The organism is Kluyvera genomosp. 1 (genome assembly GCF_001266615.1).
GTDB lineage: Bacteria > Pseudomonadota > Gammaproteobacteria > Enterobacterales > Enterobacteriaceae > Kluyvera > Kluyvera cryocrescens_A.
In genome coordinates this window covers 57,672-115,342 of the sequence record NZ_LGHZ01000032.1, presented here as the reverse complement: position 1 = coordinate 115,342, position 57,671 = coordinate 57,672, and the positions used below count along the sequence as shown (strand labels likewise).

At 53.7% G+C, this 57,671-nt stretch carries 55 protein-coding genes and 3 tRNA genes (2 of these 58 cut by a window edge); 33 read left to right on the top strand and 25 right to left on the bottom strand.

Annotation, left to right across the window (positions count from 1 at the left end; genetic code table 11):
• The 3 genes in view from sdhA to sdhC are tightly spaced (each overlapping or abutting the next) and all read right to left on the bottom strand, a layout consistent with a single transcriptional unit that may run on beyond the window.
• Positions 1–1,003 carry the 5' portion of a succinate dehydrogenase flavoprotein subunit gene (gene sdhA, locus KP80_RS17195; RefSeq protein WP_052284858.1) on the bottom strand. The gene continues 764 nt to the left of window position 1, outside the view, so only the first 1,003 of its 1,767 coding nucleotides appear in the window; its start codon is at positions 1,001–1,003; its stop codon lies beyond the left edge, outside the window.
• Positions 1,003–1,350: a succinate dehydrogenase membrane anchor subunit gene (gene sdhD, locus KP80_RS17190; RefSeq protein ID WP_052284857.1), complete on the bottom strand. Its 348-nt coding sequence runs from the start codon at positions 1,348–1,350 to the stop codon at positions 1,003–1,005. The genes sdhA and sdhD overlap by 1 nt, the downstream gene beginning before the upstream one ends.
• Positions 1,344–1,748, bottom strand: a complete 405-nt coding sequence (gene sdhC, locus KP80_RS17185) for a succinate dehydrogenase cytochrome b556 subunit (protein WP_052284856.1) — start codon at positions 1,746–1,748, stop codon at positions 1,344–1,346. Before sdhC ends, sdhD begins: the two co-directional genes overlap by 7 nt.
• 324 nt (positions 1,749–2,072) lie before the next feature.
• Between sdhC and KP80_RS23455 the strand changes: the two genes are divergently transcribed.
• Positions 2,073–2,180 carry a hypothetical protein gene (locus KP80_RS23455; RefSeq protein WP_419772961.1) on the top strand — a complete coding sequence of 36 codons (108 nt, stop codon included), beginning with the start codon at positions 2,073–2,075 and terminating at the stop codon, positions 2,178–2,180.
• A 205-nt stretch (positions 2,181–2,385) separates the two neighbouring features.
• Positions 2,386–3,669 carry a citrate synthase gene (locus KP80_RS17180; RefSeq protein WP_052284855.1) on the top strand — a complete coding sequence of 428 codons (1,284 nt, stop codon included), beginning with the start codon at positions 2,386–2,388 and terminating at the stop codon, positions 3,667–3,669.
• A gap of 78 nt (positions 3,670–3,747) precedes the next feature.
• Here KP80_RS17180 and nei read toward each other — a convergent pair whose 3' ends face one another.
• The 7 genes from nei to KP80_RS17145 all read right to left on the bottom strand — a co-directional run bounded on the left by nei (position 3,748) and on the right by KP80_RS17145 (position 8,766).
• Positions 3,748–4,539, bottom strand: a complete 792-nt coding sequence (gene nei / locus KP80_RS17175) for an endonuclease VIII (RefSeq protein ID WP_052284854.1) — start codon at positions 4,537–4,539, stop codon at positions 3,748–3,750.
• A gap of 78 nt (positions 4,540–4,617) precedes the next feature.
• Entirely contained in the window at positions 4,618–5,109 is a 492-nt protein-coding gene (locus KP80_RS17170) for a DUF1266 domain-containing protein (protein ID WP_052284853.1), read from the bottom strand.
• 45 nt (positions 5,110–5,154) lie between these two features.
• The gene (locus tag KP80_RS17165) at positions 5,155–5,487 is read right to left on the bottom strand and encodes a hypothetical protein (protein ID WP_156315685.1); all 333 of its coding nucleotides are present in this window, start codon (positions 5,485–5,487) and stop codon (positions 5,155–5,157) included.
• A gap of 213 nt (positions 5,488–5,700) precedes the next feature.
• On the bottom strand, positions 5,701–6,435 hold the full coding sequence (gene pxpA, locus KP80_RS17160) for a 5-oxoprolinase subunit PxpA (RefSeq protein ID WP_052284851.1): 735 nt from the start codon (positions 6,433–6,435) through the stop codon (positions 5,701–5,703).
• On the bottom strand, positions 6,425–7,357 hold the full coding sequence (gene pxpC / locus KP80_RS17155; protein ID WP_052284850.1) for a 5-oxoprolinase subunit PxpC: 933 nt from the start codon (positions 7,355–7,357) through the stop codon (positions 6,425–6,427). The genes pxpA and pxpC overlap by 11 nt, the downstream gene beginning before the upstream one ends.
• Positions 7,351–8,007, bottom strand: coding sequence for a 5-oxoprolinase subunit PxpB (gene pxpB, locus KP80_RS17150; RefSeq protein WP_052284849.1), 657 nt, complete (start codon positions 8,005–8,007; stop codon positions 7,351–7,353). Before pxpB ends, pxpC begins: the two co-directional genes overlap by 7 nt.
• A gap of 15 nt (positions 8,008–8,022) precedes the next feature.
• Complete coding sequence (locus tag KP80_RS17145) at positions 8,023–8,766, bottom strand: type 2 GTP cyclohydrolase I (protein ID WP_052284848.1); 744 nt, start codon at positions 8,764–8,766, stop codon at positions 8,023–8,025.
• A gap of 281 nt (positions 8,767–9,047) precedes the next feature.
• Between KP80_RS17145 and dtpD the strand changes: the two genes are divergently transcribed.
• Entirely contained in the window at positions 9,048–10,529 is a 1,482-nt protein-coding gene (gene dtpD, locus KP80_RS17140; RefSeq protein ID WP_052284847.1) for a dipeptide permease DtpD, read from the top strand.
• A gap of 71 nt (positions 10,530–10,600) precedes the next feature.
• On the opposite strand, the gene phrB is transcribed toward dtpD, so the two are convergent.
• A complete protein-coding gene (phrB, locus tag KP80_RS17135) occupies positions 10,601–12,022 on the bottom strand; it encodes a deoxyribodipyrimidine photo-lyase (RefSeq protein WP_052284846.1) in 1,422 nt (473 codons plus the stop codon).
• 153 nt (positions 12,023–12,175) lie between these two features.
• Complete coding sequence (locus KP80_RS17130; RefSeq protein ID WP_052284845.1) at positions 12,176–12,382, bottom strand: YbfA family protein; 207 nt, start codon at positions 12,380–12,382, stop codon at positions 12,176–12,178.
• Positions 12,383–12,688: 306 nt separating this feature from the next.
• On the opposite strand from KP80_RS17130, the gene kdpF reads away from it, so the two are divergent.
• The 10 genes from kdpF (at position 12,689) to KP80_RS17085 (ending at position 25,279) form a co-directional block, all read left to right on the top strand.
• Positions 12,689–12,778, top strand: coding sequence for a K(+)-transporting ATPase subunit F (gene kdpF / locus KP80_RS23450; protein WP_082221757.1), 90 nt, complete (start codon positions 12,689–12,691; stop codon positions 12,776–12,778).
• Complete coding sequence (kdpA, locus tag KP80_RS17120; protein WP_052284844.1) at positions 12,778–14,457, top strand: potassium-transporting ATPase subunit KdpA; 1,680 nt, start codon at positions 12,778–12,780, stop codon at positions 14,455–14,457. Before kdpF ends, kdpA begins: the two co-directional genes overlap by 1 nt.
• Positions 14,458–14,477: 20 nt before the next feature.
• Complete coding sequence (kdpB, locus tag KP80_RS17115; RefSeq protein WP_052284843.1) at positions 14,478–16,526, top strand: potassium-transporting ATPase subunit KdpB; 2,049 nt, start codon at positions 14,478–14,480, stop codon at positions 16,524–16,526.
• Positions 16,527–16,536: 10 nt separating this feature from the next.
• On the top strand, positions 16,537–17,112 hold the full coding sequence (kdpC, locus tag KP80_RS17110) for a potassium-transporting ATPase subunit KdpC (RefSeq protein WP_052284842.1): 576 nt from the start codon (positions 16,537–16,539) through the stop codon (positions 17,110–17,112).
• A gap of 2 nt (positions 17,113–17,114) precedes the next feature.
• A complete protein-coding gene (gene kdpD, locus KP80_RS17105; protein ID WP_052284841.1) occupies positions 17,115–19,802 on the top strand; it encodes a two-component system sensor histidine kinase KdpD in 2,688 nt (895 codons plus the stop codon).
• A complete protein-coding gene (gene kdpE, locus KP80_RS17100; RefSeq protein WP_052284840.1) occupies positions 19,799–20,476 on the top strand; it encodes a two-component system response regulator KdpE in 678 nt (225 codons plus the stop codon). The genes kdpD and kdpE overlap by 4 nt, the downstream gene beginning before the upstream one ends.
• A gap of 279 nt (positions 20,477–20,755) precedes the next feature.
• Positions 20,756–20,860 carry a leader peptide SpeFL gene (speFL, locus tag KP80_RS23135; RefSeq protein ID WP_006819052.1) on the top strand — a complete coding sequence of 35 codons (105 nt, stop codon included), beginning with the start codon at positions 20,756–20,758 and terminating at the stop codon, positions 20,858–20,860.
• 368 nt (positions 20,861–21,228) lie between these two features.
• The gene (gene speF, locus KP80_RS17095; RefSeq protein ID WP_052284839.1) at positions 21,229–23,424 is read left to right on the top strand and encodes an ornithine decarboxylase SpeF; all 2,196 of its coding nucleotides are present in this window, start codon (positions 21,229–21,231) and stop codon (positions 23,422–23,424) included.
• Positions 23,421–24,737, top strand: a complete 1,317-nt coding sequence (gene potE, locus KP80_RS17090; RefSeq protein ID WP_052284838.1) for a putrescine-ornithine antiporter — start codon at positions 23,421–23,423, stop codon at positions 24,735–24,737. The genes speF and potE overlap by 4 nt, the downstream gene beginning before the upstream one ends.
• A gap of 65 nt (positions 24,738–24,802) precedes the next feature.
• Positions 24,803–25,279: a pyridoxamine 5'-phosphate oxidase family protein gene (locus KP80_RS17085; protein ID WP_052284837.1), complete on the top strand. Its 477-nt coding sequence runs from the start codon at positions 24,803–24,805 to the stop codon at positions 25,277–25,279.
• Positions 25,280–25,311: 32 nt separating this feature from the next.
• Here KP80_RS17085 and KP80_RS17080 read toward each other — a convergent pair whose 3' ends face one another.
• The 3 genes from KP80_RS17080 to seqA form a co-directional block, all read right to left on the bottom strand.
• Positions 25,312–25,644, bottom strand: a complete 333-nt coding sequence (locus tag KP80_RS17080; protein WP_052284836.1) for a DUF1294 domain-containing protein — start codon at positions 25,642–25,644, stop codon at positions 25,312–25,314.
• A 175-nt stretch (positions 25,645–25,819) separates the two neighbouring features.
• Positions 25,820–27,460 (bottom strand): phosphoglucomutase (alpha-D-glucose-1,6-bisphosphate-dependent), encoded by a 1,641-nt coding sequence (gene pgm, locus KP80_RS17075; RefSeq protein WP_052284835.1) that lies wholly within the window; start codon positions 27,458–27,460, stop codon positions 25,820–25,822.
• A gap of 32 nt (positions 27,461–27,492) precedes the next feature.
• Positions 27,493–28,062 (bottom strand): replication initiation negative regulator SeqA, encoded by a 570-nt coding sequence (seqA, locus tag KP80_RS17070; RefSeq protein WP_052284834.1) that lies wholly within the window; start codon positions 28,060–28,062, stop codon positions 27,493–27,495.
• A gap of 182 nt (positions 28,063–28,244) precedes the next feature.
• Between seqA and ybfF the strand changes: the two genes are divergently transcribed.
• The 4 genes from ybfF (at position 28,245) to fur (ending at position 30,864) form a co-directional block, all read left to right on the top strand.
• On the top strand, positions 28,245–29,009 hold the full coding sequence (gene ybfF, locus KP80_RS17065; protein WP_052284833.1) for an esterase: 765 nt from the start codon (positions 28,245–28,247) through the stop codon (positions 29,007–29,009).
• 130 nt (positions 29,010–29,139) lie between these two features.
• Positions 29,140–29,433: a LexA regulated protein gene (gene ybfE / locus KP80_RS17060; protein ID WP_052284878.1), complete on the top strand. Its 294-nt coding sequence runs from the start codon at positions 29,140–29,142 to the stop codon at positions 29,431–29,433.
• A 151-nt stretch (positions 29,434–29,584) separates the two neighbouring features.
• Entirely contained in the window at positions 29,585–30,115 is a 531-nt protein-coding gene (gene fldA, locus KP80_RS17055; RefSeq protein WP_035892693.1) for a flavodoxin FldA, read from the top strand.
• A gap of 296 nt (positions 30,116–30,411) precedes the next feature.
• On the top strand, positions 30,412–30,864 hold the full coding sequence (gene fur, locus KP80_RS17050; RefSeq protein ID WP_052284832.1) for a ferric iron uptake transcriptional regulator: 453 nt from the start codon (positions 30,412–30,414) through the stop codon (positions 30,862–30,864).
• Between the two features lie 117 nt (positions 30,865–30,981).
• On the opposite strand, the gene chiQ is transcribed toward fur, so the two are convergent.
• The 4 genes from chiQ to nagE all read right to left on the bottom strand — a co-directional run bounded on the left by chiQ (position 30,982) and on the right by nagE (position 36,992).
• Complete coding sequence (chiQ, locus tag KP80_RS17045) at positions 30,982–31,317, bottom strand: ChiQ/YbfN family lipoprotein (RefSeq protein WP_052284831.1); 336 nt, start codon at positions 31,315–31,317, stop codon at positions 30,982–30,984.
• A gap of 50 nt (positions 31,318–31,367) precedes the next feature.
• Positions 31,368–32,774, bottom strand: a complete 1,407-nt coding sequence (chiP, locus tag KP80_RS17040) for a chitoporin ChiP (RefSeq protein WP_052284830.1) — start codon at positions 32,772–32,774, stop codon at positions 31,368–31,370.
• A 424-nt stretch (positions 32,775–33,198) separates the two neighbouring features.
• On the bottom strand, positions 33,199–34,857 hold the full coding sequence (gene glnS, locus KP80_RS17035; protein WP_052284829.1) for a glutamine--tRNA ligase: 1,659 nt from the start codon (positions 34,855–34,857) through the stop codon (positions 33,199–33,201).
• Between the two features lie 185 nt (positions 34,858–35,042).
• The gene (nagE, locus tag KP80_RS17030) at positions 35,043–36,992 is read right to left on the bottom strand and encodes a PTS N-acetyl glucosamine transporter subunit IIABC (protein WP_052284828.1); all 1,950 of its coding nucleotides are present in this window, start codon (positions 36,990–36,992) and stop codon (positions 35,043–35,045) included.
• A gap of 341 nt (positions 36,993–37,333) precedes the next feature.
• Here nagE and nagB point away from each other — a divergent pair, with 341 nt between their 5' ends.
• From nagB to asnB, 5 genes are all read left to right on the top strand, one after another.
• A complete protein-coding gene (gene nagB / locus KP80_RS17025; protein ID WP_052284827.1) occupies positions 37,334–38,134 on the top strand; it encodes a glucosamine-6-phosphate deaminase in 801 nt (266 codons plus the stop codon).
• Positions 38,135–38,191: 57 nt separating this feature from the next.
• Positions 38,192–39,340 (top strand): N-acetylglucosamine-6-phosphate deacetylase, encoded by a 1,149-nt coding sequence (gene nagA, locus KP80_RS17020; protein WP_052284826.1) that lies wholly within the window; start codon positions 38,192–38,194, stop codon positions 39,338–39,340.
• An 8-nt stretch (positions 39,341–39,348) separates the two neighbouring features.
• Positions 39,349–40,569 (top strand): DNA-binding transcriptional regulator NagC, encoded by a 1,221-nt coding sequence (nagC, locus tag KP80_RS17015; protein WP_052284825.1) that lies wholly within the window; start codon positions 39,349–39,351, stop codon positions 40,567–40,569.
• A gap of 68 nt (positions 40,570–40,637) precedes the next feature.
• On the top strand, positions 40,638–41,390 hold the full coding sequence (locus KP80_RS17010; RefSeq protein WP_035892682.1) for an HAD-IIA family hydrolase: 753 nt from the start codon (positions 40,638–40,640) through the stop codon (positions 41,388–41,390).
• A gap of 389 nt (positions 41,391–41,779) precedes the next feature.
• Complete coding sequence (gene asnB / locus KP80_RS17005) at positions 41,780–43,444, top strand: asparagine synthase B (protein ID WP_052284824.1); 1,665 nt, start codon at positions 41,780–41,782, stop codon at positions 43,442–43,444.
• 169 nt (positions 43,445–43,613) lie between these two features.
• Here asnB and KP80_RS17000 read toward each other — a convergent pair whose 3' ends face one another.
• From KP80_RS17000 to KP80_RS16980, 5 genes are read right to left on the bottom strand one after another with little or no spacing between them, the layout of a single operon-like run.
• The gene (locus tag KP80_RS17000) at positions 43,614–45,698 is read right to left on the bottom strand and encodes a heavy metal translocating P-type ATPase (protein ID WP_052284823.1); all 2,085 of its coding nucleotides are present in this window, start codon (positions 45,696–45,698) and stop codon (positions 43,614–43,616) included.
• Positions 45,695–45,997, bottom strand: a complete 303-nt coding sequence (locus KP80_RS16995) for a YtxH domain-containing protein (protein WP_052284822.1) — start codon at positions 45,995–45,997, stop codon at positions 45,695–45,697. The genes KP80_RS17000 and KP80_RS16995 overlap by 4 nt, the downstream gene beginning before the upstream one ends.
• Complete coding sequence (locus KP80_RS16990; protein ID WP_052284821.1) at positions 45,984–46,295, bottom strand: hypothetical protein; 312 nt, start codon at positions 46,293–46,295, stop codon at positions 45,984–45,986. Before KP80_RS16990 ends, KP80_RS16995 begins: the two co-directional genes overlap by 14 nt.
• Positions 46,279–46,974 carry a YtxH domain-containing protein gene (locus KP80_RS16985; RefSeq protein WP_052284820.1) on the bottom strand — a complete coding sequence of 232 codons (696 nt, stop codon included), beginning with the start codon at positions 46,972–46,974 and terminating at the stop codon, positions 46,279–46,281. The genes KP80_RS16990 and KP80_RS16985 overlap by 17 nt, the downstream gene beginning before the upstream one ends.
• 18 nt (positions 46,975–46,992) lie before the next feature.
• Positions 46,993–47,319: an HMA2 domain-containing protein gene (locus KP80_RS16980; RefSeq protein WP_052284877.1), complete on the bottom strand. Its 327-nt coding sequence runs from the start codon at positions 47,317–47,319 to the stop codon at positions 46,993–46,995.
• Between the two features lie 205 nt (positions 47,320–47,524).
• Between KP80_RS16980 and KP80_RS16975 the strand changes: the two genes are divergently transcribed.
• The 4 genes from KP80_RS16975 (at position 47,525) to KP80_RS16960 (ending at position 48,397) form a co-directional block, all read left to right on the top strand.
• A complete protein-coding gene (locus tag KP80_RS16975; RefSeq protein WP_052284819.1) occupies positions 47,525–47,890 on the top strand; it encodes a hypothetical protein in 366 nt (121 codons plus the stop codon).
• A 199-nt stretch (positions 47,891–48,089) separates the two neighbouring features.
• Positions 48,090–48,166 (top strand) — tRNA-Met (locus KP80_RS16970).
• 46 nt (positions 48,167–48,212) lie between these two features.
• A tRNA-Gln gene (locus KP80_RS16965) sits at positions 48,213–48,287 on the top strand.
• Between the two features lie 35 nt (positions 48,288–48,322).
• Positions 48,323–48,397 (top strand) — tRNA-Gln (locus tag KP80_RS16960).
• A 128-nt stretch (positions 48,398–48,525) separates the two neighbouring features.
• Here the strand turns inward: KP80_RS16960 and ubiF are convergent.
• Entirely contained in the window at positions 48,526–49,701 is a 1,176-nt protein-coding gene (gene ubiF / locus KP80_RS16955; RefSeq protein ID WP_052284876.1) for a 3-demethoxyubiquinol 3-hydroxylase, read from the bottom strand.
• A gap of 150 nt (positions 49,702–49,851) precedes the next feature.
• On the opposite strand from ubiF, the gene miaB reads away from it, so the two are divergent.
• From miaB to KP80_RS16920, 7 genes are all read left to right on the top strand, one after another.
• A complete protein-coding gene (gene miaB, locus KP80_RS16950) occupies positions 49,852–51,285 on the top strand; it encodes a tRNA (N6-isopentenyl adenosine(37)-C2)-methylthiotransferase MiaB (protein WP_052284818.1) in 1,434 nt (477 codons plus the stop codon).
• A 154-nt stretch (positions 51,286–51,439) separates the two neighbouring features.
• Positions 51,440–52,486 (top strand): PhoH family protein, encoded by a 1,047-nt coding sequence (locus KP80_RS16945; RefSeq protein WP_052284817.1) that lies wholly within the window; start codon positions 51,440–51,442, stop codon positions 52,484–52,486.
• The gene (gene ybeY / locus KP80_RS16940) at positions 52,483–52,950 is read left to right on the top strand and encodes an rRNA maturation RNase YbeY (RefSeq protein WP_052284816.1); all 468 of its coding nucleotides are present in this window, start codon (positions 52,483–52,485) and stop codon (positions 52,948–52,950) included. Before KP80_RS16945 ends, ybeY begins: the two co-directional genes overlap by 4 nt.
• 98 nt (positions 52,951–53,048) lie before the next feature.
• Complete coding sequence (gene corC, locus KP80_RS16935) at positions 53,049–53,927, top strand: CNNM family magnesium/cobalt transport protein CorC (RefSeq protein WP_052284875.1); 879 nt, start codon at positions 53,049–53,051, stop codon at positions 53,925–53,927.
• A 5-nt stretch (positions 53,928–53,932) separates the two neighbouring features.
• On the top strand, positions 53,933–55,471 hold the full coding sequence (gene lnt, locus KP80_RS16930) for an apolipoprotein N-acyltransferase (protein WP_052284815.1): 1,539 nt from the start codon (positions 53,933–53,935) through the stop codon (positions 55,469–55,471).
• A 397-nt stretch (positions 55,472–55,868) separates the two neighbouring features.
• Positions 55,869–56,792, top strand: coding sequence for an amino acid ABC transporter substrate-binding protein (locus KP80_RS16925; protein ID WP_052284814.1), 924 nt, complete (start codon positions 55,869–55,871; stop codon positions 56,790–56,792).
• 167 nt (positions 56,793–56,959) lie between these two features.
• Positions 56,960–57,671, top strand: partial view of an amino acid ABC transporter permease gene (locus tag KP80_RS16920; protein WP_052284813.1) — the 5' portion only. It continues 29 nt past the right edge of the window; 712 of the gene's 741 nt are visible here — the first part of the coding sequence; it begins with the start codon at positions 56,960–56,962; the stop codon falls past the right edge of the window.

The window sequence follows — 57,671 nt, the reverse complement described above, 5'->3', positions numbered from 1 at the left end:
GGGACAGTTCGAGGATACCCGGCAGGCGGGATTCCAGAACTTCTTTACCCAGGTGGTCAAGTTTCAGCTTCGCGTGTGGACCCCATGGGCCATCGCAGCCGCGACCTTCACGGATTTCGATCATGATGGAACGCGCCACCACGTCACGACCCGCCAGGTCTTTCGCATTCGGGGCATAACGCTCCATAAAGCGTTCGCCGTGTTTATTCAGCAGGTAGCCACCTTCACCACGACAGCCTTCTGTCACCAGAACACCCGCGCCAGCGATACCGGTTGGGTGGAACTGCCACATTTCCATATCCTGTACCGGCACGCCAGCACGGATGGCCATACCGACACCATCACCGGTGTTGATGTGGGCGTTGGTAGTGGACTGGTAAATACGGCCTGCGCCGCCGGTCGCCAGCACGGTAGCGCGGGCTTTGAAGTAAACCACTTCGCCGGTTTCGATGCACAGAGCGGTACAACCTACCACTGCGCCATCGGCATTTTTCACCAGATCCAGCGCATACCATTCGGAGAAGATGGTGGTGTGGTTTTTCAGGTTTTGCTGATACAGCGTATGCAGCAGTGCGTGACCGGTACGGTCAGCCGCCGCTGCGGTACGTGCCGCCTGCTCGCCGCCGAAGTTTTTCGACTGGCCGCCAAACGGACGTTGGTAGATGGTGCCATTATCCAGACGGGAGAATGGCAGACCCATGTGATCCAGCTCCAGAATCGCTTCCGGACCGGTTTTACACATATATTCGATAGCGTCCTGGTCACCGATGTAGTCCGACCCTTTAACGGTGTCGTACATGTGCCATTCCCAGTTATCTTCATGGGTATTACCGAGCGCGACGGTGATACCACCCTGCGCAGACACGGTATGGGAACGGGTCGGGAACACTTTAGACAGCAGCGCACAACTCTGGCCGCTTTGGGAAATTTGCAGCGCCGCGCGCATACCTGCGCCACCGGCACCAATCACAACAGCATCAAATTCTCTGACTGGCAGTTTCATCACACACCCCACACCACAACAAATCCATAAATGACGTAAACCAGCAGCGCAACAACAATAACCAGTTGCAGCGTCAGGCGCAGAGCCAGTGGTTTAACGTAGTCGGTTAACACCTGCCACATGCCAATCCAGGCATGAATCAAGATCGAGAACAGGGCCAGCAAGGTGAATACTTTGGTGAACGCAGAGGCAAAGAAACCACTCCAGACTTCCCACGTGACGTCGCCCGTTACCGCGAAGAAGCCAACCATGTAGATAATGTAGAGCGTCAGAACGATGGCGGTAGCGCGGACCAGGATGAAGTCATGTACGCCGTTGCGTCCTAATGCTGAGGCGTTGCTTACCATACGAGGACTCCTGCAAGAATTGAAAGCACGACAGTAATAACAAAAGAAATTTTCGCGGAGCGCTTACCAGCCTCGAGGGTTTCTTCAAGATAACCAAAATCCATTAATACGTGACGAATACCGACCACCGCGTGATACGCCAGCGCAGTCAGGATGCCCCACATAATGAATTTGGCGAAGAAGCTGCCCATGATGGATGAAGCGGTTTGGAAGCCTTCCGGAGAAGAGAGACTGGTGCCCAGCAGCCACAGCAGAATACCGACCGCCACAAACGTGATCACACCGGATACGCGATGGAGAATGGACGCTATCGCTGTTATAGGGAACCGGATTGTTGTCAAATCCAGATTGACAGGTCTTTGTTTTTTCACATTTCTTATCATGAATAACGCCCACATGCTGTTCTTATTATTTCCTTCCTCCGGTCCGCAGGCGGGTCAAGCAGCGTCCTTTCTATAACTTCGCGTCATGTAAAAATCTGCTCACAGATGCTAAAACGACGCGTTGCAACGCTGGGTGGCTCGGGATTGCAGGGTATTCCGGAGACCTGGCGGCAGTATAGGCCGTTCACAAAATCATTACAATTAACCTACATATAGTTTGTCCGGTTTTATGCAGAACAGTGATCATGCTCACGATTAAAACAATTTTTTAAAAATTAACCACGTGATTTGACAAATATTAAACATTATTGTTACAACCATTACCTGTAAAAGCATATAATGCTCAAAAGTTATGGGGTCACTCTTTCACCTGATAATAAGTTATGTAACAGTGAGAGAGAGTTGACCTATCTAATCAGGACAGTTATTAGTGTTGTTCAGGTTTGAATCATCGGATTGCTAAGACCCTGATTTGCTGTTGTTTCACTGTAGATTAGACGTGCACCGTCAAGCGCCCTTTGCTCTGTACCCTTGCTTTATATCTTCAGCAGAGCCGTGAGCCAAATAACAAACAGGCAACGTCGAAATATGTTTTGAATTGCAAATCCGGCATCCAGCAGTCTTAAGCAAAAAGGCGCTAAGGAGACCGTAAATGGCTGATACTAAGGCAAAAATCACTCTAACCGGTGAAAATGCTATTGAACTTGATGTGCTAAAAGGTACGCTCGGTCAGGATGTTATTGATATCCGTAGTCTTGGTTCGAAAGGCATCTTTACTTTTGATCCTGGTTTTACCTCCACCGCATCTTGCGAATCTAAAATTACTTTTATTGATGGTGATGAAGGGATTCTGCTGCACCGTGGCTTCCCTATCGACCAGCTCGCCACCGAGTCTAACTACCTCGAAGTCTGCTACATCCTGCTGTACGGTGAAAAACCGTCCCAGGCTGAATTCGACGAGTTCACCACCACCGTCACCCGGCACACCATGATTCACGAGCAGATTACCCGTCTGTTCCACGCGTTCCGCCGCGATTCTCACCCAATGGCGGTGATGTGCGGTATCACCGGCGCGCTGGCCGCGTTTTATCACGACTCGCTGGATGTGAATAACCCACGCCACCGTGAAATCGCCGCTTTCCGTCTGCTGTCCAAAATGCCAACCATGGCAGCGATGTGTTACAAATATTCTATCGGTCAACCATTCGTTTACCCGCGCAACGACCTCTCCTATGCTGGTAACTTCCTGCGTATGATGTTCTCAACGCCGTGTGAAGAGTACGTGGTGAATCCAGTACTGGAACGCGCAATGGACCGTATTCTGATCCTGCATGCTGACCACGAACAGAACGCATCAACGTCAACCGTTCGTACCGCGGGTTCCTCCGGTGCTAACCCGTTCGCGTGTATTGCGGCCGGTATCGCTTCTCTGTGGGGACCAGCCCACGGCGGTGCCAACGAAGCGGCACTGAAGATGCTTGAAGAAATCAGCTCCGTTAAGCACATTCCAGAATTTGTACGTCGTGCGAAAGACAAGAACGACTCTTTCCGCCTGATGGGCTTTGGCCACCGCGTGTACAAAAACTACGACCCGCGTGCCACCGTGATGCGTGAAACCTGCCACGAAGTTCTGCGTGAACTGGGCTCGAAAGATGATCTGCTGGAAGTGGCGATGGAGCTTGAGCACATCGCGCTGAACGACCCGTACTTTATCGAGAAGAAACTGTACCCGAACGTCGACTTCTACTCCGGCATCATCCTGAAAGCGATGGGCATTCCATCTACCATGTTCACCGTGATCTTCGCGATGGCGCGTACCATTGGCTGGATTGCGCACTGGAACGAAATGCACACCGACGGCATGAAGATTGCCCGTCCTCGTCAGCTCTATACCGGTTACGAGCAGCGCGACTTCAAATCAGATCTCAAGAAATAATCAATGATCTGCCTGTAAAAAAAGCGCCTGCGGGCGCTTTTTTTATCGCTTCTAAATAGCGAAGACTCGATGCTGAGCTTAGTGCTGGCAGCCTGGGCACCAATAAAACGGCCGAGAAGAAAGCATGCTCCGCTCAATACGGGTACCGCATCGTTCACAGGGTTCACCCTCGCGGTGAAAGACCTTGAAACGGAACAGCGCACCGTGGTGTTTGTTGTCATCCACCTGACCGCGAGTGTTGTAGGAAAGCCGCGGTATCTCCAGCAAAGCCTGAGCCAGCGTATCCAGCTGCGCGTCCGTGAGCTGTGACGCTTTATGATTCCCGGTAAGCCCAACCTGCCACAGGATCTCAACGCGTAAATAATTCCCGAGCCCGGCCAAAAACGCCTGATCTAAAAACAGCCCGGAAAACTGCCGATTGCGGAATTTTGCCGACAGTAAACGCTCTTTGACCATCTGCGGCGTCAACGTCATATCAAGCACGTCCGGCCCCACGCGCAGTAAAAATGGATGCGTCTTCACCTGCTCCGGCGTCAGCATTTCAATATCCGATGCGCTATACAGCAGAATCATTTTGTCTGCTGCTGCGAGCTTCACGCGCAGCACCCGTGTGGTATCCAGCGTGTCACCGCTATTCACCACGCGCCAGACGCCATACAGCTGGTTGTGGCTATAAAGCGTCAACCCGCCAGAAAAATGGGTGAGCAGCGCTTTGCCGCGCGTTTCCACATGGGTGATATGTTGCCCAATGAGAACAGATGCAAAAGGTTTTAATTCGGGGAAAGCAAACCAGACGTCGGTCAGCGGTTTACCTTTGATAGCCACTTCCAGGCTGTCCGCCGCGCGGCGGATTTCCGGGCCTTCAGGCATGCTCGTGTCCTTTTATCAATCAAAACACCTGCTATCCTGAGCGCGTCAGACGAGGTTAGCAAGCGTAATGATGAACCATCAGGTACGGCAGACAGGAAACGCAACAGTGCGAAATGGCGAGTTGTTATCCCCCAGCAGCAGTTTTGCGCCCTGGAAGTGATTGCTCGCGACAAGCGGCATTCTTAACATGCCTAATGCGCCTTTCCAGGCCCCATTCCACTCCAGATACATCACCAGGTATGACACCGTTAACTGCTCCCAGGACGAGAATTGCTGCTCGATAAGTTCACCAATAATATTCAGAAACTCTCGCGCTTCCTGTTCATCAATATAACCGACTGAAAAACCAATTCGGGTAAGCCATGACGCTCTAACCAGGTCAAACCCGGTGATTGGACAGGCATCTATATTATGAAAGCAAAGTCCTTGCTGCTGTAAATAACCAATATACCGTTCCTTTGCCGATACGTCATTTAAATAAGAATGAGAAGAAACAATAGAATGATTAATTAATTTCCTGATGGCTTTTCGCAACTTACGATCGTTATCAATATCCCACGATGCATTCATTAAAAACCGCGCTTCTTTGATATCGTCAAAATTATTTAAATCCAGCTACTCAAGCGAGTTGATGTAGCTAATTGAGGTCGGGTAGCGCCCTGTACCACCGATCAAGAACAGTGACTCAGCGCAGGCTGCACGCTGTTCTCCTGCAGATTTGAGTGGGTAGCAAGGCTGCGCATTGTAAAGCTGATCCATGACGAACTCAGGAACTTCTTGATTATGATAAAAATCCCTGGCATGACGCACTACAGAAAAAACAACCCATCCCATGATCAACCATATGAGAATATTAAATATAAGATGATTATCAATCACACTATATTTATCCTGAACAACGCCGGCGATAATCAATATAACAACTGGCCACGCAAATTTACGCACCATAAACATCTCATCCCTGTTTGACAAAAACAGCCAACCTCATGCCAGCCAATTATTTCGCAGTAAATGTAAGCACAATACGCCGTGTTGTACCAGCAGAGAGTGTCACAAATAATTCAAATAAGAATAAATTAACCAATTAAAATATATAAATCATCATAATGCATATAAATAACTAATAATTTAAGCGGCATAATCTGTTATGCCGCTTAAAAACTATGCCTGAACGGTGATCCCCTGTGCGGCGAAAGCCTTACGCAATCGCCGAGCAAAGGCCAACGCATGATCGCCATCACCGTGCAGACAAACCGTCTGCGCGGTGACCTGCGCCCACTGGCCATCGATGGTACGCACGCGTCCATGCTGCACCATTTCCAGCGTCTGTGCCAACGCCAGCGATTCATCAGTAATCAACGCCGCTGGCTGGCTACGTGGCACCAGTTGCCCATCGGCAAGGTAACCACGATCCGCAAAAACCTCCTGCCGGGTTGGTAGCCCAAGGCGTTCACCGGCGCGAATCAGTTCGCTACCCGCCAGCCCAACTAGAATTAAGGCCGGGTTAACGGCAAATACCGCCTGGGCAATCGCCTCCGCCAGAACGGTATCTTTCGCCGCCTGGTTATACAGCATGCCATGCGGCTTCACGTGCCGCAGCGTGCCGCCTTCGGCTTGAACCATCACCGCCAGCGCCCCCACCTGATACAGCGTCTGGGCGTAGACGGTTTCCGGTGGCAGGTGCATCGCCGTCCGGCCAAAGTTCTCCCTATCGGGAAAGCTCGGATGTGCACCCACGGCCACGCCATTTTTCAACGACTCGCGAACGCAGGCTAGCATCATCGCGGCATCACCGGCATGAAATCCGCAGGCAATATTGGCCGAGGTTACCAGCGTTAACAGCTCGGTATCGCTGGCACAGCCTTCGCCAACATCGGCATTCAGATCAATCATCATCGCCCAGCCGCCATGCCAATTGCTCCAGATAACGCTGCTGATCGTGGCGCGCTTTCAACGCTTCTTCGAGGCTACAGCGTACGAAATGAATTGGCTGCCCGAGCGGGATCTGCGCCAGTTGGAACATATCGGCCTCGATAATACAGGCAATACGCGGGTAGCCACCGGTCGTCTGCGCATCGTTCATGAGCACGATCGGTTGACCATTATGCGGTACCTGCACGACACCGGGAACCAACCCATGTGACAGCAGCTCACGTCCGGCGGTGCGCGTCAGCGGTTGACCGTTCAGACGATAGCCCATACGGTTACTCTGCGGGCTTAAACGCCAAGGCGAACGCCAAAAGCTCTCCTGCGAAACCTCATCAAACTCATGATACTCCGGCCCCGGCAGCGCCCGAATCCGGTTGCTCGGCAACAGCGGTTTGACCCCGCGCGGCTCTTTAAAGGTCCGCGACGGTTGGCCCATCGGCAGGACATCGCCATCCTGAAGCCGCCGCCCTTCCAGCCCGCCAATACCCACATTGAGATCGGTACTGCGCGACCCCATTACCGCCGGGACATCAATCCCCCCCGCCACTGCGAGATAGCTGCGAATGCCGTGCGGCGGACGCTTTAGCGTGAGCGTCTGCCCTGCCTTCGCCCAGTGCCGCCAGCCGCTCCATACCGCCTCATCGTCGAGAGTCGCCTCACAGCCAGCGCCCGTTAAAGCAAACCAACCGTCACGGGCAAAGCGAAACGACGCCATACCGAGGGTGATTTCCAGCGCCGCTGCGTTGGCATCGTTGCCCACCAGCAGATTTGCCGTCATCAGCGCGGGCTTATCCATCGCACCGCAGCGGCTGACGCCAGACTGACGAAGACCGTCGCGTCCCCCATCCTGTACCGTGGTATACATCCCAGCGCGAATCACCTTCAGCATATCCCCTCCTTTTGCGGCACAAAGCGCACCGTATCCCCCGGACGGAGCAGAATAGGTTCTTCACGATTAGGTGAAAACAGCGCCAGCGGCGTTCGGCCGATGAGCTGCCAGCCGCCGGGCGTTGCTAGCGGATAAATTCCCGTTTGTACCCCGCCAATACCGACAGAACCTGCGGGCACCTGGACTCTTGGCTCTGCGCGACGCGGCATAGCCAGTTGCGACGGCAACCCACCTAAATAAGGGAATCCCGGCTGAAAACCGAGGAACCACACCACATAGTCGACCGAAGCATGCAGTTCAACGACCTGTTTAGGCGTCAGCCCACTGATACTTGCCACTTCCGGCAGATCCGGACCGCTATCACCGCCGTACACCACGGGAATATCAATACACCGTGAGTCGGGCTCCAGCGCTTCACTCTCTTCCCACCAGCGCTGCAGGCGTTCAATTGCATCCAGCGCCTGTGTCTGCGGGTCGCGCAGAGTGACCGTAATGTTATTCATCCCCGGAATGGCATCCACCACGCCGGGCATCTGTACGACGCGCTGCGCTAAACGCCAGACGCGCTTTTGGGTGGTCAACGTGACCGGCGGTTCCAGCTCCAGCACGACCGCCGTCTCTCCTAATAAATAACAACGCGCTCGCTGCACTTTATTCCCTCATCGTTATGCCGGATTGGCGATATCCACAAAGGTAACATCCAAATCGGTTGTCTCATTAAGCCATTCACTCAGCGCACGAATACCACCACGTTCGGTGGCATGGTGACCGGCGGCATAGAAGTGCAGCCCTTGCTCTCGGGCGGAGTGAATCGTCTGCTCGGACACTTCACCGGTAATAAAGGCATCCACGCCAAATCGCGCCGCACTGTCGATAAAGCCCTGACCGCCGCCGGTACACCACGCGACACGCTGGACTTTATCCGGCCCGGTATCCCCACTCCACAGCGGCTTGCGTCCCAAACGGGCTTCAATCCACGATGCCAGCTCCAGGCCAGAGACCGGCATTGAGAGTTCACCCCATGGTACCAGCGCTTCAATCTCACCTTGAACGTTGATACCTAGCAGCTGCGCCAACTGTGCGTTATTCCCCAGTTCAGGATGCGCATCCAGCGGCAGATGCCAACCATAAAGGTTGATATCGTTGGCCAGCAGCGCTTTCAGACGGTTGCGCTTCATGCCGCGAATCACCGGTGATTCACCTTTCCAGAAATAGCCGTGATGCACAATCACCGCGTCCGCCTGCTGGCGTATGGCTTCGTCAATCAGCGCCTGGCTGGCAGTAACGCCAGTGACAATTTTCTGCACCGTTTCACGCCCCTCAACCTGCAGGCCGTTAGGCGCGTAATCGCTAAAGGCGGCGCTGTTGAGTTTTTCATTAATCAGTTGTTCTAGCTCAGTATTTTTCATCGTCGCTCTCTTTGCTATTGATGCTGTACTACAGAATAAAATAGCGTCCTGCGGGCGCTGCGTCGATACGCAATTCCTCGCTCGCGTTCTCATGCCGCGTAATTACGCGCATTAAGTGCTTAAACAACACGATTTATCTGTTTTAATGTGACGTACTTAATGTATATTTATGCAACCATACCGCATATTACAAAGATAATACGATTTTCATCGTATGATTACAGTATAGAAACAAAACCTTACGCAGCGTGGCTACGCGGGGTTTAGAGGTCAGATGTGCAATGAATAAATCACAATCGCAGCCGAAGGCGATTTACTACGTCGTCGCTCTGCAAATCTGGGAATACTTCAGCTTCTATGGCATGCGCGCGCTGCTGATCCTGTATCTCACAAACCAACTCAAATATAACGACACCCACGCTTACGAGCTATTCAGCGCCTACTGCTCGCTGGTTTACGTCACCCCAATTCTTGGCGGCTATCTGGCCGACAAAGTCCTCGGCAACCGGATGGCGGTGATGCTGGGTGCACTATTGATGGTGATTGGCCATATGGTGCTAGGTGCCAGTGAAATCGCGCCAATGTTCCTCTATCTGTCGCTGGCCATCATCGTCTGCGGTTACGGCCTGTTTAAATCCAACGTCAGCTGCCTGCTGGGCGAATTATATGAACCGACCGACCCGCGTCGCGACGGCGGTTTCTCGCTGATGTATGCAGCGGGTAACGTCGGCTCCATCATTGCGCCAATTGCCTGCGGTTTTGCCCAGGAGCAATACAGCTGGGCGATGGGCTTTACCCTCGCGGCCGTCGGTATGCTCGCGGGCCTGGTTATCTTCATCAGCGGTCGTCGTCACTTCTCCCACACCCGTGGGGTGAACAAAGAAGCACTGTGTGCGACCAAATTCCTGATGCCGAACTGGGGCTGGCTGCTGGTCCTGCTGGTCGTCGCACCGCTGTTTATCACCCTATTATTCTGGCAGGAGTGGTCGGTCTACGCGCTGATTGTCGCCTCGATTATTGGTCTGGTGGTGCTGGCAAGAATTTATCGCCGCGCGGAAACCGCCGAGCAGCGTAAAGACCTGCGTTTGATTATGGTGCTGACCTTCTTTAGCCTGCTGTTTTGGGCATTTGCCCAGCAGGGTGGCAGCTCTATCAGTCTGTATATTGACCGTTTCGTCAATCGCAATGTGTTGGGCTATGAAGTGCCAACCGCGATGTTCCAATCGGTGAACGCCTTTGCCGTCATGGCCTGCGGCGTGGTGCTGGCATGGTTGATTAAAGAGCAGGTTACCAGCAACCGCGACCTGCGTATCTGGGGCAAATATGCGTTGGGCCTCGGCCTGATGAGCGCCGGCTTCTGTATCCTGACGCTGAGCGCTCGCTGGTCAGCAACCTACGGCCACTCCTCGATGCCGTTAATGCTGCTGGGTCTGTCGGTAATGGGCTTTGCCGAACTGTTTATCGACCCGGTGGCAATGTCGCAAATCACCCGGATTCAGATCCCTGGCGTAACCGGCGTATTAACCGGTATCTATATGCTGCTCTCTGGCGCAGTAGCGAACTACGTTGCAGGCCTAATCGCCGATCAGACATCGCAGGCTTCCTTTGATGCCGCCGGTGCGGTGGATTACTCGATTAACGCCTATATCGAAGTCTTTAGCCAAATTACCTGGGGCTCTGTCGCCTGCGTCGCAGCCGTGTTGATAATCTGGCTCTACCACACGCTCAAAGTTCGCAGCCGCCGCCTGGCCGCTGAGGCTTAATCCAACCCCGAGGCCTGATCATTCAGGCCTCGTTTGTTTCTAGCACCCACGATGACCTGGCTGCACTTCACTTAGCTGACCGATTTTTTCGCTGCTTCATAAGCCGCCAGCGTGACTACCCGCGCCTGAGCGTGGTCGACTATCGGCTGCGGATAATCTAACGTCACGCCCTGTTTATCTGCCCAGCCCCAAGGCTGATGAATCGCTTTATCGGGCACCGATTTGAGCTCCGGCAGCCAGTGGCGAATAAATTCGCCGCTTTTATCAAAGCGCTCACCCTGAGTGGTTGGGTTAAAGATACGAAAATACGGCGCGGCGTCAGTACCGGTGGATGCGGCCCACTGCCAGCCGCCGTTATTGGCCGCCAGACAACCGTCCACCAGTTGCGACATAAAGTAGCGCTCCCCTGCCCGCCAGTCGATAAGCAGATCCTTCACCAGGAAACTGGCGACAATCATCCGCAGGCGATTGTGCATCCAGCCGGTTTCGTTGAGCTGTCGCATCGCGGCATCAACAATCGGATAGCCGGTTTTTCCCTCCTGCCAGGCCTTCAGCTCGTCCGGAGCCTCGCGCCAGCGGACGTTATCGGTCCAGTTGATAAACGGGCGGTGTTTGCACAAACGCGGGTAGTAGGTCATCAGGTGACGGTAAAACTCGCGCCAGATAAGCTCATTGAGCCAGACGCTGCCCGCGCCGCCATCAAGCGCGCCAGGCTGTTCAGCCAGCAGGCGATGCAGGCACTGGCGCGGTGACAATACGCCAACCGCAAGGCAGGCAGATAAACGGCTGGTGCCTTCGATTGCCGGAAAATCACGCTGTGCCTCATAGTCTGCAGCCGACTGTTGGCAGAACTGACGCAGCTGCGCAATCGCCGCGTTTTCATCTTCGGGGAACAGTGCACGATCAAAGGGCTGCTGCGGATAGTCCAGTACAATGGCAGGCGTATTATCCACCGCTGGCGCGTTTCTCACCGCAGGTGCGCGAACACATTCCGGTAAATGCTCACGCAAGCGCCGCAGCCACGCATTTTTATACGGCGTAAAGACTTTATACATCTCGTGGTTGCCGGTCATTACCGCGCCCGGCGGCAGGATCACACTGTCATCAAAACCCTGGCAAACCGTCTCCGCCAGCGCCCTTTCCACTGCCGCATCACGCTGACGCTCGTTGTATTCGTACTGATAGTTGTAAAAAAGCTGCGTCACATCGTGCTGCTGGCAGACCTCTTTTACCACCTCAACGGAGGCGGCAAAGTCCACCACCTGCTCAAAAATCAGTGGGATATTTTTCTCCGCCAGCGAGTTACGCAGAACGTTGAGCTGCGCAGCGATATAGGCCGCCTGGCGCGGAGCCATATGATGGGATGCCCACTGTTGCGGGGTAGCAATGTAAAGTGCCAGCACCCGGGCATTCACATCGCGACAGGCGGCGGCAAGGGCAAGATTGTCATGCAGGCGTAAATCAGCGCGGAACCAGACCAGATGAGTGGACATACATTTCCTGAATACATTTATGAATGAATTCAATAGTACACCAAATATTTCCCCTCATCCGCAGAGGCGGCGGCCATCGTCTTGCCTTTCTGCAGACGAAAAAAAACCGCCCCTTCGCAGGCGCGGTTTTGATCGCTTAGTAACAGCTTGTAATTAATAGAAGTCGCAAGCAGCTTCTTCGGCCTGCTCCATCCATACCGGCTTGTCGCTGGTTTTAGACCAGACGCGGTGCAGATAGCTGTAAAAACGAGCGCGATCTTTCCAGAACAACATCACCGGCAGCGCAACAATCCCCGCCACCACGGCGAAAGTACGGCGCAGCACGACAATGTGTGCAGGATATTTTTTATACAGTTCCATTTTTCTCTCCCCTAAGTTGGCCGGCAATGCTCGCCGGAAAATAAAGCTCAGTAATCTGACTAAAAGAGTACCGCCTTTTGTGTAATTTTACTACTCATCCGACCACTTTTTTGAGCTTGTTTTGCCTTTATTTACTTTACCTGCGTAATTCAGTTACACGATTGTTAAATTAATACTAACCATTAGTTAAATTGTGCCTTTTGCCATTTTTATACTTTTTTTACACCCTGCCATTCTATTTTTGCGAAATCTTTGCACCCGAAATCCTACCCTTAGCGCAATAACTCAAGAGTCCGGAGGTGGATTGTGACTGCAGGTGTGATAGCCGGCGTGGTGCTGGTGTTCTTGTTACTGGCGTATCTGGTTTATGCCCTATTAAAGGCGGAGGCCCTGTGATGGCTGCTCAAGGATTTTTACTGGTCGCTAGCTTCCTGCTGGTGCTGTTCGTATTGGCCCGACCGCTCGGCAAGATGCTGGCGGGGATGATCGCCAATACGCCGCTGCCGGGCGTGGCGCGCTGCGAAAATGTTCTGTGGCGCGCGCTGGGGATTTCCGGCCAGGAGATGAGCTGGGGGCGCTATGCCGCCGCTATTTTGCTGCTCAATCTGTGCGGGCTGCTGGCACTCTTTGCTCTGTTGATGCTGCAAGGGCATCTGCCGTTCAACCCGCAGCAGTTGCCGGGGCTGTCATGGCATCTGGCGCTCAATACCGCCGTAAGCTTTGTCAGCAATACCAACTGGCAATCCTACAGCGGTGAAACCACCCTGAGCTATCTCAGCCAGATGGCCGGGCTGACGGTGCAGAACTTCCTCTCCGCCGCCACGGGTATCGCCGTGCTGTTTGCACTGGTGCGCGCCTTTACTCGCCACAGTGTCAACACGCTAGGTAACGCCTGGGTCGATATCACCCGTATTACGCTGTGGCTGCTGCTGCCGATTTCTCTGCTGCTGGCGCTGTTCTTTATTCAGCAAGGTGCATTGCAAAACATTCTGCCCTACCAGCCATTCACCTCGCTGGAGGGGATACACCAGGTACTGCCTATGGGGCCGGTCGCCTCGCAGGAAGCGATAAAGATGCTGGGGACCAATGGCGGCGGCTTCTTCAACGCCAACTCATCACACCCGTTTGAAAACCCAACCGCGCTAACCAACTTTGTGCAAATGCTGGCGATCTTCCTGATCCCCGCGGCGCTGTGCTTCGCCTTTGGCGATGCGGTCGGCGACAACCGCCAGGGCCGAGCCATTCTGTGGGCAATGACGCTGATTTTCGTGGTCTGCGTCGCGGTGGTGATGTGGGCGGAAACCAAAGGTAACCCACATCTGCTGCCGCTGGGCGCGGACAGCGCTATCAATATGGAAGGTAAAGAGAGCCGCTTCGGCATTCTCGCCAGTAGCCTGTATGCCGTGGTCACTACCGCAGCCTCCTGCGGGGCGGTCAACGCCATGCATGACTCGTTCACCGCGTTGGGCGGCATGGTACCCATGTGGCTGATGCAGATTGGTGAAGTGGTGTTCGGTGGTGTCGGCTCTGGCCTGTACGGCATGCTGCTGTTCGTGCTGCTGGCGGTATTTATCGCCGGGCTGATGATTGGCCGTACGCCGGAATACCTCGGTAAAAAGATCGATGTGCCGGAGATGAAAATGACCGCGCTGGCCATTCTGGTCACCCCAACGCTGGTACTGCTCGGTACGGCACTGGCCATGATGACCGACGCCGGACGCAGTGCGATGGCCAACCCGGGCTCGCACGGTTTTAGCGAAGTGCTCTACGCCGTGTCGTCAGCCGCCAACAACAACGGCAGCGCCTTTGCCGGGCTCAGCGCCAACACGCCGTTCTGGAACTGTTTGCTGGCGGTGTGCATGTTCGTCGGCCGCTTTGGGGTCATCGTCCCGGTACTGGCGATTGCCGGTTCGCTGGTGACGAAAAGGATCCAACCCGCTACCCCTGGCACGCTGGCGACGCATGATGCGCTGTTTATCGGCCTGCTGATTGGCACCGTGCTGCTGGTTGGCGCCCTGACCTTTATTCCCGCCCTGGCGATTGGCCCGGTGGCGGAACATCTTTCCCTGTTTTGAGTGATGCGGAGCTATTGGTTATGAGTCGCAAACAACTGGCCCTGTTTGAGCCCTCTTTGGTTCGCCAGGCGCTGATCGACGCCGTGAAGAAACTCAACCCCTCCATTCAGTGGCGCAACCCGGTGATGTTCATCGTCTGGCTGGGAAGCGTGCTGACCAGCGGTCTGGCTATCGCCATGGCAATGGGTGTTTTACCCGGTAATGTCTGGTTTAGCGGGGCTATTGCCCTGTGGCTGTGGTTTACCGTGCTGTTTGCCAACTTCGCCGAAGCGATGGCTGAAGGCCGCAGCAAAGCGCAGGCCAACAGCCTGCGCGGGGTGAAGAAAACCGCGTTTGCCCGCAAGCTGCGTGAAGCGCGTTACGGCGCGCAGATGGACCACGTCCCGGCCGATGAACTGCGCAAAGGTGATGTGGTGTTGGTGGAAGCCGGCGACATCATCCCTTGTGATGGTGAAGTGATTGAAGGTGGCGCGTCGGTCGATGAAAGCGCCATCACCGGTGAATCGGCTCCGGTTATCCGCGAGTCCGGCGGCGACTTCGCCTCGGTCACCGGCGGCACGCGCATTCTCTCCGACTGGCTTGTCGTGCGCTGTAGCGTTAACCCGGGAGAAACCTTCCTTGATCGGATGATCGCGATGGTCGAGGGCGCCCAGCGCCGTAAAACGCCAAACGAAATTGCGCTGACTATTCTGCTGGTCGCCTTAACGATTGTGTTTCTGCTGGCGACCGCCACCATCTGGCCGTTTTCCGCCTGGAGCGGAACACCAATTAGCGTCACCGTCCTGGTCGCCCTGCTGGTGTGTCTGATTCCGACCACCATCGGCGGGCTGTTATCAGCCATTGGTGTTGCTGGGATGAGCCGTATGCTGGGGGCTAACGTTATTGCCACCAGCGGGCGTGCGGTAGAAGCGGCGGGCGATGTTGACGTCCTGCTGCTGGATAAAACCGGCACCATTACGCTCGGTAACCGTCAGGCTTCGCAGTTCCTGCCTGCTCATGGCGTAGATGAAAAAACGCTGGCCGATGCCGCCCAGCTCTCTTCGCTGGCAGATGAAACGCCGGAAGGCCGCAGCATCGTGGTACTGGCCAAACAGCGCTTTAATCTGCGTGAGCGAGACGTCCAGGCGCTGCACGCCACCTTCGTGCCGTTTACCGCCCAGAGCCGGATGAGCGGGATCAATATCGATAACCGCATGATCCGCAAAGGTTCAGTAGATGCCATTCGTCGCCATATTGAAACGAATGGCGGCAGCTTCCCGCTCGACGTGGAGCAAAAAGTAGAAAGCGTCGCGAGCCTTGGCGCAACGCCACTGGTGGTTGCCGAAGGCGCCCGCGTGCTGGGCGTCATTGCCTTAAAAGATATCGTCAAAGGCGGCATTAAAGAGCGTTTTGCCCAGCTGCGGAAGATGGGGATTAAGACGGTGATGATCACCGGCGATAACCGCTTAACCGCCGCCGCCATTGCCGCCGAAGCGGGTGTGGATGACTTCCTTGCCGAAGCGACGCCGGAGGCGAAGCTGGCGCTAATTCGTCAATACCAGTCGGAAGGCCGGATGGTGGCGATGACCGGCGACGGCACCAACGATGCCCCGGCGCTGGCCCAAGCCGATGTGGCGGTTGCGATGAACTCGGGTACCCAGGCCGCGAAAGAAGCCGGCAACATGGTTGACCTCGACTCTAACCCGACCAAGCTGATTGAAGTGGTGCATATCGGCAAACAAATGCTGATGACCCGTGGCTCGCTGACCACCTTCAGTATTGCCAACGACGTGGCGAAATATTTCGCCATTATTCCAGCGGCGTTTGCCGCCAGCTGGCCGCAGTTGGGCGTGCTGAACATTATGCATCTGCACTCGCCCAACTCGGCTATTCTGAGCGCCGTTATCTTCAACGCGCTGATTATCGTCTTCCTGCTGCCGCTGGCGCTGAAAGGCGTGAGCTATCGCCCGCTATCAGCCTCAGCGATGCTGCGCCGCAATCTGTGGATCTATGGTGCAGGTGGCCTGGTGGTACCGTTTATTGGCATTAAAATAATTGATGTGCTGTTAACCCTGCTGGGTTTGGTGTGAGGAAATAACCATGTCTGCATTACGTCCCGCGATTGTGATTTTTCTGTTCCTGACGCTCATTACCGGTGGCGTCTATCCGCTGGTAACCACCGCATTGGGGCAGTGGCTGTTCCCCTCTCAGGCCAACGGCTCGCTTATTTTTGAAAACCACGAGCTGCGCGGATCGCAGCTGATCGGTCAGAACTATAGCGATCCTGGCTACTTCCAGGGTCGTCCTTCGGCAACCGCCGACATGCCGAATAACCCGATGGCTTCCGGCGGTAGCAACCTCGCCGCCAGTAACCCGGCGCTGGATAAACTGTTCACCGACCGCATTGCAGCGCTACGCACGGCGAATCCCGATGCTAGCGCGACCGTACCGGTGGAACTGGTGACCGCCTCTGCCAGCGGATTGGATCCTAATCTGACCCCTGACGCGGCACTATGGCAGGTGCCACGCATCGCCAAAGCGCGCAATGTTTCTGCCGCCTGGCTACGAGCAAAGGTGGAAGCTGCAACGCATACGCCGCTGTTCGGCTTTCTTGGCCAACCTGTGGTAAATATTACTGAGCTGAATATGGCGCTGGATGCCCACAAGGATAATTAATAATGACCGACGAGCCGCTGCGTCCAAACCCGGATCGCCTGCTGGAACATACCGCCGAAGCCCACAGGGGCAAGCTGAAGATTTTCTTCGGTGCCTGCGCTGGGGTGGGGAAAACCTGGGCGATGCTGGCCGAAGCGCAGCGTCTTCGCTCACAGGGATTGGATGTGCTGGCAGGGGTGGTGGAAACCCACGGCCGTAAAGAGACGGCGGCGATGCTTAAGGGACTGAGCACGCTGCCGCCTAAACGCACCGCCTATCGCGGGCGCTACGTGGTGGAGTTCGATCTCGATGCCGCCCTCGCCCGTCGCCCGGCGTTGGTATTAATGGATGAACTGGCGCACAGCAACGCGCCTGGCTCTCGCCATCCTAAACGCTGGCAGGATATCGATGAGCTGCTGGAAGCGGGTATCGACGTCTTTACCACCGTAAACGTTCAGCATCTGGAAAGCTTGAATGACGTGGTCAGCGGCGTCACCGGCATTCAGGTACGCGAAACCGTACCCGATCCTTTCTTTGATGCCGCCGATGAAGTGGTGTTGGTTGACCTTCCCCCGGACGACCTGCGCCAGCGGCTGAACGAAGGCAAGGTGTACATTGCGGGCCAGGCCGAACGGGCGATTGAAAATTTCTTCCGTAAAGGCAACCTGATTGCCTTGCGTGAACTGGCGCTGCGCCGTACCGCCGAACGCGTTGACGACCAAATGCGCGCCTGGCGCGATACCCAGGGCCAGGAAAAAGTCTGGCATACCCACGATGCCATTTTACTGTGTATTGGCCACCACACCGGCAGCGAAAAGCTGGTACGCACCGCCGCCCGATTGGCCTCGCGCCTCGGCAGCGCCTGGCACGCCGTCTACGTTGAAACACCCACATTGCACCGCCTGCCAGAACCTCAGCGGCGGGCGATTCTTAACGCCCTTCGGCTGGCGCAGGAGCTGGGCGCCGAAACGGCTACCCTTTCGGAACCCTCGGAAGAGGCCGCCGTCATCCGCTACGCTCGCGAACATAATCTCGGAAAAATAGTGATTGGCCGCCAGCAGAAACGCCATTGGTGGCGCGGTGAACGCTTTGGCGAAAGAATTTCCCGCCATGCGCCGGAGTTGGATTTACTGGTTGTAGGCATCGATGAATCCCCGCTGCCGCTGCCGGACAACAGCCACGATCGGCGGCCATTTATCGATAAATGGCGCGTGCAAATCCGCGGCTGCCTGGTGGCGCTGGGGCTGTGTGCCGCCATTACCTTTATCGCCGCACAGTGGCTGGTGGCGTTCGAGGCCGCAAACCTGGTGATGCTCTATCTGCTGGGCGTGGTGATCGTTGCGCTGTTTTACGGCCGCTGGCCGTCGGTGCTGGCGACGGTGATTAACGTGGTCAGCTTCGATCTGGTGTTTGTTGCCCCGCGCGGTACGCTGGCGGTATCCGACGTGCAGTACCTGCTCACCTTTGGCGTAATGCTTACCGTCGGACTGGTGATTGGTAATTTAACTGCCGGGGTGCGCTACCAGGCACGGGTCGCGCGCTATCGCGAACAACGTACCCGCCAGCTTTACGAAATGTCGAAAACGCTCGCCGTCGGCCGTAATGCTACCGACATTGCCCATACCTGCGAGCAATATATTCGCTCGACGTTTCACGCCCGTAGCCAGGTTCTGATGCCTGATGAGCACGGCAAACTGGCAGCGCTCACCCAACAAGAAGGTATGACGCCATGGGATGAAGCCATCGCCCACTGGAGTTTTGATAAGGGGCTGCCCGCCGGGGCAGGCACCGACACGCTGCCCGGTGTTCCTTATTTAATACTGCCGCTGCGCGGTGCCGACAGTACCCACGGGCTTATTGTGGTCGAGCCGCAAAATCTGCGCCAGTTGATGATCCCCGAACAACAGCGGTTGCTAGAGACCTTTACGCTGCTGGTCGCCAGCGCGCTAGAACGGCTCGCGCTTACCGCCAGCGAAGAGCAATCACGACTTATCAGTGAACGAGAAAGCCTGCGTAACTCGTTGCTGGCCGCGCTTTCTCACGATTTGCGCACGCCGCTCACCGTGCTGTTTGGCCAGGCGGAAATCCTCACGCTCGATCTTGCCAGCAGTGGTTCCCCTTATGCGCCACAGGCTAACGAGATTCGTCAGCACGTGCTCAATACCACCCGGCTGGTTAATAACCTGCTGGATATGGCGCGCATTCAGTCCGGCGGTTTTAACCTGAATAAAGAGTGGCTAACGCTGGAAGAGGTGGTCGGCAGCGCGCTACGGATGCTCGAGCCGGGATTAAACGGTAGGCAGATTAGACTCACCCTCCCCGACCCATTGCTGCTGGTGTATCTGGACGGCCCGCTGTTTGAACGCGTGCTGATTAATCTGCTCGAGAACGCCGTGAAATATGCCGGAGACGACGCAGAAATTGGCATCACCGCGACAACCGAAAACGGCCATCTACAGCTGGATGTCTGGGACAGTGGTCCGGGTATTCCAAGTGGACAAGAGCAGCAGATCTTCGCCAAATTCTCTCGCGGCAACAAAGAGTCCGCCATTCCCGGCGTCGGACTAGGGCTGGCTATTTGCCAGGCGATTGTTGATATCCACGGTGGCACCCTTTCCGCCAGCAACCGGCCGGAAGGCGGCGCTTGTTTTCGTGTTACACTTCCACAAGAGAAACCGCCCGAACTGGAAGAGGCTCCGGAAGATCTGTGACCAGCGTTCTGATTGTTGAAGATGAAGATGCTATTCGTCGTTTTCTGCGCACCGCGCTGGAAGCTGATGCACTGCGCGTGTATGACGCCCCGACTCTGCAGCGTGGTTTGCTGGAGGCAGCAACGCGCAAACCGGATCTGATTATCCTCGACCTCGGCTTACCCGATGGTGACGGCCTCGATTTTATTCGTGATATTCGTCAGTGGAGCCCGGTACCGATTATCGTGCTGTCGGCCCGCAGTGAAGAAAGCGATAAGATTGCCGCACTGGACGCCGGTGCTGATGACTATCTCAGTAAACCCTTTGGTATTGGCGAACTGCAGGCACGCCTGCGCGTGGCGCTGCGTCGTCATGCCGGCGCTCAGCCTAATGAACCGGTGGTCTCTTTCTCCAATATCACCGTTGATCTTGCCGCTCGCCGCATCGTACGCGGCAGTGAAGAGATTCATCTCACCCCGATTGAGTTCCGTCTGCTGGCCGTGTTGCTCAACAACGTAGGGAAAGTGCTGACTCAGCGCCAGTTGTTGAACCAGGTGTGGGGGCCCAATGCGGTGGAGCATAGTCACTATTTACGCATTTATATGGGGCACCTTCGGCAGAAGCTGGAAATAGATCCCGCGCGCCCACAGCATTTATTAACAGAAACCGGTATCGGCTATCGCTTTATGTTGTGAATACTTATTCATAATAATAAGATAATACTCAAACATTATTATCGCCGCATTGTTTAATAGAATAAAAATATCAATATTAGCTACGCGGCGTTTATTTAAATAAAATTTAAAACACTTCATTTACATAAAATACACATTTCAGCATTTCATCCTGACCGCCCGCCTACTAACAATGGATTATTTTATAAATGATCTCTCGTTGTTGATCATCATCACAGTTTTAACTCCATTCAGAGATAAAATGACTCCGCTTTAAGATATTCATCGGAGGTATACGAAATGGAAAATAATAACCGAATGATGCCCCATATAAGGCGGACAACGCATATTATGATGTTTGCCCACCGTAATAGTTTCGACTTTCACTTCTTTAACGCCCGATAAGTCTTCCGACTTCGGGCGCCCCGCAGCTATTCCCTGCTATACGCAAAATCATTCAAATTGCATCAAGGCGGCAAGTGAGTAAATCCCCAGAAACTTACTCCAGTAAGTGCCTGTGGTGAACGAACGTAGCCTATTCTGAAGCGGCTTGAAGGATGACACGTATAATACAGGCTCTCGCCTGCTACCAGCGCTCGCCATGACAAACCTGAATCATCCGGCCACCGGACCGGTTGGGTTTGTGACATCCTGAAAAAAGTGACACCCTGATTTTATGATCAGCGGGATCGTATTACTTTTTTTTCCGGCGATATCAATTTCTCATTTGAGGAATTGAGGGACTGCTATTACCTAAAATAAAGAGTCGAAAAATGTCTGAATTAAAAATTGCCGTCAGCCGTACTTGCCCGGACTGTTTTACTACCCAGCGTAATATTATCAATACCTGCGACACGAATTTCATTGATGTCGCCGCCGCCGTATTATCCATTGAAGACATTGAGTGCGGTAAACTCGATGAAATAGATGCAACGGGTTATAACCTGCCCGTGTTTATTGCTATTAATAAAGAACAAATCGTGCCGTCTGAATATCTCTCACGAATTCAAGGGGTATTTGAACATGACGAAACGCGCAATGACTTCTACGGTCGCCAACTGGAAGCCGCCGCGCACAAGTACGAAGTGCAGCTGCGTCCGCCATTCTTTAGCGCGCTGGTCGACTATGTCGCTCAGGGCAACAGCGCATTTGACTGTCCAGGGCACCAGGGTGGTGAATTCTTCCGTCGCCACCCAGCCGGTAACCAATTCGTCGAGTATTTTGGCGAAACGTTATTCCGCTCTGACCTGTGTAATGCCGACGTCGCCATGGGTGACCTGCTGATTCACGAAGGCGCACCGTGCATCGCCCAACAGCACGCCGCTAAAGTGTTTAACGCCGATAAAACGTATTTCGTACTGAACGGGACCTCATCTTCCAACAAAGTGGTGCTGAACGCGCTGCTGACCCCAGGGGATCTGGTGCTGTTTGACCGTAATAACCACAAATCCAACCACCACGGCGCGCTGCTGCAGGCTGGGGCAACGCCGGTGTATCTGGAAACGGCGCGTAACCCGTACGGCTTTATCGGCGGTATCGACGCCCACTGCTTCGAAGAGAGCTACCTACGTGAGTTGGTTGCGGAAGTGGCACCCAATCGTGCCCGTAACGAACGTCCATTCCGTCTGGCCGTTATTCAGCTCGGCACCTATGACGGCACCATCTATAACGCCCGTCAGGTGGTAGATAAGATTGGTCATCTGTGCGACTACATCCTGTTTGACTCCGCGTGGGTTGGCTACGAACAGTTTATTCCGATGATGGCAGACTGCTCGCCGCTGCTGCTTGAGCTGAACGAAAATGACCCAGGTATTCTGGTCACTCAGTCCGTGCATAAACAGCAGGCCGGTTTCTCCCAGACCTCTCAGATCCACAAAAAAGACAGCCACATTAAAGGCCAGCAGCGCTACGTTCCGCATAAGCGCCTGAACAACGCCTTTATGATGCACGCCTCTACCAGCCCGTTCTATCCGCTGTTTGCCGCACTGGATATCAACGCCAAAATGCATGAAGGCCAGGCCGGTCGTAACATGTGGATGGACTGCGTTTCTAACGGTATCGAAGCCCGTAAGCTGATTCTCGATAACTGCCACCATATTCGCCCATTTGTGCCAGAACAGGTTGACGGTAAACCATGGCAGTCGTTTGAAACCAAAGAGATCGCCAACGACCTGCGCTTCTTCCACTTCGTTCCAGGCGAACGCTGGCACGGCTTTGAAGGCTATGCCGAACATCAGTACTTTGTCGACCCATGCAAACTGTTGCTGACCACACCGGGTATCGATGCTAACGGTGAGTACGACACCTTCGGCGTACCGGCAACGATTCTGGCGAACTTCCTGCGTGAGCACGGTGTAGTACCGGAAAAATGCGACCTGAACTCCATCCTGTTCCTGCTGACCCCAGCCGAAGACATGGCTAAGTTGCAGCAACTGGTGGCTCTGCTGGTTCGTTTCGAAGCGCTGCTGGAAGCCGATGCACCACTGAAAGATGTCCTGCCATCCCTCTATGGCCAGCATAAAGATCGTTATGCGGATTACACCCTGCGCCAGCTGTGCCAGGAAATGCACAACCTGTATGCCCGTCATAACGTGAAACAACTGCAAAAAGAGATGTTCCGTAAATCACACTTCCCGCGCGTCAGCATGAACCCGCAGGATGCCAACTACGCCTATCTGCGTGGCGAAGTGGAACTGGTTCCCCTGTCGCAGGCGGAAGGTCGAATCGCCGCCGAAGGTGCCCTGCCATATCCTCCAGGTGTGCTGTGCGTAGTCCCTGGTGAAATCTGGGGTGACTCCGTGCTGCGTTACTTCACCGCGCTGGAAGAAGGCATCAACCTGCTGCCGGGCTTCGCGCCGGAACTGCAGGGGGTTTACATCCAGGAAAACGACGGACGCAAACAGGTGTGGTGCTACGTCATTGAATCTCAGCTGCCGCAACCTGCGCTGCTTAAAGGTGAGAAATTATGAGCAAAGCTAACAACAAAATGGGTGTTGTTCAGCTCACCATCCTGACGATGGTGAATATGATGGGCTCCGGTATTATCATGCTGCCCACCAAGCTTGCTGAAGTGGGCACCATTTCAATTATCTCCTGGCTGGTGACCGCCGTCGGTTCGATGGCGTTAGCCTGGGCCTTCGCTAAATGCGGGATGTTCAGTAAGAAATCCGGTGGGATGGGCGGCTATGCCGAGTATGCCTTTGGTAAGTCAGGCAACTTTATGGCCAACTACACCTACGGCGTGTCGCTACTGATTGCTAACGTGGCCATCGCCATTTCTGCTGTCGGTTACGGCACCGAGTTATTCGGTGCCACACTAAGTCCAGTGCAAATCGGGATCGCCACCATCTGCGTGCTGTGGATCTGTACCGTCGCTAACTTCGGTGGTGCACGTATTACCGGTCAGATCAGTAGCATTACGGTATGGGGGGTCATCATCCCCGTGGTCGGTCTGTGCGTGATTGGCTGGTTCTGGTTCAGCCCAACCATGTACGCGGAGTCCTGGAACCCACATCACGTACCGTTCTTTACCGCAGTCGGTTCTTCGATTGCCATGACGCTGTGGGCGTTCCTCGGTCTGGAATCTGCCTGCGCTAACGCCGAAGTGGTGGAAAATCCTGAGCGTAACGTGCCGATCGCCGTGCTGGGCGGGACATTGGGGGCGGCGGTGATTTATATCGTCTCCACCAACGTGATTGCCGGTATTGTGCCAAACATGGATCTGGCAAACTCCACCGCACCGTTTGGTCTTGCCTTTGCACAAATGTTCACCCCGGAAGTGGGGAAAGTGATCATGGCGCTGATGATCATGTCCTGCTGCGGTTCACTGCTCGGCTGGCAGTTCACCATCGCCCAAGTGTTCAAATCTTCGGCTGACGAAGGCTACTTCCCGAAAGTATTCTCTCAGGTGAGTAAAGCCGATGCGCCGGTGAAAGGGATGCTGGTGATTGTGGTGATTCAGTCCGGGTTGTCGTTAATGACCATCAGCCCGTCGCTGAACAATCAGTTCAACGTGCTGGTTAACCTGGCGGTTGTGACCAACATTATCCCGTACATTCTGTCGATGGCGGCGCTGGCGATTATCCAACGCATGGCGAATGTGCCTGCTGGCAAAGCCCGCATGGCTAATATCGTGGCGTTCATTGGTGCAATGTACAGCTTCTACGCCCTGTTCTCTTCCGGTGAAGAAGCAATGCTGTACGGTTCCATCGTGACCTTCCTTGGCTGGACGCTGTACGGCCTGGTATCACCACGCTTTGAACTGAAAAACAAACACAGTTAAAACCTTTACGGGTTGCTGGCAACGGCAACCCGCTTCCTTTCCTTCTCCTTCATAAGACCGCCACCATGAGCAATCCACAACGTATTGTCTCCGATATCGACACCCTACTTGCCATTATCCAGCGCCATCACATCTGCCGGATTGCGCTCAATGACGAAAGCAGCCCGTATATCGTGCCAGTCAATTTTGGCTATGCGTATCAGGATGGGCATTGGGCAATCTTTTTCCACGGCGCACGCTGCGGGAAAAAAATGCGCCTGCTGCGAAAAAATCCAGCGATTAGCGTTGAGATTGATGGCGACCATCAATTGATTCAGGCCGAAGAGGCCTGCGATTACAGCTACGGCTATACCAGCATTATCGCCAAAGGACGGGCAACCATTTTGCAGCAACCGGAAGAGATGAAACAGGGTCTCGACGTCATCATGCATCAGGCCGTACCAGGAAAACACTTCAGCTACCGTGACGACATGATGAAAGCAGTTTGCGTGGTGCGTATCGACTGTGAGGAATTAACCTGCCGTCGAAATCAGGAAGGATAAACCCCTCATCTTCATGGGGGAGAGAGCGGGTGCTATGCCTGCCAGTATCCCCACCCCACCACCGCCAGTACATTTAACACCACGCTCAGCATAAACCAGGTGCGGAACGGCTGTTTCTGGGTTTTGTGGCGGAACACCTGCTGCGCCACCAGCGCACCAACCCAACCACCAACGAGGCCATACAGCAGCAGCGTCATTTCAGGCACTCGCTGCCAGCTTTTGCGAGCGGCAATTTTGTCGATACCGTATATCAACAGCGTGGCGATATTGACCATCACCAGCCATGCCCAGAATGAATGGAAATGGAAAAAACTGGCCGCCAATAGAATAGCCAGCAGGCCGTAACAAAACGGATTAAATCTCATCGCTCTACGCGTCCTACATCCTTTGGGTCACATGCGGATACGCCATGAGCGAACCGTAAACCCACTCTACGCCATAAAAAAAATCCGTAATCCCGACGGGACTACGGATTCTTCACTTCGCGAACGTTCAGGCCATCCTGAAGGGTTCGCAGTACACCTTACAACGCTTGCGCTATCAGGCGTTTTTCAGCACTTCGCTAACAATCTCTACCGCCTCTTTCTCAATCTGCTGACGATGTTCAGCACCGAGGAAACTTTCGCAGTAGATTTTATAGGCATCTTCCGTGCCGGACGGACGCGCGGCAAACCAGCCGTTGTCAGTCATCACCTTCAGACCGCCAATGGAGGCGCCGTTGCCCGGAGCCGCCGTCAGACGCGCGGTGATAGGATCGCCGGCCAGGGTGCTAGCGCTAACCATTTCTGGAGACAGTTTAGACAACGCCGCTTTCTGCGCGGACGTTGCGCTCGCCTGCAGACGGTTGTAGCTCGGCGCACCAAAGCGTGCCGCCAGCTCATTGTAGTGCTCCTGCGGGTTTTTACCGGTGACTGCGGTAATCTCTGCCGCCAGCAGACACATAATGATGCCGTCTTTGTCGGTGGACCACGGCGTGCCATCAAAGCGCAGGAAAGAAGCCCCCGCGCTCTCTTCACCGCCGAAGCCAAAGCTGCCGTCGAACAGACCGTCAACAAACCATTTAAAACCAACCGGAACTTCTACCAGCTTACGGCCCAGATCGTTGACCACACGGTCAATCATCGCGGAGGAGACGAGAGTCTTACCGACCGCCACATCTTTGCCCCACTGCGGACGATGCTGGAACAGATAGTTGATGGCCACCGCCAGATAATGGTTCGGGTTCATCAATCCCGCCGGCGTCACAATACCGTGACGGTCGTAATCCGGGTCGTTGGCAAACGCCAGGTCGAACTTATCACGCAGCGCCAGCAGGCCCGCCATCGCGCACTCGGAAGAGCAGTCCATACGGATTGCGCCATCTTTATCGAGATGCATAAAGCGGAAAGTCTGGTCAACGTGATCGTTCACGATGGTCAGATTCAGATTGTAGTGCTTAGCGATACGCTTCCAGTATTCAATACCGGAACCACCCAGTGGATCGACGCCCAACGTCAGGCCCGCTTTCTGGATAGCCGCCATATCGACGATATCCGCCAGCCCTTCAATAAATGGCTGCACCAGATCCACTTCTTTGACGTGGCCGGAAGCCAGCGCCGCATCGTAAGAGATACGCTTCACGCCGTTAAGGCCAGCGGCTAACAGGGCGTTAGCGCGATCTTCAACCACTTTGGTGACGTTGGTATCAGCAGGGCCACCGTTTGGTGGGTTGTATTTGATACCGCCGTCTTCCGGCGGGTTATGGGATGGCGTAATCACGATCCCATCAGCCTGCGGGCCGCCTTTTTTGTTATGCACAAGGATGGCATTGGAGATAGCCGGGGTCGGCGTAAAACCATTGTTTTCCTGCACAATGACATCAACACCATTTGCTGCCAACACTTCAAGAACAGAGATAAACGCAGGCTCGGAGAGTGCGTGAGTATCTTTCCCGACGTAGCATGGGCCCGTAATTCCATTTTTCGCGCGCTCTTCAGCGATTGCCTGAGCAATGGCTAAAATATGCTTTTCGTTGAAGCTGTGACGACCTGCGCTTCCGCGGTGACCGGAAGTCCCGAATTTCACCGCATGTTCCGCATTGCCCACGTCCGGCTGCAGTACGTAGTACTGGGACGTCAGTTGAGCAACGTTGATCAAGTCACTTTGCTGTGCAGGCTGACCCGCACGGGTATGGTTTGCCATTGCCTGGTCCTTCTTATGCAAGGGTTAGATTGTCAGTATGAGATGGTACCGCAAACCTTTTCAATCAGTTCCGCCGGGAACTGCATTGACTGCATGATGTGTTCGACCATGCTGCATTTACGGCCTGTATTCGTGTTGGTAATGACCCAGTAAGGCGTATCCGGTACCTGTTTAGGTTTCGTCTGATTACCGTTTTTCAGCAACGTCTGCTCATCGGCAGCAAAATAGACGCGGGTACGGCCATGGAGCGATTCAGTCGCTTCAGCAAACGCTTTGTTGTCCAGCGAATAGAGCGTGGTCAGGATCAGCATAAAGCGGTTAACCGCTTTTTTCTGCTCGGCATATTCGTCGGAGAGCAGCAGTTCACGCATCGCGCGGACTTTGTCTTTCGTCGTTTTTACCGTCTTAACTTCAGCAACGGGAGCAGCAGCTGGCGCAGGGGCCGGTTCTGCTTTGACGACCGGCGCTGCGGCAACTGCAGGCTGTGAAGCGGCGGTGAATTTCAGCATACGCCGTAAAATGTCGGACGCGCTCTCGCCAATGTGCAGAGTGTGAGCCGCAATATAGCGATAGAGCTCGTCATCAACTTCGATCGTTTTCATCTTAATCCGGTGCAATAATTTTTCTGGATACAATTCATTGGGATTATAAAGTCAAAACCCAACAGCGGGTAGCGCCAAACCAGGAACGCGGCAAAATTCGGATGAGTTCCTTACTTGCCCCTGAGCGTTAGAATGTCCAACATGATACCCTAACCCGACAACGCGAAAAAAAGAACTTTGCTATGAAATTGAATGTCCGAGCGCAATCTGCACAAAACCTGCACAATAATTCCCCCATCGTTCTCGTCCACGGCCTGTTTGGCAGCCTGGACAACCTCGGTATCCTTGCCCGCGATCTCGTTGCCGACCACGATATCATCCAGGTTGACATGCGCAACCACGGGCTGTCCCCACGTTCTGAAGAGATGAACTATCCGGCCATGGCGCAGGATCTCCTCGATACGCTGGATGAGCACAATATTGAAACCGCCACGCTTATCGGTCACTCCATGGGCGGAAAAGCGGTCATGGCGTTGACCGCGTTAGCACCGGATCGCATCGATAAGCTTGTCGCCATTGATATCGCGCCGGTGGATTATCACGTCCGTCGCCATGATGAGATTTTTGCCGCTATCAATGCGGTCACCAACGCGGGCGTGGCGACACGTCAGCAGGCAGCCACGATAATGCGGGAATTTCTCAAAGAGGAAGGCGTGGTTCAGTTTCTGCTGAAATCCTTCGTTGATGGTGCCTGGCGCTTCAATGTGCCGGTGCTGTGGGAACAATATCCGCATATTGTCGGCTGGGAGACCATCCCCGCATGGGATCACCCTGCCTTGTTTATCCCCGGCGGCAACTCGCCGTACGTCACCGAAGCCTATCGTGACTCGCTGCTAGCTCAGTTTCCACAGGCCAAAGCGCACGTGATTGCCGGTGCCGGCCATTGGGTTCACGCCGAAAAACCCGATGCCGTGCTGCGCGCCATCCGCCGTTACCTCGCAGAATGATTAAAAATCCATCGACCGCGCGCCAGAATGGCCGCGGTCGTTGGCGTGCGGGTTTCACTGATGTATGATTGCGCGCTGTCTGCGCTGGGCACTGCCCGGTAGCTTGTTTTCCCCGAAGTCACTCAGAATCATGGCAAAAGAACAAACGGACCGTACGACACTAGATTTGTTCGCAAATGAGCGTCGCCCGGGAAGACCAAAAACCAATCCGCTTTCGCGTGACGAACAGCTCCGCATCAATAAGCGCAACCAGCTAAAACGCGATAAAGTTCGCGGGCTTAAGCGCGTCGAGCTGAAGCTGAACAACGATGCCGTTGATGCACTCAACGAGCTGGCGACTGCCCGTGATATGAGCCGTAGCGAACTCATCGAAGAGATGTTGATGAACCAGCTTGCGCTGCTGCACGGACAAGGGAAAGTCTGAAAAATCCCCCCAAAACACGCTTTCATGTAGCAGAGTGTGCAGTACGGCACGATTGCTGTTTCCGCACCTTGACCTGTTCTGCTATCATTGCCCTTATCTGTGGGCAATAAGCCACCACCATATCATTAAGTTTCAAGAGGTTATTTTACTCATGGCAATCGTTGGCATCTTCTTCGGTAGCGATACCGGAAACACCGAAAATATCGCAAAAATGATTCAGAAACAGCTGGGTAAAGATGTCGCTGACGTTCATGACATCGCCAAGAGCAGCAAAGAGGATCTGGAAGCATTCGATATCCTGCTGCTGGGCATCCCAACCTGGTACTACGGTGAAGCACAGTGCGATTGGGATGATTTCTTCCCAACCCTGGAAGAAGTGGATTTCAACGGCAAACTGGTTGCGCTGTTTGGCTGCGGCGACCAGGAAGACTACGCAGAATATTTCTGTGATGCCCTGGGCACCATTCGCGACATTATTGAACCACGTGGTGCAACCATCGTCGGCCACTGGCCGACCGCCGGTTACCATTTCGAAGCGTCCAAAGGTCTTGCCGATGACGATCACTTCGTCGGTCTGGCAATTGACGAAGATCGTCAGCCAGAACTGACCGCAGAGCGCGTTGAGAAGTGGGTTAAGCAGGTTGCCGAAGAGCTGCACCTGGAAGAGATCAAAAACGCGTAATCGCGATAATGAGGTGTGATTATTGAATCGCACCTCATTAATAGGTAAAAGCAATTAAAATAATAGCTACAAATTTTTAACTTTTTATCGCATACCTGTACAATATCTTCAGATTTGGCGCAGGTTCATCGCTCAGTTTGTCGGTGAAGCCTCGTTTTTGAAAGCTTAGCTTACCCGGGCCTTGCTGTTTTCATTTTGATAGGGCCATTCTATAATGAGACGCATTAATTCGGGTGCATTCTCTGTGAAACTTTCGCTGATGGAAGTTAATCGTTTAGCAACAGGACAGATTCCGCATGACTGACAATAATACCGCATTAAAGAAGGCTGGCCTGAAAGTCACACTTCCACGGTTAAAGATTCTGGAAGTTCTTCAGGAACCTCATAACCACCATGTCAGCGCGGAAGACTTATACAAACGCCTGATCGACATGGGTGAAGAGATCGGTTTAGCCACGGTTTACCGCGTACTGAACCAGTTTGATGACGCTGGCATCGTGACTCGTCATAATTTCGAAGGCGGCAAATCCGTATTCGAACTGACCCAGCAGCATCACCACGATCACCTGATCTGCCTCGACTGCGGCAAAGTTATCGAATTCAGCGATGATTCCATCGAAGCGCGTCAGCGCGAAATTGCCACCAAGTACGGAATTCGCTTAACCAACCACAGTCTGTATCTTTACGGCCACTGCGCTGAAGGCGACTGCCGCGAAGATGAACACGCTCACGACGGCGTCGAAAAATAACGACTCACCGTTCGTCAAAAAGCCAGCCATTATGCGCTGGTTTTTTTTGCCCCGCTTTTGGCTTCAGACATAAAAAAAACCGCTGCAAGCAGCGGTTTTTCCGTTCGTCGAGAGACGTTATTTCTGTGGCGTATTGTTGCTGCGAATTTCCTGCCAAATCTTATCGCATTTGCTCGCAACGGCCTGATCGTTACCCGTTTTTCTTGCCAGGATGCACTGCTGATAATCCATCACGCGCACGCTTTCCTGATTAGCGAACTGCTCGTGTTTCTTATCTTGCTTCAGCACATTTAACACGCTCTGGCAGGCCTGGATTTTATCCGGGTTACCTTCTGCCGTGTTGATACAGGCGCTATAAGCATCTTTCAGTTTCGTGTCTTCTTTCGGTGCAGGTGATTGCGCGCAAGCGGTAAGGCCAGCAGCCATTAAGGCAACAATAATCAATTTTTTCATGCGATGAACCTCTTAGCGGCGGCAGAGGTTTCCCCCTGCCGCGTCATGCATCAGAAAATAGTGAACGGGGCGATAACCATGAATTTCACGTCACGCTCGTCCTGGAAGATGTTGCCGTAACCACCGCCCCAGCTTGGGATGTCGGAGTGGTTGTCATACTGCGTGAAGTGCAGTTTGAACAGAGTCCCTTTCGCGCGGCCATCCTGAACGGTGTAAGCCACATCGAGGCTGTAAGCAGACTCTTTGATTTTGTTGTTTTTGTCGTAGTAGGCATCTGGGTTCATCTGCCAGGTCGCAGGTTTAGCATCCCATGCATAGACGTAGGACGCGCCCACTGCCCAGCCCGGGAGATCCCAGTTTTTCAGGTCATACATGGTACCGAAGAACACTGCTTTTTCGCCGTTGGCGTTGAAGTCAGAACGGTTATCCCACCAGATATCCAGACGACCGTTGGAGGACGCGTAAGTTGGGGTCATACGCTGCAGGAAGTAGCCCTGCTGGCCTTCCGCTTTAACCCAGGTCCCTTCCAGACGGAAGTCGAAGACCTCTTTCAGCTTGTAGCCGAAGGTTAACGCCTGCAACCATGCGGTGCCGTCGTAAATATCGTTCACGCCGTGATCGCTGACTTTGTCACGGGTACCGTAGAACTGATAGCTGGTGGTCAGCGGGCCGCCAGGAATATCAAATTTATAGCTACCTTTGGCGAAGTACTGATCAACGTAGCCTTCTGCCTGACCAAATGCCGCTTCCAGCACCAGGTTATTTTTGAAATCGTATTTAGCACCGATGGAGTGCAGGTAGTCGACCTTGGTCTTCTTATCGTTCTGATAGAAGTTATCCATTTCCAGGTGCCAAGGCGCCTTATACTCGTTGGTCCACATGTAGGAGAAGCTCAGTGCACCGTTGTCGCCGTAGTCAAAGTTGGCACCGGCTTCAGCACCCTGATAGGTACCTGGCATGAAGCTCCAGTGTGGGGCTAACAGAGTCTGACCGGTTGGCTGGATGTAACCCGCACGAGCCCAGGCTGGACCGAGTTTGAATTTCGCGGCCGCTTTATACAGACTGATACCGGATTTATCGCCGCTGTAGTCTTCGCTGTAGCCTTTGTTTTTAGCAGAGAACGCGATTTCGTTCGGGTGGCCGCTTTCGCTACTTTCCGCCATTTCAATGGCGGTGAACGCCGCAATATCGATACCGAACATATCGGCAGCATAGCCAGACTGGAAGTCGAGGTTGGCGTTCCATGTGGAGTGAGACAGGTTGGTTTTATATTTATCGTGGTCGGTTACATCTTTACGGTCACGCTCACGCTGCCAGTAATAGATGCCGCCGGTTAATGATGAGTCGTCAATGAACCCTTCTGCTTTTGCTTCCGGCGTCATTGCAAAGCCTGACAGTGCTGTCACACCGGCGATAGCCAGCGCCAGCGTACTACGTTTGCCACTAAACGTACGCATAGTTATATCCTCTTTGACTTTTAAAATGCCGCCGCAAAGCAGAGGCAAAAAATAAAAACTTTAAAAAAATGAACTTCTGGAAAATGGTGTTCACTACACCGATAGACTATTTTTCGCGACGCGAATTATCAATTCTTTTCCGCAACAAGAGTGCAGGATTATGACAAAGCGCACATATTTGGTTTCAATGTGTAACGGAGTGCGTTGTTAACATTTTTTTCGTCAACCCTTGCGGGCTCTGGGACAAATGTTAATGAGACCGTTTACATCACATAACTCAGGCAAGATGCCAGGCGGGAGAGGCCACTATCAGATGTCGAATATTTGTATTAATTCGCTGCGCGAATCTATACAGATAGGATTGGGCAATAGACGATTAAAAAAAAACGCCGCAGGAGCGGCGTTTTTACAACGAGGTGGCAATTTAGCCAACCCAGGTATCACGTAAACCGACGGTGCGGTTAAATACCAGCTTCTCAGCGGTGCTGTAACGACTGTCGAGGCAGAAGTAACCCTCTCGCTCGAACTGATATGCTTTGCTGGCCTCAGCGGCCTGCAGAGACGGCTCACCGTAGCCCTGAGTGATAACCAATGATTCTGGGTTCATCACTGACAGGAAATCTTCCTCTGCACCTGGGTTTGGCACGCTGAACAGACGATCGTACAGACGAATTTCAATCGGCAGCGCATGCTGTGCACTCACCCAGTGAATCACGCCTTTCACTTTACGGCCATCGGCCGGATCTTTGCTCAGAGTCTCGGCATCGTAAGTACAGAAGATGGTAGTGATATTACCTTCGGCATCTTTCTCTACGCGCTCGGCCTTGATGACATAGGCATTGCGCAGACGCACTTCTTTACCCATGACCAGACGCTTGTACTGTTTGTTTGCTTCTTCACGGAAGTCAGCACGGTCAATCCAGATCTCTGCGCTGAACGGCACTTCACGGCTACCCATTTCCGGTTTGTTCGGATGGTTAGGCATGGAGACCATTTCGCTTTCGCCCTGCGGATAGTTTTCGATAACCAGTTTCACTGGATCGATAACCGCCATTGCGCGCGGGGCGTTTTCGTTCAGATCCTCACGAATACAGGATTCCAGAGACGCCATCTCAATGGTGTTATCCTGCTTGGTCACGCCGATGCGTTTGCAGAATTCACGGATAGCAGCCGCGGTGTAACCGCGACGACGCAGACCAGAAATGGTCGGCATACGCGGATCGTCCCAACCTTCAACGTGCTTCTCGGTCACCAGCTGGTTCAGCTTACGCTTGGACATCACGGTGTATTCCAGATTCAGGCGCGAGAATTCGTACTGACGCGGGTGAACCGGGATCGTGATGTTGTCGAGAACCCAGTCATACAGGCGACGGTTGTCCTGGAACTCCAGAGTACACAGCGAGTGCGTAATCCCTTCCAGCGCATCGCTGATGCAGTGGGTGAAGTCGTACATCGGATAGATGCACCACTTGGTGCCGGTCTGATGGTGATCGGCAAATTTAATACGGTACAGAACCGGATCCCGCATCACGACAAAAGAGGATGCCATATCGATTTTGGCGCGCAGACAGGCTTTGCCTTCTTCGAAGCCACCGGTACGCATTTTTTCGAACAGCGCCAGGTTCTCTTCCACGCTGCGATCGCGGAATGGGCTGTTTTTGCCCGGTGCGGTCAGCGAGCCGCGGTATTCGCGGATTTGTTCTGGCGTCAGTTCATCGACGTAGGCCAGACCTTTATTGATAAGTTCTACCGCATAGGCATGCAGCTGATCGAAGTAATCAGAGGAGTAGCGAACATTGCCAGACCAGTGAAAACCTAACCACTCGACGTCGTTTTTGATGGACTCAACGTATTCGATGTCTTCTTTAACCGGGTTGGTGTCATCGAAACGCAGGTTGCACTGGCCCTGGTAGTCTTGCGCAATGCCGAAGTTCAGGCAGATAGATTTCGCATGGCCGATGTGCAGATAGCCATTTGGCTCTGGCGGAAAACGAGTATGCACCGTAGTGTGCTTACCGGTAGCCAGATCTTCGTCAATGATCTGACGAATAAAGTTTGTCGGGCGGGCTTCAGCCTCACTCATCGTAGATTCCTCAAAGCGTAAACAACGTATAACGGCATATGATCTTATAAGCCGGACGGACTGACAACCTTTAGTTACGCAAAAAATGTCGCAAACGAAAATATTGGGGCAAATTGCTGCAAAAAAAAAGCGGCGGAGGATTTCCCCCGCCGCTTAAGGCATTAATCAACTTTACTCAGGAGCGATTATTTACCTTTAATCTCATACAGTGGTGTTTGACCCGCAACCACGTGACCTTCGGCTTTAATAACCAGTGCACCGAAATCATCGCTGTTGCTGCAAACAACCGGGCTAATCATTGAGCGAGCGTTGGCGTTGAGGAAATCCAGATCCATTTCCAGGATTGGCTGACCCGCAACCACTTCCGCACCCTCTTCGACCAGACGTTTAAAGCCTTTACCTTCCAGCGCAACGGTATCGATACCCATATGGACAACGATCTCTGCCCCTTTATCGGTTTCCAGACAGAACGCGTGGTTGGTGTTAAAGATTTTCACGATGGTACCTGCTGCTGGTGAAACCACAGTTTTATCCGTTGGTTTTACCGCTACGCCATCGCCTACTGCTTTGCTGGCGAACGCTTCGTCAGGCACCTGTTCCAGAGCCACGATGTCGCCGGTAATTGGAGAGACCAGGGTTTCAATGGTCGCCGCGTTAGCCACTGCCTGCGGTTTTACCGCGGCGGTCGCTGCTGCCGGAGCGCTTTCAGCCGCTGCTGCTGCCACTGGGCCACGCGCAACCACTTTCTTCATCGCATCACCGATTGACTCAGCTTTTGCACCGACAATGACCTGGATGGTCTGTTTGTTCAGTTTCACCACACCGGAAGCGCCCAGACGTTTGCACATCGCATCGCTCACCTTAGCGGAATCACCCACGGTCAGACGCAGACGGGTAATACAAGCATCAATCGCTTTCAGGTTGTCAGTACCGCCAACGGCTGCAATATAGCTAGTTGCCAGTTGGTTCAGACCTTCTTCCGTGTTGCTGTTCGCTTCTTCAGTCACGACGTTGTCGTCTTTGTCTTCGCGGCCAGGTGTTTTCAGGTTAAACATGCGAATAACCACGCTGAACAGCACGAAGTAGATAACGAAGAACACGAGGCCCATGACTACCAGCATCCAGACGTTCTTACTTGCTGCCGGCAGGCTGTACATCAACACATAGTCGATAGCGCCTGCGGAGAAGGAGAAGCCAGCATGAATACCCAACAGCGTTGCGATAAACAGGCTTACACCGGTCAGAATCGCGTGCAGGAGGTACAGCAGCGGAGCCAGGAACATGAACAGGAATTCCAGCGGCTCGGTAACACCAGTCAGGAACGCGGTAACCGCAACGGACAGCAGCATACCGCCAACCATTGGACGACGTTCTTTTGGTGCCGCGAAGTACATCGCCAGCGCCGCGCCCGGCAGACCAAACATCATGATTGGGAAGAAGCCGGACATGAACATACCCGCAGTGCCGTCACCCGCATAGAAGCGGTTGATGTCACCGTGGAACACTGCGCCAGCCGCGTTGGTGAACTCACCAATCTGGAACCAGGCGATGGTGTTCAGCACCTGGTGCAGACCGGTTGGGATCAGCAGACGGTTGATGAAACCGAAGATACCGGAACCCAGCGCACCTGCGCCAACGATCCATTCACCACCAGCATGGATTGCGTTCTGCACCGGCGGCCATACGTAGCCGAAGATGGCAGCCAGCACCAGACAGAAGAAGCCGGTCGCGATTGGCACGAAGCGTTTGCCACCGAAGAAGCTCAGGAAGTCAGGCAGCTTGATACCGGCCCAACGGTTATACGCGGCACCGCCGACCAGACCGGTAATGATACCTGCCAGCACACCCATGTTAATCGCTGGGTTGATGGTAACCATCGCTTTCGTGAGGACGAAATAACCCACCGCCCCCGCCAATGCTGCCGAACCCGCGTTGTCTTTCGACCAACTGGATGCCACACCAATCGCGAAGATCAGCGCCAGGTTATCAAAGATTGATCCACCCGCTTGCGCGATGAATGCAACGTTCAGTAAATCTGGCTGACCAAATCGCAGCAACAGCGCCGCCACTGGCAGCACGGCGATAGGGAGCTGTAACGCCCTACCCAGTCGCTGGAAAAAACCTAAAATATTCATCTTATTCCCCCTACGAGACCCCGATACGGCTCATTTAAGCCATTTTTTTATTTTACAAAAAGCATGACATTGCGATGTCTTGTAAACTGCATTCACAACTCTTATGGATTGTGAGTGTGTGGAAGTTTAATTCGTATCGCAAATTAAACACGTGTTTTTTGTGACTATAGTCACCAAATATTGTCAACACCACTCCCTTTCACTGGCTAACTATGAAAACTTATTTTATCATTCAAAAAATCAAAACGGATCGCTCCCTGTCGATGTAAACAGGTTACGCTTAGAGCATGCATGGAGATGCCATCCGCCAACTTCTTACATTTTACATATTGAGGTGAAGAATGAGACTGATTCCTCTCGTTAACGCTGAGCAAGTCGGCAAATGGGCTGCTCGCCATATCGTTAACCGTATCAACGCATTTAAACCCACCGCCGACCGTCCGTTCGTGCTCGGTCTGCCAACCGGCGGTACTCCGCTGGCGACGTATAAAGTCTTAGTCGAAATGCATAAAGCGGGCCAGGTTAGTTTCAAGCACGTTGTCACATTCAATATGGATGAATACGTGGGTTTGGCAAAAGAGCATCCGGAAAGCTATCACAGCTTCATGCACCGTAACTTCTTCGATCATATCGATATTCCAGCAGAAAACATCAACCTGCTGAACGGCAATGCGCCGGATGTTGATGCTGAATGCCGCCGCTATGAAGAAAAAATCCGTTCATACGGCAAAATTCACCTGTTCATGGGCGGTGTGGGCAACGACGGCCATATCGCGTTTAACGAACCGGCCTCTTCCCTCTCTTCTCGTACCCGTATCAAAACCTTGACGCACGAAACCCGCGTGGCGAACTCCCGCTTCTTTGACGGCGACGTGGCAATGGTACCAAAATACGCACTGACCGTAGGCGTAGGTACGCTTCTGGATGCGGAAGAAGTGATGATTCTGGTTCAGGGCGCACCGAAAGCGCTGGCTCTGCAGCAGGCGGTTGAAGGTAACGTCAACCACATGTGGACCATTACCTGTCTGCAGCTGCATCCGAAATCACTGATCGTCTGCGATGAGCCTTCCACCATGGAGTTGAAGGTTAAGACCCTGAAATATTTCAACGAGCTCGAAGCGGAAAATATCAAAGGTCTGTAATGTCTTACCGTCCCGTGGCTCGCCGCGGGACAACATTTTTGAACACCGGGGGTCGTAATGTATGCATTAACCCATGGCCGGATTTATACCGGTCACGAAATTCTGGATGACCATGCGATTATCGTCGCCAATGGCCTTATTGAACGTATTTGCCCACTGGCTGATGTACCAGCGAACGTCGAACAGCGTTCCGTTAATGGCGCCATACTCGCCCCTGGCTTTATCGACGTTCAGCTTAACGGCTGCGGCGGCGTACAGTTCAACGATACTGCTGAAGCGGTGACCGTTGAAACGCTGGAAATCATGCAGGAAGCCAACGAGAAATCGGGCTGCACCAACTTCCTGCCAACCCTCATCACCACTTGCGACGATCTGATGAAACAGGGCGTACGCGTGATGCGTGAGTATCTGGCGAAACACCCTAACCAGGCGCTCGGTCTGCACCTTGAAGGCCCATGGCTGAACATCGTCAAAAAAGGGACGCACAACCCAAGCTTCGTGCGTAAGCCTGACGCTGAGCTGGTGAAATTCCTGTGTGATAACGCCGATGTCATCACTAAAGTCACTCTGGCACCAGAGATGGTCGATCCCGCGGTAATTACCCAGTTGGCCAATGCCGGTATCGTGGTTTCTGCTGGTCACTCTAACGCCACGGCGAAGGAAGCGCGCATCGGTTTCCGTGCGGGTATTTCTTTTGCCACACACCTGTTTAACGCGATGCCGTATATGTCCGGCCGCGAGCCCGGCCTGACCGGCGCTATTCTTGATGCTAACGAAATCTACTGCGGCATCATCGCCGATGGCCTGCACGTTGACTACATCAATATTCGTAACGCCAAGCGCTTAAAAGGCGATAAGCTGTGTCTCGTCACCGATGCAACAGCGCCGGCGGGTGCCAATATTGAGCAGTTCATTTTTGCTGGTAAAACAATATACTACCGTAATGGACTTTGTGTTGACGAAAACGGCACCTTGAGCGGTTCGTCCCTGACCATGATTGAAGGGGTGCGTAACCTCGTTAATCACGCCAACATCGCGCTCGACGAAGTGCTGCGTATGGCAACCCTCTACCCTGCCCGCGCCATTGGCGTCGACAAACAGCTGGGTAGTATTGCTCCAGGTAAAGTGGCGAACCTTACTGCGTTCACCCACGACTTTAAAATCATCAAGACCATCGTTAATGGCAACGAGGTCGTTACTAAGTAAGAGAAAGTATGACATCAGGTGGACAAGCTCAAATTGGTAATGTTGACCTCGTAAAACAGCTAAACAGCGCGGCCGTTTATCGCCTGATTGACCAGCATGGTCCAATCTCGCGTATTCAGATTGCCGAACAAAGCCAGCTTGCGCCCGCCAGCGTGACAAAAATCACGCGTCAGCTTATTGAGCGCGGATTGATCAAAGAAGTCGATCAGCAGGCCTCCACCGGGGGCCGCCGCGCTATCTCTATCATCACCGAAACCCGCAATTTCCACGCTATCGGCGTGCGTCTTGGCCGTCATGACACCACCCTGACACTCTACGATCTGAGCAGTAAAGCGGTCGCTGAAGAGCACTATCCGCTGCCTGAGCGCACCCAGGAGACCCTGGAGCATGCCCTGCTCAACACGATTGCCACCTTTATTGAATCGTGCCAGCGGAAAATCCGCGAACTGATTGCTATCTCAGTTATCCTGCCAGGCCTTGTCGATCCCGAAAGCGGCGTCATTCGCTATATGCCGCATATCCCGGTAGAAAACTGGCGTTTAGTCGAAGCGCTGGAAAAACGCTTTAAAGTCACCTGCTTTGTGGGCCATGACATCCGCAGCCTGGCGTTGGCAGAGCACTATTTTGGGGCAAGTCACGACTGTGAAGACTCCATTTTGGTGCGCGTACACCGCGGGACGGGCGCTGGGATCATCTCCAATGGACGCATTTTTATCGGCCGTAACGGTAACGTCGGCGAAATCGGCCATATTCAGGTCGACCCGCTGGGCGAGCGCTGCCACTGCGGTAACTTTGGCTGTCTGGAAACCGTCGCCGCCAATGCCGCCATCGAACAACGCGTACGCCATCTGCTGGAACAGGGCTATCAGAGCCGACTGACGCTTGACGATTGCCATATCAAAACCATCTGCAAAGCCGCCAATAAAGGCGACCCGCTGGCAACCGAGGTGATTGAGCATGTAGGGCGTCATCTGGGTAAAACCATCGCTATCGCCATTAACCTCTTCAACCCGCAGAAAGTGGTCATTGCCGGAGAAATCATCGAGGCCGATCGCGTGCTGCTGCCAGCCATTGAAGGCTGCATTAACACTCAGGTTTTGAAGGCATTTCGCAAAAATCTGCCGGTGGTGCGCTCTACCCTCGACCATCGTTCTGCAATTGGCGCTTTTGCGTTAGTCAAACGTGCGATGTTAAACGGCTCTTTGCTACAGCATTTGCTGGAAGGCTAGTCGTAAGAGGTAATGCTGAGGATAACGTGTATAATTACGCCTCTTTAAAAACAAACGCCAGGTAGTCCATGACCATTCAGAATGTAATCTGTGATATTGACGGCGTGCTGATGCACGACAACGTCGCCGTGCCGGGCGCGGCAGAATTCGTCGCGCGCGTACTGGATAAAGGTATGCCGTTTCTCTGTCTGACCAACTACCCTTCACAAACGGGCCAGGATTTGGCGAACCGCTTCGCCACCGCAGGCATCGACGTGCCTGACAGCGTGTTTTATACCTCCGCCATGGCAACAGCCGATTTCCTGCGTCGTCAGGAAGGAAAAAAAGCGTACGTTGTCGGCGAAGGCGCATTGATCCACGAACTCTATAAGGCCGGGTTCACCATTACCGACGTCAATCCGGACTTCGTTATCGTGGGTGAAACTCGCTCCTTTAACTGGGAGATGATGCACAAGGCGGCATTCTTCGTGGCCAACGGCGCACGCTTTATCGCAACCAACCCAGACACCCACGGCCGCGGCTACTACCCAGCCTGTGGCGCACTTTGCGCCGGTATCGAAAAAATCTCCGGCCGTAAGCCGTTTGTCGTCGGTAAACCTAGCCCATGGATCATCCGCGCCGCGCTGAACAAAATGCAGGCGCATTCAGAGCAGACCGTGATAGTCGGCGATAATCTTCGCACCGATATTCTGGCCGGCTTCCAGGCCGGGCTGGAGACGATTCTGGTTCTGTCCGGCGTCTCCACCGTTGATGACATCGACAACATGCCGTTCAGACCTTCGTGGATATACCCATCGGTCGCCGAAATCGATATCCTTTAATGACCCAGCCGCTGCCATCCGCAGCGACTATACCGATGCCCAGCCGGGCATCGGCCGATTTCCGCCTAACAGCCTCTTTTCTCCCTGCATTTCGCTGACCCTCTCTAACGTTATCCTGCAGTATTCGCAGACTTCACCAACCATCAGCCCCTAAGAAATAGATCCACTAAAAAAAATGCGTTTAAAATGATGATTCATCAATAATAGGGAAACTAACGTACGTATTTTTTAGTATTCATTAACCCCTATTGCATTATTTCTTTCTGAGGCCGAAAAAGCCTTGCACCCATCGCTCCTTTGCGGCATTTTTTTAGTCATGCAAAGGCACCGCGATAGCGCAGCGCCGCACAATAAAACAGCACAACACTACAGGGTTAACGGAGAAGTCTATGTGTTCTATTTTCGGTGTACTGGATATTAAAACTGACGCGGGCGAGCTGCGTAAAAAAGCGCTGGAGCTCTCCCGCCTGATGCGTCACCGTGGCCCAGACTGGTCCGGTATTTACGCTTGCGATAAAGCGATTCTGGCGCATGAACGTCTGTCGATTGTTGACGTCAACGCCGGCGCTCAGCCGCTGTATAACGAAAAGAAAACCCACGCCCTGGCCGTCAACGGTGAAATCTACAACCATCAGGCGCTGCGTGCAGAATATGCCGACCGCTACCAGTTCCAGACCGGTTCTGACTGTGAGGTGATCCTCGCGCTGTATCAGGAAAAAGGCCCAGACTTCCTCGACGAATTGCAGGGTATGTTCGCCTTTGCGCTGTACGACAGCGAAAAAGACGCTTACCTGATTGGCCGTGACCACATCGGTATCATCCCGCTGTACATGGGCCATGATGAGTTCGGCAACTTCTACGTTGCATCTGAAATGAAAGCGCTGACCCCGGTTTGCCGTACCATTCAAGAGTTCCCAGCCGGTAGCTACCTGTGGAGCAAAGACGGCGAAATTCGTCAGTACTATCAGCGTGATTGGTTCGACTACGATGCGGTGAAAGACAACGTTACCGACAAAAACGAACTGCGTCAGGCACTGGAAGAGTCCGTGAAAAGCCACCTGATGTCCGACGTGCCTTACGGTGTACTGCTGTCTGGCGGCCTGGATTCTTCGGTTATCTCGGCGATCACCAAGAAATTCGCCGCACGCCGCGTGGAAGATCAGGAGCGTTCAGAAGCCTGGTGGCCGCAGTTGCACTCCTTTGCTGTAGGTCTGGAAGGTTCTCCTGACCTGAAAGCGGCTCAGGAAGTGGCAAACCATCTTGGCACCGTGCACCATGAAATTCACTTCACCGTGCAGGAAGGTCTGGATGCGATTCGCGATGTTATTTACCACATCGAAACCTACGATGTGACCACCATCCGCGCCTCGACGCCAATGTATCTGATGTCACGTAAAATCAAAGCGATGGGCATCAAAATGGTACTGTCTGGCGAAGGTTCTGATGAAGTGTTTGGTGGCTACCTGTACTTCCATAAAGCGCCAAACGCTAAAGAGCTCCACGAAGAGACCGTACGTAAGCTGCAGGCGCTGCACATGTATGACTGTGCACGAGCCAACAAAGCGATGTCCGCCTGGGGCGTGGAAGCGCGCGTACCGTTCCTGGATAAGAAATTCCTCGACGTAGCGATGCGCATCAACCCGCAGGATAAAATGTGCGGCAACGGCAAAATGGAAAAACACGTGCTGCGCGAGTGCTTCGAGTCTTATCTGCCAGCAAGCGTGGCGTGGCGCCAGAAAGAGCAGTTCTCTGATGGTGTCGGCTACAGCTGGATTGATACGTTAAAAGAAGTAGCCGCGAAGCAGGTCACTGACCAGCAGCTGGAAACCGCTCACTTCCGCTTCCAGTACAACACGCCGACGTCGAAAGAAGGCTATCTGTACCGTGAAATCTTCGAAGAACTGTTCCCGCTGCCAAGCGCCGCAGAATGTGTCCCTGGTGGCCCATCAGTCGCCTGCTCATCGGCAAAAGCGATTGAGTGGGATGAAGCGTTCAAAACCATGGACGACCCTTCAGGCCGTGCGGTAGGCGTGCACCAGTCTGCGTATCAGTAAGCAAGTGACATAAAGAGAAAAGCCCCTGATGGTGACATCAGGGGCTTTTGTTTTTTGGCGAGGGAGAACATCAGAGCGTGCAGAAATATGAATATCGCAACACCATGCTATAAACGCCGCTAAACGGTCCCCTCTCCCCTTTGGGGAGAGGGTTAGGGTAAGGGGAAATCTACTCCCCACGCCCTTTTTTCGCCGCCAACGAACGTAGCAGCACGCCTAGCGTGGTGCCGTTATGCAGCATTGCACTGGCACCAGGCGACAACCAGCCCAGCGCGGCCGCCAGCATGATGGCACTGTTGATCCACTCGGTCAGTTTAATGTTGCTGTTTACCAGCTTCATCGCCTCCGTCGATAGCTCACGGGCAGCTATCACGCCGTGCAGATTATCTTGCAACAGCACCGCATCCGCCGCCTGCTGCGCAAGTTCGGTACTTTGGTTCATCGCTAAACCAACGTCCGCCTGAGTCAGCACCGGTGCGTCGTTGATGCCGTCGCCGACAAACAGGACTTTATGCCCCGCCGCCTGTAGCGCCCGCACAACCTCAACTTTGCTTTCCGGCGTCGCTTCGGCAACGTAGCGGTCAATACCCACACGCTCTGCTAATTGGCAGGCTTTCTCCGCACGATCGCCGGTCAACAGAACGACCTGACGGATCCCCGATGCTTTCAGTTGAGCGATCACCTCAGAGGCTTCATCGCGCAGATGATCCTGCAGGCCAATCATTCCCACCAGTTGATCGTCAAAGCCGATAAACAACAGGTGGCGTCCCTTGGCTTCCAGCTCGCTGATTTCTTCCTCATACGGTGAGAAATCAATATCGTAGTGGCAATCAAGGAAGTGGCGGCTGCCGATCACCATCTGATGGTCTTCCAGCGCACACAGCAGGCCGTGCGCAATCACGTATTCCACCTCACCGTGCGGAATATGCGGCAACTCATGGTGTTCTGCTGCTGCCACCACCGCATGGGCCAGTGGATGGTTGCTGTGCTCTTCTACCGAAGCGGCAATCGCCAGCAGGCGTTTTGCCTGTACCAGCTGATCATTAAAGCTGATAACGTCGGTGACCTGCATCTGGTCATGCGTCAGGGTGCCGGTTTTATCAAACACCACCGTGTCAACATCCGCCAGTTTCTCAATCGCTCTGCCGCCTTTCAGCAACAGACCGCTCTGCGCGGCACGATACATAATCGATTTAAAGGCAATTGGCGTACTGAGCTTCAGCGCGCAGGAGTAGTCGACGAGGAATACCGACGCCAGACGCTCCCAACTGCGAGTCATCGCAAACACGGCAGCCCCCACCCCCAGCGTAATCGCCACGCGACGATCGGCCATTTGCTGCGTTACCTGCTGCGTTTCGCTACGCTGGGTCAGAGAGTCGCGGATAAAGCGGCGAATATGCGCGGTAGAAGAGGATTCCCCCACCTGCTCGGCGGTAATTGCGACGTTCCCTTCCTGGATTTGCGTTCCCGCATACACCCATGAACCCGCTTCGCGACGCACCGGTACGCTTTCACCGGTCATCGATGCCTGATTGACCTGGGCGACACCGCGCAACACGGTACCGTCAGCGGGAATATTATCCCCCGGGCCAAGCAGCATGACATCGCCCGCCACCAGCTCGCTACTGTTGATTTCAACGCTTTCACCCGCACGTTCGACCCATACCGGGTGCTCGCGCGGCTGCATGAGATCGGCCAGCAGCGCATCAGAGTGACGGCTGGTTTCCTGCTCCATGTATTCACCCAGCGTCAACAACGACTGAGTCAACATGGCCGTGCGGCTGTCACCGCGGAGCATTGACAGACTAAGCGCCAGCGCATCAAGCACTTCGACCTTGAGCTGCCCCTGGCGTAAAGTATCGGCCCCTTCGAGGATCGTCGGCGCGGTCAACAATGCCGCTGGCAGCCGCGCCCAGCGGTTAGGCAGAACCTGGGTCAGCGCCAGACCGGCAAGATTAAGCAGGTTATCGCCACCGCAGTACTCGGTTTCGAATTCGATGTCGTCCGCCATCTGCCAATTCAACGCCTCAACCGCAGCAACAATCTCTGTCGCAGAGGTTCGCGCACGATCCCATTGGATCACAGCACTTCTCGCCGAGGGGCGAATACGCACGCCGCTCACGCCGGGAAAGGTGAGAATTTGCTGTTTCAGCCATCCGGCGGCGTCAGGGTAGTTAGCCAGAGCGGATATGCGCAGACGCACGCGGCCTGGGATCTGGTGAACGATAACGACACGTTCCCCTACGACACTCACGCGATATCATCCTTATTCTGACTGCGGTAGTAGTCGACTTCAGCCTGTAGATCGGCAACGCGTTCCTTCAGCTCTTCCATCTCGCCGCGTACGGTACCCCAGGCTTTGCTCGCCGTATTGGTGATCCCCTGCTGCACGTTGCGATTAGTCAACAGATAGGTAATCGCGGCACCCGCCACCAGGCCAGTAATCAGATGCGTGCGGCTATTATTGGCCACTGGCGCTTGTACCGACATCGCCGCTGGGTTCGGTTCCCACATCCCGGTATATGGGTTATACAGGTACTCAGGCTGATTCATTTTTTCCTCGCTTAGCTATCGCATCCATCAGATAAAGAGAAGCGGCCCCCACCCCGATAATGGTCAGGACGGATTCTAGCGGACGGGTTTTATTAGCATCCGCAATGGCCATCACCGTGCCGCTGATGAGGCTGGCTTTTGCCGTTTCCTTCATCACCGCGCAGGCCGCTTCGTTCAGCGTTTGTTCGCTTTGCTGATAACGCTGCCATTCCCGCAGGCAGGCAGCGCTTCCGCCGACAAGCGCACCGGCAACGGCGGCGCGGCTTACCCGGCTATTTCTGTCACGGCTGTTGTTCATCCGCTACGCCCTCGTCGTCAAATGGCATGGCGGTAGGCTGACGATGACGCTCAACGGATTCCTGGAAACCGTCTTTACCCGCCTTCATGGTGTCGCGGAAAATCGCGGCGCTGGAGGTGGCGGTCTCTTTAATCGCTTCAGAACCGTTTTTCACACCATCTTTCACTTTACTGGAGCCCGCTTTCAGCATGTCGCCTGCGCCGGCCAGCGTCTGCATCAGCATGCCGCGCACGGAATCGTTGGTCAGCAGCAGCGTGACGGCGGCACCGACCATTGCCCCTTTCCAGAACTCTTTATCATCCATACCCACAGTACTGATGATATTTTTCAGCAGGCCAGCCTGATCGCCCATCGCGCCGTCAACCACGCTCTGCGCGTACTGGCTCCAGTCAACACCTGGTGCCGCGGCATGGTGATGTTGGTGATGCGGATGATGCGGTTGAGCAAACTGTGGTGGCACAGCGCCCTGCGGGAAGCCCATAGGAGGGAACCCCATCGCCATTTGCGGTGGCATCTGCATTTGCGGCTGTGGCGGAACCTGTGGCTGAGCAGGCATCTGTCCATTCTGCGGCCACGCCATGCCCTGCGGCATCGGTGGGTACGGATACCATGGGTAGCCGTATGGCGGATAGTAACCTGCTGGTGGTACCTGCTGCGCATTGGTGTCATTAGTGCTCATGATGACGATCCTTATGATTTAGTGAGAAGGGGCGAGAATGGCAGCGAGTTGCTCGAGCGCTTGCTGCGCCTGCTCGCCATCATTGCCAAAAAGCTGATTTAAAATCTGTGGACGGATAGCGGATGCATCGTATTCAAGGACGATGGAGCCGCTGTCGCTATTGATCTGATAACGCCGGAGATATCCTTCAGGATGGCAATAAGCATCAAGCTGCTTGAGCTTGCCCTGACTCAGGCTGGCAATCAGCTTGTTAGAAAAACGCAGGCGTAAACGCCCGGGTATATGGTGTGCCACTTCAACAAAGCGGCGCAGCGTCAGTAAGTCGCCAAGGGATTCGGCAGGCATATCATTAAATACCCAGATATTTATAAGGGACATCAATCAAATCACAGATGTAGAGCACCAGACAGCGCTAATCCACCTTCTTTTGCGGTGTGTCAAAAGCCAGGACACGATTCTTTTTTGCGCTGCGTGCGGTGAGCGCTGGACACGGGTGTAATGCAAATATAAATTACTCTCATTACTACTACATAAGTAAAATGAGGCGGCTATGACTCCTTACCTGCACCAGACTCCCAATCGCATTCGTATTCGTTCCAGCTGGATCCAGCGCCACCCACAAGAGGTTTCACGCCTCATCGAGACGCTGAGCTCTCGCGACGGGATTCATGAAATTGTTCATCGTTTATATGCCGGTTCAGTCGCGATTAATTTCGATGCTTCACGCGTTTCTGCAAGCGAGTTGTTAACTCAGCTTGAGCAAGCGCAGTGGCTGAGTAGCCAGAAAGATAAAAGCTATATAGAGAACACATTACGTGTTGGCGCCGGTCATTTATTGAAAACGCTGGCTTTTGGTGCATTAAAGCGTACAGTCGGTGGCCCAGTCGTTTCGCTCGTTAGCGTGTTAACCCGATAACCTTTTATGGATTGCGGGTACTTTCACCGCACTGAATAACGGTAAATAACCAATAATTGCCGATTATTGCGCCATGCTGTTCGCAACCTAACCAAACAGTCACATTCCAGTGAATTTCATTGAAAAAGGTGTTGACGGTATTGGGCTCAATACGCATAATGCGCCCCGCAACGCCGATAAGGTAACGCGAAAAAAAGATGGCTACGTAGCTCAGTTGGTTAGAGCACATCACTCATAATGATGGGGTCACAGGTTCGAATCCCGTCGTAGCCACCAAATTCAGAATTTCTCGAGTTAATCGATAAATTCGAAAAAAAATTGTTGGGGTATCGCCAAGCGGTAAGGCTCTGGTTTCTGATACCAGCATTCCGAGGTTCGAATCCTCGTACCCCAGCCATTTTCAAAAAGTCGTTCACTTGTGGACGCACCCGTTGGGGTATCGCCAAGCGGTAAGGCTCTGGTTTCTGATACCAGCATTCCGAGGTTCGAATCCTCGTACCCCAGCCATTTTCGAAAAGCTCGCTTCGGCGAGCTTTTTTTGTTTTTGTCCCTGCCAAAATTAACGCCCCTGTACTTCTCAGTGATGGATTCACTCATTCCCGGGATCGCCACGCTCACCCGGGACTGGTTTGGCTTTACACCCCTAATGCGTATTTCAGCGCCTGGCGCTTTAGCACACCTGCTCGCTGCGCGGCCATCAGGCCAATGTTTCGCAGCACACGCAGCGGTGCCAAATCGTTACTGAATCCTACGTAGAAAAGATCCATACCGCTTTGCATCAGAAGATTATCCACCCGTCGGCGCGCCTGATAGCGCTGCAGCACTGGCAGACTGGCCCAGCTTTCGCCTACGCTACGTGCATTCGCCAATACATCGACTAGCGCATCCACGTCGCGATAACCCAAATTCACCCCCTGCCCCGCCAACGGATGAATAGTGTGTGCGGCATCGCCGACCAGCGCCAGCCCCGGTTGCACATATTGCTGCGCGTGACGACGTGTCAGTGGAAATGCACCCGAAGCCACCGGTGTGGCCAGCCCCAGACGCTCCGGGAAATGGGCGGCGATTTCGCGCTGTAGCTGAGGCATCGCAAGCGACTGGAGCTGACGAATACGTGCCGGTGTGTCATACCACACCAAAGACGCCCAATGATCACACAGCGGCAAGAACGCCCGCGGGCCAGTCGGTGAAAACTGCTGCCACGTGCTGTCGCCTGGTTCGTTTTCGCACTTGACGGTAATCAACATGCAGGATTGCGGATACTGCCAACCATGGGTGCCAATGCCGGACTGTTGCCGTACCAGCGACATCGCACCATCCGCCCCTACCACCAGATTCGCGTGGATCTCACTGGCATCAGCGAGTTGCAGAATCTGCCCTTCGCCTTGCGAATGCATTTTCTCAAGGGATGTCCCCTGCAAAAGCGTGACCTGCGGATGCGCTTCAAGCGCTTGCCACAGCGCCAGTTGCAGCACATTGTTTTCGACCATATAACCGAGATTGGGTAGTTTCAGCTCGCTGGCATCAAATACGACATGCGCATTCTGCCACTCCCAGGTTTCCAGCCTCCGCCATGGGTGCGCGCGCATGGCCAGCACCGCGTCCCAGACGCCAAGACTCCGTAATAAGGAAACAGAGGAAGCGCTGATGGCTGAAATCCGCACATCCGGCTGCGAGGACGGGTCAAATGGCGGCGGCGGACTCTTTTCCAGCACCGTCACCGTAAATCCATTCTGCGCCAGCCCTAACGCTAACGCCCCACCGACCATTCCGCCGCCAACGACGGCAACATCTGCGTGTAGAATTGTCATCATCTATTATCCTTAAACCTGAATACCTCAAGTTTACCGGACTTTTTCGGACTTGAGGCGAATAACCGTCACTCTGGTCACAACCCCACCAAAGCATTACAATACGCGCCCTGCAATGTTGGCGATTAATAATTAAGCAAGAGCAAGTCGATGACAAAAAAACTCCATATTAAAACCTGGGGCTGTCAGATGAACGAGTACGATTCATCCAAGATGGCCGATCTGCTGGACGCCACTCACGGCTATCAGCTGACTGAAAATGCCGATGAAGCCGACGTGCTGCTACTGAACACCTGCTCGATTCGTGAGAAGGCACAGGAAAAAGTGTTCCACCAGCTGGGGCGCTGGAAACTCATTAAGGCGAAAAGACCGGACGTCATCATCGGCATCGGCGGCTGCGTGGCTTCTCAGGAAGGTAAATTGATCCGTCAGCGGGCCCATTACGTCGACATCATTTTTGGCCCGCAAACCCTGCACCGCCTGCCGGAAATGATCGACAGCATTCGGGGCATGCGCGATCGCCGTAAGCCCATCATCGACGTCAGCTTCCCGGAAATTGAAAAATTCGATCGCCTGCCTGAGCCGCGCGCCGATGGCCCAACCGCCTTCGTCTCCATCATGGAAGGTTGCAACAAATACTGTACCTACTGCGTGGTGCCGTATACCCGTGGTGAAGAAGTCAGCCGTCCGTGTGACGACATTCTGTTTGAAATCGCCCAGCTGGCAGCACAGGGCGTACGTGAAGTGAATCTGCTCGGGCAGAACGTTAACGCCTGGCGCGGCGAGAATTACGACGGTACCACCGGTTCATTTGCCGAGCTGCTACGTTTAGTTGCTGCCATTGACGGCATTGACCGCGTGCGTTTCACCACCAGCCACCCTATCGAGTTTACTGACGATATTATCGAGGTGTATCGCGATACGCCGGAACTGGTCAGCTTCCTGCACCTGCCGATTCAAAGCGGCTCTGACCGTGTTCTGAATATGATGGGCCGTACGCATACCGCGCTGGAATATAAATCGATTATCCGCAAGTTGCGTGAAGCACGTCCGGATATTCAGATTAGCTCCGACTTTATCGTTGGTTTCCCGGGTGAAACCAGCCAGGACTTTGAGCAAACCATGAAGCTGATTGGTGAGGTCAATTTCGACGTGAGCTTCAGCTTTATCTTCTCTGCCCGTCCGGGAACGCCAGCGGCCGATATGGTCGACGATGTACCAGAAGAAGAGAAGAAACAGCGTCTGTATATCCTGCAGGACCGCATTAACCAGCAGGTGATGGCCTGGAGTCGCCGGATGCTCGGCACCGTCCAGCGCATTCTGGTGGAAGGCACTTCGCGTAAAAGCATTATGGAACTGACCGGGCGCACGGAGAATAACCGCGTGGTTAACTTCGAAGGCACGCCGGATATGATTGGTAAATTCGTCGATGTCGAGATCGTTGATGTCTATACCAACTCGTTGCGCGGCAAACTGGTGCGTACCGAAGAGGAAATGGGCCTGCGCGTGGTGGAGTCGCCGGAATCGGTGATTGCCCGCACCCGTAAAGAAAACGACCTTGGCGTCGGCGTTTATCAGCCTTAATCTTCATGGCCCGTCTACTCTGGCGGGCCTTGTATTTCCTCCTACCATCCCCATATTTATTGCAATGCTTGCGCCTTTTTACAACGGCGTGAATAATTCCTTTATCAGCCGGTAAATGCTTGTCTTCCGGCAACTCATGCATAAGAGGAACAGTTTGAACATAGACACTCGCGAAATTATCCTGGAGCCAGTCGACAATGCCCGTCTGCTGAGCCTGTGTGGCCCGTTTGATGACAATATCAAACAGCTGGAGCGACGACTGGGCATCGAAATCAACCGCCGCGATAACCATTTCAAACTGACGGGACGCGCCATCTGCGTGACCGCCGCTGCCGATATTCTGCGCAGCCTGTATGTTGATACCGCCCCAATGCGCGGCCAGATTCAGGACATTGAGCCTGAGCAGATTCATCTGGCAATTAAAGAAGCGCGCGTACTGGAACAGAGCGCGGAAAGCGTGCCGGAGTACGGCAAAGCTATCAATATCAAAACCAAGCGTGGGGTGATTAAACCGCGTACGCCGAACCAGGCGCAGTATATTGCCCATATTCTTGATCACGACATCACCTTCGGCGTGGGGCCGGCGGGTACCGGTAAAACGTATCTTGCCGTTGCCGCCGCGGTCGATGCGCTGGAACGCCAGGAGATTCGTCGTATTCTGCTAACCCGTCCAGCGGTAGAAGCCGGTGAAAAGCTCGGCTTCCTGCCGGGCGATCTCAGCCAGAAAGTTGACCCGTATTTGCGCCCGCTGTATGACGCGCTGTTCGAGATGCTTGGCTTTGAAAAAGTTGAGAAGCTGATGGAGCGCAACGTGATTGAAGTGGCTCCGCTGGCCTACATGCGCGGCCGTACACTAAACGATGCGTTTATCATCCTCGATGAGAGCCAGAACACCACCATCGAACAGATGAAGATGTTCCTGACCCGTATTGGCTTTAACTCAAAAGCGGTCATTACCGGCGATATCACCCAGATTGACCTGCCGCGTAGCACCAAGTCCGGTCTCCGCCACGCCATTGAAGTGCTGGCTGAAGTCGATGAAATTAGCTTTAACTTCTTCCACAGCGAAGACGTGGTGCGCCACCCGGTCGTTGCCCGTATCGTTAATGCCTATGAGGCGTGGGAAGAAGCCGATCAGAAACGTAAAGCCGAGCAGGCTGCGGAACGTAAACGCGAAGCTCAGGCGCAGGAGCAGAAATGAGTCAGGTGATCCTCGATCTCCAGTTGGCCTGTGAAGATAACACCGGTCTGCCAGAAGAAAGTCAGTTCCAGAAATGGCTTGATGCCGTGGTTCCCCAATTCCAGGAAGAGTCAGAAGTGACGATTCGCCTGGTCGATACGGCAGAAAGCCACGAACTGAACCTCACCTACCGCGGTAAGGACAAACCCACCAATGTGCTGTCATTTCCGTTCGAAGCGCCTCCGGGCATGGAAATGCCGCTACTGGGCGATCTGATCATCTGTCGTCAGGTAGTTGAACAAGAAGCCGTCGAGCAGGACAAGCCGTTGGAGGCCCACTGGGCGCATATGGTCGTCCACGGGAGCCTACATTTACTGGGCTATGACCATATCGAAGATGAAGAAGCGGAAGAGATGGAAAGCCTCGAGACAGAGATAATGCTTGCTCTAGGCTATGAGGATCCGTACATTTCCGAGAAAGAATAAAGCATCGGGCTACGGCCCGATTCTTATACATGCCGTCCGGCGCTGAATTTACGCGCGACGAGCGACAGTTAAACCAACATGAGAACCCAAACGACGCCATGAGCGACGACAATTCACACAGTAGTGACACAGTAAACAGCAAAAAGGGATTCTTCTCCCTCTTACTCAGCCAGCTCTTCCACGGTGAACCGAAAAACCGTGACGATCTCCTGGCGCTGATCCGTGATTCCGGGCAGAACGAGCTTATCGATGAAGATACGCGCGATATGCTTGAAGGGGTGATGGATATTGCCGACCAACGCGTCCGCGATATCATGATCCCACGCTCCCAAATGATCACCCTGAAACGCAACCAGACCCTGGACGAATGTCTCGATGTCATCATTGAGTCCGCCCACTCGCGTTTCCCGGTTATCAGCGAGGACAAAGATCACATTGAAGGGATCCTGATGGCCAAGGACCTGCTGCCGTTTATGCGCAGCGATTCCGAAGCCTTTAGCATGGATAAAGTGTTACGCACCGCGGTTGTCGTGCCGGAAAGCAAACGGGTTGACCGGATGCTCAAGGAATTCCGCTCCCAGCGCTACCATATGGCCATCGTTATCGATGAGTTTGGTGGCGTCTCGGGTCTGGTGACGATTGAAGACATTCTTGAACTTATCGTCGGGGAAATCGAAGACGAGTATGACGAAGAAGACGATATCGACTTCCGTCAGCTCAGCCGTCATACCTGGACGGTACGCGCGCTGGCGTCAATTGAAGACTTCAACGAAGCGTTCAGCACGCATTTCAGCGATGAAGAAGTCGATACCATCGGCGGTCTGGTCATGCAGGCTTTCGGTCACCTGCCTGCGCGCGGTGAGACCATCGACATCGATGGTTACCAGTTTAAGGTAGCCATGGCGGATAGCCGTCGTATTATTCAGGTTCACGTTAAAATCCCGGACGATTCCCCACAACCGAAACTGGATGAATAATCTCCATGGCATTTGCCTCATTGCTTGAACGCCAGCGCATTCGTCTGCTGCTGGCGCTACTTTTCGGAGCCAGCGGTACGCTGGCTTTTTCTCCTTATGACATCTGGCCCGCAGCGATAATCTCGCTATTAGGTTTGCAGGCGCTGACGCTAAACCGTCGCCCGGTGCAGGCCGCTGCGATTGGTTACGCCTGGGGCTTTGGCCTGTTTGGTACCGGCATTAACTGGGTATACGTTAGCATCGCGCAGTTTGGCGGCATGCCGGGTCCGGTCAACGTCTTCCTCGTGGTTTTGCTGGCCGCTTATCTTTCGTTGTATACCGGTCTATTTGCCGGCATTTTGTCCCGCCTGTGGCCGAAAACCAACTGGGTGCGTATGGCGATTGCCGCTCCGGTTATCTGGCAGATAACCGAATTTCTTCGCGGTTGGGTACTCACCGGCTTCCCGTGGCTGCAGTTCGGCTATAGCCAGATTGACGGGCCGCTGAAAGGGCTGGCGCCGGTGATGGGCGTCGGGGCGATTAACTTCTTGTTGATGGCAGTAAGCGGTCTATTAGCGTTGGCACTGGTCACTCGCAACTGGCGTCCGCTGGTGGTGGGCATAATATTGTTTGCCCTTCCCTTCCCGCTTCGCTATATCCAGTGGTATACCCTGCAGACCGATAAAACCACCCAGGTTTCCATGGTACAGGGCGATATTCCTCAGGCGCTGAAGTGGGATGAAAATCAGTTGCTCAATACGCTCAAAGTCTACCTTGATGCCACTGAACAAGTGATGGGTAAGTCAGAGCTGATTATCTGGCCGGAGTCTGCCATTCCCGATCTGGAGATTAATCAGCAGCGCTTCCTCAGCATGATGGATGATTTACTGCGCGCCAAAAATAGCACGCTGATTACCGGCATCGTCGATTCACGCCTCAACAAGCAGAATCGGTACGATACCTACAACACCATCATTACGCTGGGTAAAGATAGTCCGTACAGCTATGAGTCGCCGAATCGCTACAACAAAAACCATCTGGTGCCGTTTGGTGAGTTTGTGCCGCTGGAGTCAATTCTGCGCCCATTAGCGCCGTTCTTTGATCTGCCGATGTCGTCATTCAGCCGCGGGCCTTACGTGCAACCGCAGCTTAACGCGCATAATCTGAAGCTGACGGCGGCCATCTGCTACGAGATTATTCTCGGCCAGCAGGTGCGCGATAACTTCCGCCCGGACACGAACTTCCTGCTGACCATCTCTAATGACGCATGGTTTGGCAAATCTATCGGCCCGTGGCAGCATTTCCAGATGGCGCGAATGCGTGCACTCGAGCTGGCACGTCCGCTGCTGCGTAGCACCAATAACGGCATTACCGCTGTCATTGGGCCTCGCGGTGAAATTCAGGCGATGATCCCGCAGTTTACCCGTCAGGTACTGACGGCGAAGGTGACGCCGACGACGGGATTAACGCCTTATGCGCGTACCGGCGATTGGACGTTGTGGCTGATTACCGTCCTGTTCGGTTTTGGCGCACTGGTGATGAGCCTGCGCCAACGCCGCCGCTAATGTCTTAACATTATTCACTCGCCCCAGCGACATGCGTTATGTTTGTCGTCGGGGCGGGTTTTCCATACCGGCTTCCCCCTCCTCCAAAATGGCCATTCTGGCACGCCACTTGCTTAATATAATCAAGAGGCTGCATCACACTGAAAAGCGCAACTGAGTTGCACCACAAAAAGACATCGGTAGCACCATAATCGTGCAAACGACTATTTTTGCCTCAAAGCGGTGCGGCGCACTTCGCAAAAATAAACAATAACGCAGCAAAATCTTTACATTAAGCCAAACTAAATGCTAACAAACACACATAACGCTGCTGACAAAAAGTGCAGCCTATAACAACACAACATTCACAATGGGTATCAATGCATCATTACCGATGCAGAGGATAAAGGAGTTGGAAATGCAATTACGTAAATTGGCCGCCGCCATGCTGGTTCTGGGTGTGAGCGCTGGTCTGGCGCATGCAGAAGACGCAAAGCCTGCAGCCGATGCCGCACAGCAGCAATCGACTCTGGATAAAATCGCTAAAAACGGCGTCATTGTCGTAGGCCACCGCGAATCTTCCGTGCCGTTCTCTTATTATGACAACCAGCAAAAAGTCGTCGGTTACTCGCAGGACTACTCCAACGCCATCGTTGAAGCCGTCAAGAAAAAGCTGAACAACCCGAAACTGGACGTGAAGCTGATTCCTATCACTTCCCAGAACCGTATCCCACTGCTGCAAAACGGCACCTTCGATTTTGAGTGTGGTTCAACCACCAACAACCTCGAACGCCAGAAACAAGCGGCTTTCTCTGACACGATCTTCGTGGTCGGTACGCGTCTGTTAGTGAAAAAAGGCGGTGAGATTAAAGACTTCGCTGACCTGAAAGATAAAGCGGTCGTGGTGACTTCCGGTACCACCTCTGAAATTCTGCTGCATAAGCTCAATGACGAACAAAAAATGAACATGCGCATCATCAGCGCTAAAGACCACGGTGACTCCTTCCGTACTTTGGAAAGCGGTCGTGCAGTGGCCTTTATGATGGATGATGCCCTGCTGGCAGGTGAACGTGCGAAAGCCAAAAAACCGGACAACTGGGAGATCGTCGGCAAGCCGCAATCTCAGGAAGCCTACGGCTGTATGCTGCGTAAAAACGATCCAGACTTTAAAAAGCTGATGGACGATACCATCGCTCAGGCGCAGACCTCTGGCGAAGCGGCAAAATGGTTTGATAAGTGGTTCAAAAACCCAATCCCACCGAAAAACCTGAATATGAACTTCGAGCTGTCTGAAGAGATGAAAGCGCTGTTCAAAACGCCAAATGACAAAGCACTTAACTAATTAAAACAACAGGGCGGAATAATCTGCCCTCTCGATTGTGGCTCAGCACGGACAGACTATAAGTCAGGTGGTCGTTCCCCACCTGGCCTGAATACCGCAAAACGCTGTTCAACAATCTTCGAGGGTAGCAGGGGTCCTGCTACCCTTTTTTTTTCTGGAGTACATTTATGTCCATAGATTGGAACTGGGGTATCTTTTTACAACAGGCCCCATTCGGCAACACCACCTATCTCGGCTGGCTCTGGAGCGGTTTCCAGGTCACCGTGGCGCTTTCTATCACTGCATGGATTATCGCCTTCCTGGTCGGCTCGCTGTTTGGCATCCTGCGCACCGTGCCTAATCGCTTTTTAGCCGCACTGGGCACTTGCTACGTTGAACTGTTCCGTAACGTTCCGCTGATCGTGCAGTTCTTTACCTGGTATCTCGTCGTACCGGAGCTGCTGCCGGAAAATCTCGGTATGTGGTTTAAATCCGAGTTGGATCCGAACATTCAGTTCTTCCTCTCCTCAATGATCTGTTTGGGTCTGTTCACCGCTGCGCGCGTCTGTGAACAGGTGCGCGCCGCGATTCAATCGCTGCCGCGCGGACAGAAAAATGCCGCGTTGGCGATGGGTCTGACCCTACCGCAGGCCTACCGCTATGTGCTGCTGCCAAACGCCTATCGCGTTATCGTGCCGCCAATGACTTCTGAAATGATGAACCTGGTGAAGAACTCAGCCATCGCTTCAACCATTGGTTTGGTCGATATGGCTGCTCAGGCCGGCAAGCTGCTGGATTACTCAGCGCACGCCTGGGAGTCCTTTACGGCGATCACCTTAGCGTATGTTTTGATTAATGCCGTGATTATGCTGGTGATGGCGCTGGTGGAACGCAAAATCC

Coding starts and splice junctions, on each gene's coding strand:
- sdhD (WP_052284857.1), bottom strand. CDS start 1,350: ATGGTAAGCAACGCCTCAGCATTAGGACGCAACGGCGTACATGACTTC.
- sdhC (WP_052284856.1), bottom strand. CDS start 1,748: ATGTGGGCGTTATTCATGATAAGAAATGTGAAAAAACAAAGACCTGTC.
- KP80_RS23455 (WP_419772961.1), top strand. CDS start 2,073: ATGCTCAAAAGTTATGGGGTCACTCTTTCACCTGATAATAAGTTATGT.
- KP80_RS17180 (WP_052284855.1), top strand. CDS start 2,386: ATGGCTGATACTAAGGCAAAAATCACTCTAACCGGTGAAAATGCTATT.
- nei (WP_052284854.1), bottom strand. CDS start 4,539: ATGCCTGAAGGCCCGGAAATCCGCCGCGCGGCGGACAGCCTGGAAGTG.
- KP80_RS17170 (WP_052284853.1), bottom strand. CDS start 5,109: ATGAATGCATCGTGGGATATTGATAACGATCGTAAGTTGCGAAAAGCC.
- KP80_RS17165 (WP_156315685.1), bottom strand. CDS start 5,487: ATGGTGCGTAAATTTGCGTGGCCAGTTGTTATATTGATTATCGCCGGC.
- pxpA (WP_052284851.1), bottom strand. CDS start 6,435: ATGATGATTGATCTGAATGCCGATGTTGGCGAAGGCTGTGCCAGCGAT.
- pxpC (WP_052284850.1), bottom strand. CDS start 7,357: ATGCTGAAGGTGATTCGCGCTGGGATGTATACCACGGTACAGGATGGG.
- KP80_RS17145 (WP_052284848.1), bottom strand. CDS start 8,766: ATGAAAAATACTGAGCTAGAACAACTGATTAATGAAAAACTCAACAGC.
- dtpD (WP_052284847.1), top strand. CDS start 9,048: ATGAATAAATCACAATCGCAGCCGAAGGCGATTTACTACGTCGTCGCT.
- phrB (WP_052284846.1), bottom strand. CDS start 12,022: ATGTCCACTCATCTGGTCTGGTTCCGCGCTGATTTACGCCTGCATGAC.
- KP80_RS17130 (WP_052284845.1), bottom strand. CDS start 12,382: ATGGAACTGTATAAAAAATATCCTGCACACATTGTCGTGCTGCGCCGT.
- kdpA (WP_052284844.1), top strand. CDS start 12,778: ATGGCTGCTCAAGGATTTTTACTGGTCGCTAGCTTCCTGCTGGTGCTG.
- kdpB (WP_052284843.1), top strand. CDS start 14,478: ATGAGTCGCAAACAACTGGCCCTGTTTGAGCCCTCTTTGGTTCGCCAG.
- kdpC (WP_052284842.1), top strand. CDS start 16,537: ATGTCTGCATTACGTCCCGCGATTGTGATTTTTCTGTTCCTGACGCTC.
- kdpD (WP_052284841.1), top strand. CDS start 17,115: ATGACCGACGAGCCGCTGCGTCCAAACCCGGATCGCCTGCTGGAACAT.
- speFL (WP_006819052.1), top strand. CDS start 20,756: ATGGAAAATAATAACCGAATGATGCCCCATATAAGGCGGACAACGCAT.
- speF (WP_052284839.1), top strand. CDS start 21,229: ATGTCTGAATTAAAAATTGCCGTCAGCCGTACTTGCCCGGACTGTTTT.
- potE (WP_052284838.1), top strand. CDS start 23,421: ATGAGCAAAGCTAACAACAAAATGGGTGTTGTTCAGCTCACCATCCTG.
- KP80_RS17085 (WP_052284837.1), top strand. CDS start 24,803: ATGAGCAATCCACAACGTATTGTCTCCGATATCGACACCCTACTTGCC.
- KP80_RS17080 (WP_052284836.1), bottom strand. CDS start 25,644: ATGAGATTTAATCCGTTTTGTTACGGCCTGCTGGCTATTCTATTGGCG.
- pgm (WP_052284835.1), bottom strand. CDS start 27,460: ATGGCAAACCATACCCGTGCGGGTCAGCCTGCACAGCAAAGTGACTTG.
- seqA (WP_052284834.1), bottom strand. CDS start 28,062: ATGAAAACGATCGAAGTTGATGACGAGCTCTATCGCTATATTGCGGCT.
- ybfF (WP_052284833.1), top strand. CDS start 28,245: ATGAAATTGAATGTCCGAGCGCAATCTGCACAAAACCTGCACAATAAT.
- ybfE (WP_052284878.1), top strand. CDS start 29,140: ATGGCAAAAGAACAAACGGACCGTACGACACTAGATTTGTTCGCAAAT.
- fldA (WP_035892693.1), top strand. CDS start 29,585: ATGGCAATCGTTGGCATCTTCTTCGGTAGCGATACCGGAAACACCGAA.
- fur (WP_052284832.1), top strand. CDS start 30,412: ATGACTGACAATAATACCGCATTAAAGAAGGCTGGCCTGAAAGTCACA.
- chiQ (WP_052284831.1), bottom strand. CDS start 31,317: ATGAAAAAATTGATTATTGTTGCCTTAATGGCTGCTGGCCTTACCGCT.
- chiP (WP_052284830.1), bottom strand. CDS start 32,774: ATGCGTACGTTTAGTGGCAAACGTAGTACGCTGGCGCTGGCTATCGCC.
- glnS (WP_052284829.1), bottom strand. CDS start 34,857: ATGAGTGAGGCTGAAGCCCGCCCGACAAACTTTATTCGTCAGATCATT.
- nagE (WP_052284828.1), bottom strand. CDS start 36,992: ATGAATATTTTAGGTTTTTTCCAGCGACTGGGTAGGGCGTTACAGCTC.
- nagB (WP_052284827.1), top strand. CDS start 37,334: ATGAGACTGATTCCTCTCGTTAACGCTGAGCAAGTCGGCAAATGGGCT.
- nagA (WP_052284826.1), top strand. CDS start 38,192: ATGTATGCATTAACCCATGGCCGGATTTATACCGGTCACGAAATTCTG.
- nagC (WP_052284825.1), top strand. CDS start 39,349: ATGACATCAGGTGGACAAGCTCAAATTGGTAATGTTGACCTCGTAAAA.
- KP80_RS17010 (WP_035892682.1), top strand. CDS start 40,638: ATGACCATTCAGAATGTAATCTGTGATATTGACGGCGTGCTGATGCAC.
- asnB (WP_052284824.1), top strand. CDS start 41,780: ATGTGTTCTATTTTCGGTGTACTGGATATTAAAACTGACGCGGGCGAG.
- KP80_RS16995 (WP_052284822.1), bottom strand. CDS start 45,997: ATGAATCAGCCTGAGTACCTGTATAACCCATATACCGGGATGTGGGAA.
- KP80_RS16990 (WP_052284821.1), bottom strand. CDS start 46,295: ATGAACAACAGCCGTGACAGAAATAGCCGGGTAAGCCGCGCCGCCGTT.
- KP80_RS16985 (WP_052284820.1), bottom strand. CDS start 46,974: ATGAGCACTAATGACACCAATGCGCAGCAGGTACCACCAGCAGGTTAC.
- KP80_RS16980 (WP_052284877.1), bottom strand. CDS start 47,319: ATGCCTGCCGAATCCCTTGGCGACTTACTGACGCTGCGCCGCTTTGTT.
- KP80_RS16975 (WP_052284819.1), top strand. CDS start 47,525: ATGACTCCTTACCTGCACCAGACTCCCAATCGCATTCGTATTCGTTCC.
- ubiF (WP_052284876.1), bottom strand. CDS start 49,701: ATGACAATTCTACACGCAGATGTTGCCGTCGTTGGCGGCGGAATGGTC.
- miaB (WP_052284818.1), top strand. CDS start 49,852: ATGACAAAAAAACTCCATATTAAAACCTGGGGCTGTCAGATGAACGAG.
- ybeY (WP_052284816.1), top strand. CDS start 52,483: ATGAGTCAGGTGATCCTCGATCTCCAGTTGGCCTGTGAAGATAACACC.
- corC (WP_052284875.1), top strand. CDS start 53,049: ATGAGCGACGACAATTCACACAGTAGTGACACAGTAAACAGCAAAAAG.
- lnt (WP_052284815.1), top strand. CDS start 53,933: ATGGCATTTGCCTCATTGCTTGAACGCCAGCGCATTCGTCTGCTGCTG.
- KP80_RS16925 (WP_052284814.1), top strand. CDS start 55,869: ATGCAATTACGTAAATTGGCCGCCGCCATGCTGGTTCTGGGTGTGAGC.